Origin of the sequence: Flavilitoribacter nigricans DSM 23189 = NBRC 102662 (genome assembly GCF_002646595.1) — a bacterium.
Taxonomy (GTDB): Bacteria; Bacteroidota; Bacteroidia; order Chitinophagales; family Saprospiraceae; genus Flavilitoribacter; species Flavilitoribacter nigricans.
Genome location: NZ_PDUD01000035.1, coordinates 1 through 57,671 on the forward strand (window position 1 = coordinate 1; position 57,671 = coordinate 57,671).

31 protein-coding genes (1 of these 31 running past the window's edge) are annotated in these 57,671 nt (G+C 49.0%); 11 read left to right on the plus strand and 20 right to left on the minus strand.

Features of this window, described 5'->3' with window-relative positions; genetic code table 11:
* Window positions 1–1,778 (minus strand): NB-ARC domain-containing protein (locus CRP01_RS29195; RefSeq protein ID WP_170110589.1); only part of this gene is annotated, 1,778 nt, incomplete at its 3' end.
* 767 nt (window positions 1,779–2,545) lie between these two features.
* On the opposite strand from CRP01_RS29195, the gene CRP01_RS29205 reads away from it, so the two are divergent.
* Together CRP01_RS29205 and CRP01_RS29210 are read left to right on the plus strand one after the other, a co-directional pair.
* Window positions 2,546–4,150, plus strand: a complete 1,605-nt coding sequence (locus tag CRP01_RS29205; protein WP_099153608.1) for a M23 family metallopeptidase — start codon at window positions 2,546–2,548, stop codon at window positions 4,148–4,150.
* A 276-nt stretch (window positions 4,151–4,426) separates the two neighbouring features.
* Window positions 4,427–5,971, plus strand: coding sequence for a 3-coathanger stack domain-containing protein (locus CRP01_RS29210; protein ID WP_099153609.1), 1,545 nt, complete (start codon window positions 4,427–4,429; stop codon window positions 5,969–5,971).
* 44 nt (window positions 5,972–6,015) lie between these two features.
* Here the strand turns inward: CRP01_RS29210 and CRP01_RS29215 are convergent, their stop codons facing one another.
* The 12 genes from CRP01_RS29215 to CRP01_RS29270 form a co-directional block, all read right to left on the minus strand.
* Complete coding sequence (locus tag CRP01_RS29215) at window positions 6,016–7,104, minus strand: adenylate/guanylate cyclase domain-containing protein (protein WP_099153610.1); 1,089 nt, start codon at window positions 7,102–7,104, stop codon at window positions 6,016–6,018.
* Window positions 7,101–8,171, minus strand: a complete 1,071-nt coding sequence (locus CRP01_RS29220; protein WP_170110590.1) for an adenylate/guanylate cyclase domain-containing protein — start codon at window positions 8,169–8,171, stop codon at window positions 7,101–7,103. The genes CRP01_RS29215 and CRP01_RS29220 overlap by 4 nt, the downstream gene beginning before the upstream one ends.
* 329 nt (window positions 8,172–8,500) lie before the next feature.
* Window positions 8,501–9,751, minus strand: coding sequence for a T9SS type A sorting domain-containing protein (locus tag CRP01_RS29225; RefSeq protein ID WP_099153612.1), 1,251 nt, complete (start codon window positions 9,749–9,751; stop codon window positions 8,501–8,503).
* Window positions 9,748–11,514, minus strand: a complete 1,767-nt coding sequence (locus tag CRP01_RS29230; protein ID WP_099153613.1) for a tail fiber domain-containing protein — start codon at window positions 11,512–11,514, stop codon at window positions 9,748–9,750. Before CRP01_RS29230 ends, CRP01_RS29225 begins: the two co-directional genes overlap by 4 nt.
* Window positions 11,515–11,838: 324 nt before the next feature.
* Complete coding sequence (locus CRP01_RS29235; protein WP_099153614.1) at window positions 11,839–13,221, minus strand: hypothetical protein; 1,383 nt, start codon at window positions 13,219–13,221, stop codon at window positions 11,839–11,841.
* A gap of 201 nt (window positions 13,222–13,422) precedes the next feature.
* Complete coding sequence (locus tag CRP01_RS29240) at window positions 13,423–17,475, minus strand: hybrid sensor histidine kinase/response regulator transcription factor (protein ID WP_099153615.1); 4,053 nt, start codon at window positions 17,473–17,475, stop codon at window positions 13,423–13,425.
* 396 nt (window positions 17,476–17,871) lie between these two features.
* Window positions 17,872–18,669, minus strand: a complete 798-nt coding sequence (locus CRP01_RS29245) for a hypothetical protein (RefSeq protein WP_099153616.1) — start codon at window positions 18,667–18,669, stop codon at window positions 17,872–17,874.
* A gap of 159 nt (window positions 18,670–18,828) precedes the next feature.
* Entirely contained in the window at window positions 18,829–19,692 is an 864-nt protein-coding gene (locus tag CRP01_RS29250; protein WP_099153617.1) for a sialate O-acetylesterase, read from the minus strand.
* Window positions 19,689–21,815: a Sip1-related alpha-galactosidase gene (locus tag CRP01_RS29255; RefSeq protein WP_099153618.1), complete on the minus strand. Its 2,127-nt coding sequence runs from the start codon at window positions 21,813–21,815 to the stop codon at window positions 19,689–19,691. Before CRP01_RS29255 ends, CRP01_RS29250 begins: the two co-directional genes overlap by 4 nt.
* A gap of 25 nt (window positions 21,816–21,840) precedes the next feature.
* Window positions 21,841–23,622, minus strand: a complete 1,782-nt coding sequence (locus CRP01_RS29260) for a RagB/SusD family nutrient uptake outer membrane protein (protein WP_099153619.1) — start codon at window positions 23,620–23,622, stop codon at window positions 21,841–21,843.
* Window positions 23,623–23,639: 17 nt separating this feature from the next.
* Window positions 23,640–27,113 (minus strand): SusC/RagA family TonB-linked outer membrane protein, encoded by a 3,474-nt coding sequence (locus CRP01_RS29265; RefSeq protein ID WP_099153620.1) that lies wholly within the window; start codon window positions 27,111–27,113, stop codon window positions 23,640–23,642.
* 65 nt (window positions 27,114–27,178) lie between these two features.
* Window positions 27,179–28,177: a FecR family protein gene (locus CRP01_RS29270; RefSeq protein ID WP_099153621.1), complete on the minus strand. Its 999-nt coding sequence runs from the start codon at window positions 28,175–28,177 to the stop codon at window positions 27,179–27,181.
* Between the two features lie 196 nt (window positions 28,178–28,373).
* Here CRP01_RS29270 and CRP01_RS29275 point away from each other — a divergent pair, with 196 nt between their 5' ends.
* Entirely contained in the window at window positions 28,374–28,958 is a 585-nt protein-coding gene (locus CRP01_RS29275) for an RNA polymerase sigma factor (RefSeq protein WP_099153622.1), read from the plus strand.
* Window positions 28,959–29,281: 323 nt separating this feature from the next.
* Here the strand turns inward: CRP01_RS29275 and CRP01_RS29280 are convergent, their stop codons facing one another.
* The 3 genes from CRP01_RS29280 to CRP01_RS29295 form a co-directional block, all read right to left on the minus strand.
* Complete coding sequence (locus CRP01_RS29280; protein ID WP_099153623.1) at window positions 29,282–29,806, minus strand: hypothetical protein; 525 nt, start codon at window positions 29,804–29,806, stop codon at window positions 29,282–29,284.
* A complete protein-coding gene (locus CRP01_RS42505; protein WP_170110591.1) occupies window positions 29,799–31,961 on the minus strand; it encodes an NACHT domain-containing protein in 2,163 nt (720 codons plus the stop codon). The genes CRP01_RS29280 and CRP01_RS42505 overlap by 8 nt, the downstream gene beginning before the upstream one ends.
* Window positions 31,962–32,064: 103 nt before the next feature.
* Window positions 32,065–32,790 carry a hypothetical protein gene (locus CRP01_RS29295; protein WP_099153625.1) on the minus strand — a complete coding sequence of 242 codons (726 nt, stop codon included), beginning with the start codon at window positions 32,788–32,790 and terminating at the stop codon, window positions 32,065–32,067.
* A 206-nt stretch (window positions 32,791–32,996) separates the two neighbouring features.
* Between CRP01_RS29295 and CRP01_RS29300 the strand changes: the two genes are divergently transcribed.
* Window positions 32,997–35,192, plus strand: a complete 2,196-nt coding sequence (locus CRP01_RS29300) for an nSTAND1 domain-containing NTPase (protein WP_099153626.1) — start codon at window positions 32,997–32,999, stop codon at window positions 35,190–35,192.
* A 286-nt stretch (window positions 35,193–35,478) separates the two neighbouring features.
* Here CRP01_RS29300 and CRP01_RS42510 read toward each other — a convergent pair whose 3' ends face one another.
* A complete protein-coding gene (locus CRP01_RS42510; protein ID WP_170110592.1) occupies window positions 35,479–35,640 on the minus strand; it encodes a hypothetical protein in 162 nt (53 codons plus the stop codon).
* 883 nt (window positions 35,641–36,523) lie between these two features.
* Between CRP01_RS42510 and CRP01_RS29305 the strand changes: the two genes are divergently transcribed.
* Window positions 36,524–37,420: a DUF302 domain-containing protein gene (locus tag CRP01_RS29305; RefSeq protein WP_170110593.1), complete on the plus strand. Its 897-nt coding sequence runs from the start codon at window positions 36,524–36,526 to the stop codon at window positions 37,418–37,420.
* A gap of 427 nt (window positions 37,421–37,847) precedes the next feature.
* Window positions 37,848–40,067 (plus strand): DUF5916 domain-containing protein, encoded by a 2,220-nt coding sequence (locus tag CRP01_RS29310; RefSeq protein ID WP_099153628.1) that lies wholly within the window; start codon window positions 37,848–37,850, stop codon window positions 40,065–40,067.
* Between the two features lie 62 nt (window positions 40,068–40,129).
* On the opposite strand, the gene CRP01_RS29315 is transcribed toward CRP01_RS29310, so the two are convergent.
* The 3 genes from CRP01_RS29315 to CRP01_RS29325 form a co-directional block, all read right to left on the minus strand.
* Window positions 40,130–40,885 carry a hypothetical protein gene (locus CRP01_RS29315; protein ID WP_099153629.1) on the minus strand — a complete coding sequence of 252 codons (756 nt, stop codon included), beginning with the start codon at window positions 40,883–40,885 and terminating at the stop codon, window positions 40,130–40,132.
* Window positions 40,886–41,077: 192 nt separating this feature from the next.
* Window positions 41,078–42,796, minus strand: coding sequence for a tetratricopeptide repeat protein (locus tag CRP01_RS29320; protein WP_099153630.1), 1,719 nt, complete (start codon window positions 42,794–42,796; stop codon window positions 41,078–41,080).
* A gap of 217 nt (window positions 42,797–43,013) precedes the next feature.
* The gene (locus tag CRP01_RS29325; protein ID WP_099153631.1) at window positions 43,014–45,890 is read right to left on the minus strand and encodes a hypothetical protein; all 2,877 of its coding nucleotides are present in this window, start codon (window positions 45,888–45,890) and stop codon (window positions 43,014–43,016) included.
* A gap of 240 nt (window positions 45,891–46,130) precedes the next feature.
* On the opposite strand from CRP01_RS29325, the gene CRP01_RS29335 reads away from it, so the two are divergent.
* The 5 genes from CRP01_RS29335 to CRP01_RS29355 form a co-directional block, all read left to right on the plus strand.
* Window positions 46,131–49,274, plus strand: a complete 3,144-nt coding sequence (locus tag CRP01_RS29335) for a glycoside hydrolase family 2 TIM barrel-domain containing protein (protein ID WP_099153633.1) — start codon at window positions 46,131–46,133, stop codon at window positions 49,272–49,274.
* An 18-nt stretch (window positions 49,275–49,292) separates the two neighbouring features.
* On the plus strand, window positions 49,293–52,202 hold the full coding sequence (locus CRP01_RS29340; protein ID WP_099153634.1) for an Ig-like domain-containing protein: 2,910 nt from the start codon (window positions 49,293–49,295) through the stop codon (window positions 52,200–52,202).
* A gap of 36 nt (window positions 52,203–52,238) precedes the next feature.
* Window positions 52,239–53,132 (plus strand): glycoside hydrolase family 16 protein, encoded by an 894-nt coding sequence (locus CRP01_RS29345; RefSeq protein ID WP_233752785.1) that lies wholly within the window; start codon window positions 52,239–52,241, stop codon window positions 53,130–53,132.
* Between the two features lie 207 nt (window positions 53,133–53,339).
* Complete coding sequence (locus CRP01_RS29350) at window positions 53,340–56,768, plus strand: hypothetical protein (RefSeq protein WP_099153636.1); 3,429 nt, start codon at window positions 53,340–53,342, stop codon at window positions 56,766–56,768.
* Window positions 56,765–57,671 carry the 5' portion of a glycosyl hydrolase family 17 protein gene (locus CRP01_RS29355; RefSeq protein WP_233752786.1) on the plus strand. The gene runs 389 nt beyond the window's last position, so only the first 907 of its 1,296 coding nucleotides appear in the window; its start codon is at window positions 56,765–56,767; the stop codon falls past the right edge of the window. The genes CRP01_RS29350 and CRP01_RS29355 overlap by 4 nt, the downstream gene beginning before the upstream one ends.

Here is a 57,671-nt window from a genome sequence, read left to right on the forward strand (position 1 = left end):
TTTTCATAAGAAATGGCCAATCCGTTTTTAAAGGATACATTTTGTGGATATGCCTCATAGAGTTCTGTATTGAAGCGGGAGTATTCTTCAAAGAAAGTCAAAGCTTTGTCCAAATTGCCTGTAGTGCTGTGATAGCTACCTACTCTCTCACAAAGTAGACCAAGGCTATATTCAATTTGATTTAAGCAATCTATAAGATTTTCCGCGTACCAGGCAAACAGGCTTGCTTCTTCGTAGGTAGCGTTGATAAAATGGCCAATACCTGCTTGGTAATCGAGTTTCTCACTCAGACCGGCAATCAATTCCTGGCAGTATTCGAAAAGTTGTGGGTGTTTGCTACGGGTAATACTTTGGATTACCGGACTTACCTTAAAGGATACGTTTTCCGGATCGTAATCGATCCAGCCTTTCTGTGCCAGTAGCAGTAGTGTGTCATCCAAATTTTCCGTATCGTTTAGCAAATCGCTGAATAGTTCAAAGGCGATATTCTCCGCCGGCAGCACTGCAAAAAAGGAAAGTAGTTTGGTCTCCAGGGAGGTCAGATCGCTTAGATCGTACATAGCGGCAATGATATCCTCCGGCTTTTCCTCGCGCAGCGCCAAGGTGTCGGCTTGATAACCGGTTTTGACGGCCCGGCTGTGGGAGAGCGCCAGAAGCTTTTTTTCTTGCAGGTCCTGTAAAAGATCAGACAAGTGGTAACGTGTTCTCAGTCGATTGAAATTGCGCAGGTTTCTGGCCAGTAGTTCGATGACCAGCGTATTATAGCCAACGGCAGCTAGTATGGCCTCCAGTAGCTGATTTTCTGCCGGATCGTGTTCGGGATAATGTTTTTTGAAAAGGGTGACTGCAGTCTTTTTCTTCAAGTGGGAAATACGGTGGGAGGCAGCCTGTTCAAATTCAGTGATCCGGGTCGTGACCAGGACGTGAAAGTTGGGACAGGAGCGCAGCGCCAGATAATTTTTTTTCAATTCTTCGATCTCATTGGCGTTATCGATTACCAATAGGCAGGGCTCATCCAGATTGCTCATCGCTTCCAATAGTATATGGAGTCTCTGTTCATTAGGCATGGCCTCTGAGAAATTTATCTGCAAAGGAGGAGCAAGCGTAAGGAGCGCCTCTTGCAGGTCTAAGCCGCCAAATACCCAGGCTACATGCTGGTACAGATCCTGATACCGGCGATAATAAGCGGCAGCAGCAGTGGTCTTGCCGATGCCGCCTTCTCCATTTACGAGTAGTAAAAGATTATCTCCTGCCGAAAGCTTTTGGCGAATAGCCTCAAGATCATTATCTCGGCCGAGGAAGATCTCCGGAATAAAAGGGGGAGGGCCGAGCACCTTCTTGATTTTCCGTTGTTGGTAAGTGATAGTATCCAGGTTAGCTTCTGAAATGTCTTCGAGCGACCAGTCTAGGGCAGCTTCCTGTTGGCAGTAAAGTCCCCAGGGGAAACTCTCCTCTTCTGATGTGTCTAATTTTTGACCGCGATAGGCTATTTCTACTTTTGATTTTCTATTCTGCTCGATAAAAGATTTTGCGGTATCAAAAGCCTGACGAATAGTTTTTCCAGCCGCCAGTGCTTGATAAAATTGCCTGGATAACTGGCCGGCTAGCTCATCATTAATCTCAGCACTGGTGGCAATTACGGCCGGTACCCCCACCTCAAAAAGATCTTTTACCTGTTGTTGATTAGCACAGCCATTTAGAAAAACTAACTGTAAGGGCTGCTGGTCAAAGAGCGTACTTAAGGATCTGGAAGTAGTTTTTTGACCGTCGAGGTGCAAGTGAGTATCATGTGAATGGCCACCGTAATGGAAAATACAGATCTGATCGTGGTAATCGTTAAAGGCGTTGTAGATGTCATCCAGATTAGTCTGTGAAATAGATCGGTACTTGATCCTTTCCTGGCTATCCAGTTTTTGAAGAATTTCCCGGATAGCGCGCTCCTCTGCCTGTAAGTGCAGACGAAAGTCTGGATCATTCGCAAAGGAAAAAAGAAATACTGGACGTTTTGGTGACATGGGGAACCGGGAATTTCTAGTTTTGGTAGCAAAATATTAAAAGTTGTTAGTATTGATGAGCCAGAAAGGAGAAAATAGAAAAAATTATGCTTGGGGCATGCTGCTTTTAAAGATCAATTGATGCCTAGTATAATATATCAATTCTTCCTCATCTCATTATTACTATTTTACGGTTTCTTTGTTTAGCTAATTCCGGAGCAGTTGAAAGCTCAATTTCACATAAATCAAATGATGGGAAACCTTCGCTGGCGAGTTGGTAATTAGTGAGTATAAAAACAATCTTGCTTTTCTTTTATGTATGCGGCTATTAAGGGAGTAATTCGATTGAGATATTTTTTGTTATTTAATCTGATTATTTTCAGTTGATTACATGCCTTCTGTCTCTTCCGATCAAAGCCTTCCTTCACTTCTTTTTTAAAAAAAATCCAAAAAAGATCACCCCAAAGGGGCACATCCATTCCCTCTCAAACACACCTTCCCGAACCTATTACTAAAATCCATTACTATCATTTCAACCTATTCAAAAAACCATGAAAAAGATTTTTTTAACCTTAACCCCATTGATGATCCTTTTGCTGAGCAGTTTCCAAATACTGAATGCCCAGATTCGAGCAACTACTACATTACCTTCAGCTCGTTACTCCACTTCATCAACAGCGCCTTATATACTACCTTTCCTGGCAGATGATTTCAAACCCGGCGAACGGGTTTCTACCGGAAACCACGCAGCTGGTATCCAGGCCCTGGGAGAAGACATCGGCGTACAACGCTATACCGGAAATAGCAACTGGACTCCATACCATCCGGGTAAGAACGGATCAGCCAACAGCGATTACCTGATCTATAACAAGCCGATTTACGCCATGCGTTCCGGTAAGATCGTCGGTTGCTGGTGTAATGCTCCGCAGAATGCCAAACCCGGAGAGAAGCACCCTTACCTGAGTTCTGATAACAAGCGGATCCCGGGTGGCGGGAACATGCTTTGGGTGGACCATGCCGACGGTACCCGCGTACTGTACGCTCATATGATCCCCGGTACTATTCCCGGTAATCTTTGCGCCAACAAATCCACTATCTTCCCTAAAAAACTGGGAGCCGGCGAAAGTGAGAACATGTACGTGATGCTGCCGGCCGATAAGCAGGTTAACATCCAGCAGGGACAATACCTGGGCCGGGCCGGTAACTCCGGAAGCTCAACTGCCCCGCACCTGCATATCCACCTGCAAAAAGGCAACCAGGCGGCACCGCTGAACTTTAGCAAAGGCCTGTACCTGATGCGCCCCAATAACAAAGCCAACATTGCATCTAAATGGACGGCTCTGAACGGCAGTACCATTCCGGATGGAAAGATCCTACTGTGGCCTCACCGGAAACTGACCAATGAGTATGCCCGCCACGGCTTACCGGCCGGTGACTATCAGCGCCTGTTTGATCACCTGGCCGACTCGGGCTTTGCTCCCGAATGGATCGACGGATACAGCGTGGGGAACAAAATATTCTACAACTTCGTCTGGAGAAAATCTACCGGTGCCTGGAGAGCCTACCACGGATTGAACAGCGCCGCCTACCAGTCGGTGATGAACAAAGCGGTAAGCGACGGATACTCTCCGCTACAGGTAGAAAGTATCAAATACGGAAACTCGGTCCTCTACGCCGCGATCTTCAAAAAAGGTCTGAGCGGTGCCTGGACTGCCAAGCACGGATTAAGCGCGGCCCAGCACCAGGCTAACTTCAACAACCTGACCGGAAGTGGCTACCGCCCAATGAGTGTCTCCGTGGTTTCCATCAACGGCAATAAGCAATACACGGTGCTGTACCGCAAGGTGAACATTGGCAGCTATGTCCTGAAATCCAGCCTTACTTCGGCGCAATATCAGGCTGAAGTGAATAGCAACAAAGCGGCCGGAAGAAAACCGGTCTACATTGCCGCCTACATGCACAACGGCACCCCCTACTTCTCCGCGATCTTTGCGCAGAACCCGGGTGGTTCCTGGATCGCCAAGCACGACCAGACTGCCGCCCAGTACCAGGCCAACTATAATAACTCCACCGGTTCGGGATATCTGACCCGGGTAGTGACCGGCTACGACGGCGCTCAGGCGAATCACCGCTTTGCATCCGTTTGGAGGAAATAAAGAGAATCGCTTTAAATCAAACAACATCCAGGATCAGGTTACCCTAGTGGGGGTAACCTGATTTTTTGTTTGTGCCTGTATCCTTATTTGCTCAGGAGGTTAAGCCAGTTCAGGTTCTAATTCAGATAATGGTCTACTATATAATTGGAAATCTTACCGCCAGTATCCTATCTCACCTTTTTTAGTATGCGATGGTGATCGTAATCATAGTAAGCGGGTAAAAAGGCACCTAACTTGACCAAGACAATTCTTTAAGATCTTACCCAAACCATTACCATGACCAAGTTTACACCGTTCTTGCCGCAGTTTTCCGTTTCCACGGTAAAGCAGTTATTCATTTTGCTGGCATTTTTTGCCGCAATTAATGTCGGGAGCGCCCAAAGTTGCCTTCCGGGCGGGATCACCTTTTCTTCTCAGGCCGACATTGATGATTTTGCCGACAATTATCCGGGATGTGCAACCATTACCGGAAATGTAATTATCGGAAGCCTCAATTCTCCAAGTAGCAGTATTACGAGTTTGGACGGCCTATCGGGCATTACGGCTATCGGCGGAACGATCTATATCCAAAACAACCTCAATTTAACGTCATTAAACGGCCTGCATAATATCAATTCAATTGGAGGTGGGTTGCACGTTTCCGGTAATTTCTCCCTAGCCTCTTTGGACGGTTTAGCCAGCCTTACTTCTATCGGAGATGTGCTGAATATTTATCAGAACCGCTTAATTACGGATCTCGGTGGTTTAGCGGGGATCTCCTCCCTGGATGGAACCGTATTTATCCAGGGTAACCAGAATTTAGCCTCTTTAAACGGGCTGCACAACCTGGTCTCGATTGGAGGAGAATTGTACATTTCCGCAAATTTTTCTTTGCATAATTTAGTCGGTTTAGGCAATCTGGCTTCGATTGGAGGTGGGTTTTATGTTTTTCAGAATTACTCCTTAAGTTCTTTCGACGGGGTGGAAAATTTGCTTTCGGTAGGAGGCAGCCTAAGCATCTCCACTAATTTTTCTCTGGCCTCTTTAAGCGCTTTGAAAAAACTGGTCTCCGTGGGACTTTCCCTGGATCTGGTAGACAATCCTATGCTCAGCTCCCTGGATGGATTGGACAATATCATTTTTCAGAATATCAGTCCACTGATCGAATTTGTGATCATTGACTGCCCTAAACTTTCCTTTTGCGGCGTTCAAAGTGTCTGTACCTTCCTCGCTTCCGGAGGAGAGTTTATCATTGAAAACAATGCTAACGGCTGCAATACCATTCAACAAATCAGTGCGTCCTGTGGAAACTGCATTGCTGATACCGCTTCCCTAAACGATAATCCGATATTGGACAATACCATTATGGTGGTCTACGATTGGATTAAATCTGCGGGGGTAATTGAAACGGGCAGTAAAGTCTCGATGCAGGCGCAAAATTACATTTTACTACAACCGGGCTTCCACGCCCAAAATGGCAGTGAGGTACAGTTGCTGATCCGGGATTGCCCGGTGAGTGCGGCCACGACAACTCCTCAGCCGGTATCGCCTCCGGCCTCCAGTCTTTCGATTCCCGAAAACCAATTGAGGATATATCCTAATCCTGCTTCCGACCTCGTAAACATTGATTATCAACTACAGACACCCCAGCCGGTCAGCCTTTGGGTGCAGGCGGTCAACGGTCAAAAAAGCGGGAACTATCTGCTGCGGGATGTTTTCCGGGAAGCCGGTGACTGGCAAATGGTCATCAATACCAGTCATTTGTCCCCGGGTATGTATGTCGTTTTTTTGGAAACCAAACAGGATCGTTTGGTGCAAAAATTATTGATCGTGAGAAATTAGCCATCGAAGTATGGAAATGAGGACAAGCTGCATCTGATCTGCAACTAACCGGCGTTTGCTCCATGAAATTCCGGAATATTCTCGGCCAGGGTATAGACCCCAAGCGTATCTATTTCATTACCCTTGATCTCCGCTTTCCGGTAAGCTTTGAACAAGGCCGGTAAAGTAATGCGGTTGAGCAGGGTTTCGGAGATCAGAATAGCTTCCTGCAACTGTAAGTCGGAAAATTTCTTTTCAATGGCGCTGGTTTCATACAAAACTTCACCCTGATACACGATTTGACTTTTTACATCACCCAGTTCCCCAACGATGACTTTACCGCAATGAAAGCTGGTGGAAAAGCGCGGTACGAATCCATAGTTTTCCAGGTATTGTTCCCGCAGTCTTTTTATCCGGTTCTTGACGTGAAAATATGTCATGATGCAGTTCGCTTTTTCCAGACCGGTCTTCATTTTCCAGGTTACGACCACCTGATCACCTACATAGGTATAGATCATACCTTTAGTCGAAAGAATACACTCGGTAATGTCCAGAAAGAAATCGTGTAAAAAGTTGTGGAACCGTATTTCGCCCAACTGCTCGGCGATCGTGGTGGAAGACCGGATATCGAGGTACATGAAGATCCGCTCCACTTCTTTCGGGTTATGGAACCGACCGGAGATATAGTTGATCAGTACGCCCTGGCCCAGTTTCCGATTGATCTGCCGGATGAAGATGATCAGCCCGATAAAAGCGAATGCATAGAATAGGAGAACGTCATAATCCTCTTCAAAAAGGAATGCCTGAAACTCATCGCTTTTGATGTGTTCCAGGTAGCCCCGTTCCAGGTAAATAGATTCATTAAAGGCCATGACCGCCGGGATCAGCAGCGCGAAAAAGAAAAAATAAATGGAGGTTTTGAGCGCAAATGTTCGGATGAAGGACGAACGACGTTTTAGCGGATCAAAGATCTCCAATTCCAGAAAAGAGATCGCCAGGCCACCGATCAAACCAATGCTAAAGCCGTTCACGAACGGAAGCATTTCACTAAATCCATCCCCGAATACGGGGTAGAATAAACCGATGATAACACCGAAAAGGGTGATTTTCAGCGTACTGCGAAGTTTTCGTTTTTGTGTTTCGGGTATGATCATTTTATAAACTGTGTCTCGGATTCTTTTAAGGCGTACAACTCGATGTCCTGGTGTTTACCCCTTAGTCCGAATTTGCCCAATCGTTCTTTACGATAGAGGATCGGCAGGGTAATGTGCTCCATCAGATCGGAAGAGATCAGGAAGTTATTTTCCCAATTGGTTTCCCCAAGGATCCTGGCCGCCGTGTTCATGACATCTCCGTGGTATTTAATTTCACTCTTTACATCCCCGATCTCGCCCCGTATCAAGCGTCCAAAATGTAGGGAAGCATGAAATTCTGGGATGAAACCGTACTTCTCAAAGTAGGTCATCTTTTTGGCTTCAATGATCTCCTGGATTTCAAAAAAGGTGCGAATACAATTGGCTTTTTCGGTTCCCCTTTTGACATCCCAAACCAAGAGGATCTCATTTTCGACGTATTCATAGAATTCACCTTTGTGAAACAGGACCGTTTCGGTGATGTCAAAAATGATATCGTTCAGGTAGCGAAAAAATCTTACCCGACCGATCTTTTCAATGATCGTTTTCACTTTTTGGATCTCAATAAACATGATAATTCGTTCCACTTCCCGGGGATGAAAATACCGGCCGGAAATGAAGCCGAATAGTATTTTAGGCCCTATCTTCCTTTTGATCTGCATGATGAAGATCACGATCGTCACGAGGGCCAGGGTGTACAGGATCCCAAAAAGGAAATCTTCTTCCCACAGGTAATGCTGAAACTCATCGCTCAGGTAGACCGAGCGAAAATTCATATCGTTGCGAAACATGCGGGATATGATCATGACCATCGTAATGGTCGCGGTAATGGAAAAAGTGTATAAGAATATTCGAAGGAAAAAGATCTTATAGAATTTGAGCTTCCTGACCTGTCCGGTGAATAGGATGAATTCAAAAAACGCAACGAGCACCGCCGTGATCAGACCAATGACCAGGGTATTGATAAAAGGATGGATCGAGGAAAAGCCATCGGAAAAGACGGTATATAGCGGTCCCAGTACCATCCCCGCCAGTAATAGCACTTTGGCGTTTTTTAACTTCCGTGTCTGTTCTAACGTCAGCTGCATATCAGGATTACCGGTTCGTGAAAGCATAGATAAAATGCTTCCAATCTAAATTGCACCTTTACAGATTAGAGGATACTGATTTGCATCAACTGCGGGGGTGAGATTGCTTAGAGGGGTACAGTTTCTTTACCAAAGCCTGGTGGTGCGTCGCTACAGAGGCGCTCCGGGAACCACCGCTTTGTTACTCTTCGGAGAAAACAAGCAGATGGGCTTCGGAAACTGAAACCACCTCCAGGATCAGGTCACACTCGTAAGAATGACCTGATCCAGGAATTAGTTTGGACTACCGAAATTATTATTGAGCTGGTTTAAACTTGCAGCCAGTCCTTTCAGCGAGCCATCTTAATGAGTCTCGTCGATACCGGCAATCCATTCATACCGGTAGTTTTCAATAGATAGATCCCTGCGGGTAAATGACCCAGATCAATCTCCGTCGGTACGGAGAAACCAGGCCCGTAGCCCGGATCGATCTGCATAACTAACTGACCCGACAAAGTATACAGCCAGATCTTACCGCTAGCATGTAGTACCGTCAATTTTTCCGCAAAGGGATTGGGATAAACGATCAGAGCCGACGAGGTCGCACGCGCATCGTGTGCATCGACGAGGCTCATCCCACTGCGTACCCCAAGCAGGCCGGTGCCAGAGATACCCGTGCGCGTCTGGGAGTAAGTAGTGGAGCCAAGGATGGTGGCCTGACTGCCGGGTAGGGCTCCGTAATCCCAGTTCGCGCCGTCCCAAAAACCGACGGCGCTATCGTTGCGGTCGAAGGCAAGCTCGTGTTCAAGCTCCCATAGCAGAGTCACTTCCAGGTCATTGACGCCCGCCGAAGCCCGTGTGATTTCCCAGGAGGCATCTACCACTTCGCTGCTTAAAGGCATACCGCTACTGCCGTTGGCAAAATGCTGCTCATGGCAACGGACGCCCAATGGTCCGCTGGTCCCATGCTGCCTGACGACCATGGGATTATAGGAGCTCAGATCAAAGCCGATAGGAAAGGTGAAGCCGTTGTCGCCCAGGTCCGACTTGATCAGTTCGCCGTCACTGCCGGTGACAATGTAGTTGTTGATGTCGTAACCTCTAATGTCGCCCCCCGAACCGATAGCGAGGGTTTTTCCCGGGAGCAAAATTTTGTTTTGGCCGGATAAAAATTCGAGTCGCCGACCAATGCCCAGATCGTCGGCCAGGGTAAGGTTGGCGACCGCTTTGGTCATTTCCAGGATATGAAAAGCATCACCGCCGGAAGTGACCATGCTATTGGCCGGCCCCACAAAATTGACGGTAGAAGTCCCGGCGCTAAAGGTGGCGGAATTCTGCCAGTCGCCCGCCAGTTTGTAGCGGCCGTTACCCTGCAGCGTAGCCGATCCACTGTTGGTGATACTGCCGGAAGTCGACAACATTCCCTCATTGATCAAGGTCCCACCGCCGGTATTGGTCACATCGTCGTTACTGTGAAGTAGGGCATTCGGACTGATATGCACCGTGGTGCCCTGGATATATAGCTGGGCCCCGACACCCGCGGGCACTCCCAAGACCGGCAATATGCACAGCAGGAATTTCCAGGAAAGTGGCTTTTTCATTTGTTCGGGGTTTTAGGGGTTGATTCAGCCCGTTGGAGCATGGCAGCTTCCAGCCGATCCAGCCGGGATTTTAATTCATTCCTTTCCGATTGCAGGTCTTCCATCGCTACCTGGGAGGCTTCCAGTCGGTTCGTCAAAGATCCGATCAGCGTCTGTTGCTCCTGCACGGCCTTCACCAGCGGCACCACAAACTGTGCGTAGCGTACGCTGTACAGGCCCACCTCATCACCGGCCTTTTCTACTCCGCTAAAGTCGTAGCCCAGCTCCCGGGCAGCCTGCGCCACTTCCTGAGCGATGAAACCGGTCATCTGCTTTTTTTCTATGTCGTATTTGGTAGGCCAGTCTGCCTCCGCCATTTTATCGCGGGAATCGCGGGGGAATAATTCGTTTTGTTTGTGGATATCCAGATGGTACGTCACCGGGCGAAGCCTGCTGATAAAGGACAGGCCCGGTACATTCTCCTCTACCTGTGTTTTGATCCGGGCGTCGCTGTAGGTACTCCATCCGACCTGGCCGCCTATCCAGGAGACGCTGGTATTGCCGATAGCCACGCGGTTGCTGGCGAAGATCATATGCCCGGCGTCTACTCCAAGACAGGTCGTATTATCCAGATTGGGGATCACGGTAAAAGCGGCGGTTCCAATAGCGGTATTCCAATTGCCAGTACCGTTTGTCGACAGGGTGAATGGGCCAACCGCCGTGTTGCCCCGGCCGGAAGTATTATTGGGTAAAGCCCGATGACCGATGGCCGTATTTAAGATACCGATGGTGTTTAGGAGCAGGGACGAGTCTCCACTAGCGGTGTTGGCGGAACCGATCGTGTTTTCTCGCAGCGCAGAGAAGCCAAGTGCGGTGTTTCTATTTCCCGTACTGCCATTAAACATGGCATTGGCTCCAATGGCCGTATTATCATACCCGCTGGAGTTGGATTTTAGAGCAGAGAAGCCGGTGGCTGTATTTCCATCACCGTTTCGGTTATTAACCAGAGCATTACTGCCAGTAGCGGTATTTTCCTTGCCCACACCATTAAAAGAAAGAGCTAAATGACCAACGGCTGTGTTGTCATTGCTTTGGTTTAAAGATAGCGCATGATGGCCAATGGCGGTATTCATCCAGCCATTGATGTTCGACTTCAAAGCGTCCACCCCAATGCCCGTATTCATGGTACCCGTGGTGTTTTCATGCCCTGCCCAGAAGCCCAGGAAAGTATTACCATCAAGAGGGTCAGGAATGCTTGGCATAACATTCATGTTTACTCCAGCGCCCTGTCCGATTAGCGTATGGCGGCGGTTCCCAAATTGCAGTGGGGTAAAACCAGCAGCATTTTCCTGCAGCCACATTCTTTCCACCCCGTTGATATCAAATCGGATCACATTATCATTGCTGGTTTCCTCCACCTGTATTTTTGTGTTCCCATCGGTATCGGCGATGGAGGTAGACGTCCCGGTTCCCGGACTGCTCAGATCGGTCCATTCGCTGCCGTTGTAAAACCAGAAACCGGCGGTATTGGTATCGAACACCAGCAAACCGGTGGCCGGAGCAGCGATCGCTGCCCGCTGCGCAGAAGTCATGCGCGGGATGAGGATGCCCTTATCCGAGGACCGCAACTCCAGCACGGCACTGGGGTCGGGCGTTGGGGTGCCGATACCGACATTTCCGTTCTGAGCGGTGGCTTGCAGGCCGAACGCCAGCAGAAGTAGAACCAAATTAAAATAATCGTATATCGTGATGGATATACCGGATGTTTGTTTAAGCTTTATCATAATACCTGGGTATTTAAGTGTAAAAAATTCTTCGTCTCGAAGATCTGGGAAACCGATCCGAAAGGCCTTTACTTATTTCGCATTCGCTTTTAGCTATTTCACGTTACACTGGAAAGACTTGTACTCATTTAAAATGGGTAGGCACACTATTGGACAAAATGAGAACGATGGAGTGACTGGAAGAGAGGGAGAGGCGCATTTCTTTCACCCCTTCACCTTGTCACCTTGTCTCCCAATCTCCTTGTCTCCTTGTCTCCTTGTCTCCTTGTCTCCAGGTCTGCCCATTTGAAACAAAATGTCCAGTAGCGTAGCAGTAGTTACCTGCTAATAGCAAGCATCCAACATCTTCAAGGTCTCTTGAAAATTGCTCCATCGTCCATGTTCCCGCTGCTCACTGCGATCCATAGCCAAATATTCGTAACAACCCATTAAGAGCGGCTCCATGAGTTTCTTATAGTCTGCCCGGAATATGGAGATCTCTTCTCCGGTCTTTTTATTCAAAATGACCCATTCTTTATTGAGGGGACCTTCTGCTCTTGCCGCGCTCATTTCCTGTCCCGCCAGGGCCACTTCCAGGGCCATAACATTCTTTTTAAGCGGTTCATTATCGCTGTTATTCACCAGATCCTGTGCACTGTCGTACCCAGCTACCCGGACCAGACCATCTCTAATTTCGCGCAGTTCTTCGGGGCTGGAGGTCGCTATGATACTATCCATATTGGATTCATAATTATTCTTTTCGGCATCTTTTTTGGCCATTTCCGAAGCAATTACGGTGGAGGCAATAGACGTCGTTTGAGCAAACAGCGCCCCTAAAAATTTATTAAAGGAAGTGGGGTAGGGGTTTCTAAAAACGTGGAAAGTTTCTCCGTTGAATTCCTCTTCCACAAACGTATCCTGATACGATATAAAAGTAGTGACCACGCCGTCGATCGTTTGGGTAAAGGATACGCCGTCCCCGGGCGTAAACTCCTGTATTTTCCCGTTTTGATCCTTTAACAAGACCCGTTCCGCAAAAAAATTATCCGGTGCTATGACCTTTGCCAGCTCACCGGTAAGGGTTCCGGTCGGTAGAAAAAGGGTGCCATCGTAATAATCGTCCGCCATGGCTTCCAGGTTTTCCTGCCGGACAGCGGACTCGCTTACAGTATATCCGTATCTCGCTACTTCCGAGATCTTACCAGAATATTTTTTGTCACCTTTGATGATATAATTGCTGAGCTCACCATCTTTTCTGCGCAGTCTGAATTCCCCCTCCAGGCGGGTACCATCCTTCAGGATGACATATCCCGGCCGGGGTTCGGAGCTGGTGACCACTTTGTTCATCACTATCCCCATGTCTCTCCATTCGTACATACTCTCGGGGCTGTCGTTTATGGGTTCGCCGGAAGTATTAATGGTTTTTGCGGTTGATTGGGGACGGTCGCGCCGCAGCAGACCGTAGGCGGATAAGGCCGCCAGTGGGAAATCAATTTTTTTACCGTCGCCTTCAAAGGCTACTTCTTCTACCGAAGATTTGGACCCCGTCAGGCTGATCGTACCTTCGAGTCGTTTGCCCGATTTTAGCACGACAAAACCGGGTTCTGCTTCCGTTTTATTGCGTTTCCATACGTAATTTTCAATGGGGGTCTCATTAGTCTGAGCTATCGTATCGGGCACAATTATTATAATGCCCATCGAAATGAACAGGAAGATTAATTTTCTCATGGCTAGATGTTTATGGTAACGATATGCTATGCTGAGATAGAAATGATTAGAGAAAAATTTCCCCTTAAAGATGTAGGAAACCGTTTCAAACGGCCTTTACCTATTTTACAATCGCTATAACCCATTTCACATATCCCTAAAAAGACTAGTAGCTATTTAACATTGGTAGGCAATGATTAGGTGTAAGTGGCTCAATTACAATTATTTGTGCATAACACTGGGAGGGAAGCCAAATTTATCGGAAAAAGCCTTGGAAAAGTAACTGGGATCATTAAAACCGACAGCGTAGGCGATTTCGGACACATTGAAGTCGGTGGTTTGCAGCAGTTGCATACTTTTTTCCAACCGGATGGCCCGAATGAACCCGGAGGGGGTTTCGCCGGTGAGGGCCTTGAGTTTGCGGTTGACCTGCATATTGCTGAGATGGACGGCCCGGCAGAGTTCATCGACGGTAAAATCGGTATTATCCAGATTTTGCTCTACGACGGCGATCAGTTTTCGTAGAAAGGTATCTTCGAGGGAAAGCGTTTTTTCCGGAAGAGCCACGATCGAAAAGATACCATTCCCGGCATAGTGCGCCTGTAGGGTTTTGCGTAATTCCACCAGTTTGGCCAGCCGTACAAACAATTCCTCTTTGTGGAACGGTTTGATCAAATAAGCATCCGCCCCGCCGCGCAGCCCTTTGATGCGGTCTTCTTTGGTGGCTTTTGCCGTCAGCAAAATGATGGGGATATGGCTGGTACGCTCATCGTTTTTTAAGGTTTCGCAAACTTCGTAGCCGTTCTTTTCCGGCATCATCACATCGCTGATAATAATATCTGGTACGATTTCCAGGGCTTTATCGATGCCGGTCCGGCCGTTCCGGGCGATCTCGATCCGATAATCCTGCCGGAGCAAGGCCTGAATATAAGTGATCACGTCCCGATTATCTTCTATGATCAGCAAAGTTGGACGATCTGCGTCCGGATTAAATTCGGCCTGCGCTAAAGCTGATACCAGCCTTGTGGAAGCAGGGGGAAGCACAGTTTCACTCCGCCGCCGCTTGGGCGTAGCTACGGCAGACGGTTCCTTTTTACGAATACCGGCATCCCGCCGGATGGGTAAGAGGATCAAAAAATCAGTGCCGGTGCCGGTTTTGCTTTCAACGGCAATTTCTCCACCCATCAGTTCTACCAGCTCTTTGGTCAGCGCCAGACCAATGCCGGTACCTTCCGTCCCACTCAGCGTTGCAGGGAGGGAGACGTTCTCCTCCGAGGCAGGCCGGGTAGGAGCCTGGTAAAAACGATCGAAGATATGGGGCAGATTTTCGGCTGCAATCCCCACGCCGGTATCGCTGACCTTTATTTGCAGATAGGCCTGCCCCTTTATCTCCAGATCCCGGAGATGAAGAATGACCTTGCCGCCCTCCGGGGTAAACTTGACGGCATTGGATAAAAGATTGTAAATAATGTGCTGGATCTTGGTCTCGTCAAAATCCATAACCAGTTCTTTTACCTCCGGATAGAAAGTCAGGCGGACCTCCTTATCCCCGGCCATGGAATAAAAAGACTCCGTCAGGTATTGCAGGTAGTTGACAATGTCGGTTTGCACCAGGTCCAATTGCAGCATACCGGAATCGAGTTTCGAAAGATCGAGCAACTGGTTGATGAGCCGCAGGAGGTTTTCGCTGTTGCGTTGAATGAGTTTCTTTTCTTCGGTGTGCCCCCGGATACTATCGGCTATGCCCATAATGACGGTGAGCGGAGTGCGGAACTCGTGGGTGATATTGGTGTACAGCCGGGATTTGAAGACGTCGAGCTCCTGCAGGCGTCTGGCCTCGGCCTCCGAATACTGACGTCGCATTTCATAGCGGAAGAGACCCCAGAACAGGCTGCCGGCCAGTAGCATATAGCCCAGATAAGCCCACCCGGTCTTGTACCAGGCGCGGGCCACGAAAATGTTGATCGAGCACTCGGAAGATGCATAATAGTCCGGGGTCAGGCCACCCCGGATATGCAGCGTATAGGAGCCCGGCGGCAGGTTCTCGTATTGCAGTTCGTTGCTCTGTGAGGGGACGGTCCAGGTGTTGTCGTAGCCTTCCAGCCAGTAGGAATATCGGTTTTGTTGCGTATTGCGGAAATCCGGCACAAAAAAACTGAGTTTGAAATAGCGATCCTGGTGGGTCAGATTTATTTCCGTTAAGGCCGCCAGGTCGGCCTGTTGTACGAACAGGGAATCCTGTTGTTTATTAAAAATCTCCAGACGGGTAAGAGCTACCCGGTAGGTCTGATCGAAACCGGCTTTTCGGTAGAGCGTCTCCGGCTGAAAAGCATTCAGGCGCTCATCGGGCGTTCCGATGTACAGGCTGCCGTCCCGGGCGGCTAATCCCGGCAGTTGGTGGTAAGCCATCTCGGACAGGGTCGGGAACATAGGAAAATTGGTTAATTCTCCGGTACTTTTGTCCAGACAAAGCGTCCCTTTTTCGGTCACTAACCAAAGCTTGTTACCTCTTTCCGGGAAGATCTGGAAAACTCTGTTTAAGGAGCCGGAAAAGGAGCTCTGTTGGTAGGGGAGGTTGGTTAATTCCCGGCTTGACAGATCCAGTTTACTCAATCCGGATGCTCCTCCGTGTCCGATCCAGAGTTGTGCTTCCTCATCTTCATACAATCCGTACATGGAATTATACGCCCATTGATCCTGCTCCATATTTTCGGAGCTGTAGTAGTTGAGGACTTCCCCGTCCAGTCCCAATTCTACCAATCCACCAATCCAGACCGATAAAAACAAGCTGTGGGTAGTGGGGCTGTAATGGATCTGCCTGATCTCACTATTGATATTGCGAAACCAGTTTGGCTGCGCTAAGCGGAGCTTATTCAGCTTTTTTTCCCGGAGGTCAAAATCATACAATTCCGGCGGAAAAGAATTCACGGCTATCCATAGATGCGTTGCTTCCGGATCGATTCCGTGGGTAAGGAAATCGTAGTTGGTTGGCGAAAAAAGCCGGGTGGTCTGGTAAGTGGTCAGATCAATGGCGTATTCGTTCCAGAATAAGCTGCCCCGGGCGTAGGTCAGGGCGTGGACTTTTTGCGCTTGCGCGGGAAGATCCAGCGGCAGGGCCGACAACTGGCCCGTTTTGGGGTTCAGCACCGTGATCCCGTTTAGGTGCGAGAGGTAAATATTCCCGGCCTCGTCTTCCGTCATCCCTCTGATCCGGCAGCTTTCACCGGAGCAATCCAATCCGGTTTCTTGCAGGGCATATTGACGAAAAAGGTCATCCTCTACGGTGATCTTGACCATCCCCGCCCGGGTCACCATCCAGATGGCGCCCGACCGGTCGCGGTGCAGATTCAACTGGGTACTGTTATAAAACGGAAAGTGCAGGCTCTGCCGGAGGATCTCATCGGTCAGATCTTCCATCTTACCGTCCGAAATGCGGCGTCTGGAAAGGTGAAAGGGAGCGCCCCAGTGCCAAATGAAATCTCTTTCAGCGTACAGCATCCCGAACTTCTCCTCCTGCGGGAAGCGTTCTCCCGCGGGTAAGCGAACGAATTCGTCCGCCCCTTCCCGGAGGTAGTAGGCGCCATACTGGTCCTTGGACTTGTCGGGACTATACACCACCCAGATCGTATTTTCCGTATCCCTGACCATGTGGGTGATCACCGGATCGGTTCCTTCGGGAAAGGTATACGTCTTAACGTTACCGGTGGAGTCAAATGCTTCCACCCGATCTCTGAGTTTTACAAAATACCGATCTCCGATAGTCAGGGTCGCGTCGTAAAACCAGTAGGCATTTTCAATCTGACTGATCACTTCCAGTAGCCTGCCATTACTGGCTCTCAGTACCGAAAAAGTATACTTTCCCGTCATGTCCTGATGTAGTCCCCACATCGCTCCATCTTCACCAAAACGCGGCTGATTGACCTTAATATTGGAGTGAATGACCTCTCTCGCCGCAGGGTCATAGACCAACAGACTGTCTTTAAGGAGAAAAAAATACGACCGCGTTTCATCTCCAAAAAAATGTAAGTAGTCGGAATAGGGTAGCCCCAGGCCTTGCTCCGACATCCTGGAAAGTAGCTGTCCATCGTAAGTGAAAAGATTCGGGTAGGAGTGAAACCACAGCAGGCCGGTGCTATCCTGGATCATGCCCCGGGCATAGGCCAATTGATTGCCTTCCGGGAAAGTGATATTCTCGATCTTTAAATGCCCCTGGAAGGATTGGGCGGCAGCAGTAGCCACGAAAACCAGTAGACTAAAGGTCAGGTTGATTCTCAAAGCACCGTTTTTGATTTTATGTTTGGGTTAACGCTCTCCTCTGAAAGATACAAATTTACCGAAAATTTATACGGTGAAATTTTCAGAAGAGCTATAGGAATTTATCGATTCTGAGATCAGGCTCACTGTAATGATGAGCACGAACCTACTCAGAAATTGGAATTTTTCTGGTTGGGTTTTTACTTACGTAAAATAAGAGAAATGTGGGGAGACTTAAATATGAAGACGGATTTGCAAACTCCTCGTAGCGATAAAGGGCGTGGTATTCGAGGGCCAGCTGAGGTTAATGGACACCAGGAGAAAGTTTTATACAGATGTTTACCCCCGCAGCCGGCATCAATTTGTTGCTGGCTTAATTCAAGCCTTTCAATAGATATTGGAGTCCTTATGGCCGAATTAAAGTAAGAACAATAAAAACATCAGCAGTAGCAAAATCCCGAGGGCCAAAACTACACTATTGATCACTTTCCATTTCTTTTCCGGCAGCTTCAGGCTGGTGGCGCTGCTGATAACCGCAAGAACCGAGGCACCAAAACCAAGATAAGAAGCGGTATATCGGCCTTCTAAAAAGGCAGGTAAGTAGTTTTGGAAAATAGCTACCCGCTCCGGCTGCGTTGTGCCGATCTGAGCAGCATACAACCACATTACAAACAGGTAAATTGGAATAGCCAGGAAAAATAAGCCGATAAACGTTGTGATCTTACACCGGCGGGGATTGATGATCCCATCTTTTGTTCCAAAGCGCTCCTGCAATTCCTCCCGGGATTTATAGTAGAGCCCGGATAATCTGATTATACCGATCAATAGCAGCAGATCGATAAACGGACCGATAAGCTTGGAAACATGAAAGCTGAAGTCAAAGTTTGGAATGGGATGAGACTCTCGGAACAGAAGCAAAGGCAATATCTGGTATAAAATACTCAGGGACAGCGCCAGGTACATTAACCTCAATGAAAACGATTTTCTTAAAAGAAAGAGGATCCCGGCGAAGAGATAAATTGTGTAAACCAAAAGACCTGTGTAATCGAGTATAACCCTTCTCTGCAGCAAGTCGGAAGCTACTTTGGGTAAATGTTCATTGCCATTTTCAAATGTTTGAGCCATGGCGAGGCTGGCGGTATGCTCGAGTATTGCAAATGAGCCGAAGACGATACACAAAATCCCGATTACTTTAATCCAGGTGAACACTTTCATGGAGGGCTATTTTAGTGACCGATTTCCAAGATAGATCGATGTGAGAATGAAATTGCCCTCTTTTCTTCTTAATCAGGATGATGATGATCAACCGAAGATGTGATCTGTTAACAGTGATGAGCACCAACAGGCCCGGAAAGTGTAATTATTCATCCGGGATCATTTCATCAGGGATAAAATTGCTGCGGCGTACCTCCGGCCCAATGCTCGTTGGGCTGCCGAGTTAAAATGTATCTGATCGCCCTTATCTTGCAGATCTGCGGTTTCGACAAGTTCGCATTGGGCATCAGAGAGCGTGTAGGCGGTGATGGCGGCATTGATGCGGTCCCAGGCATCCTGATTGGTGGCAAAGGATCCTAATTGACCCACCACAATGGGCAATGATCCGTCACCCCCTATTTTGCGAAATTCCTCAAACAAGAGCTGCAGGTTGTCCTGGTAGGATTGGATCCTGTCTTCCCGGTGAGCGTCCGCTTCGCCCTGATGCCAAAGGATACCTTTTTGTACACCGTAATTCTTCGCAACGCTCAACCGCTGCCGGAAATTGGTGAGCAGCTGCACGCCCCGGTGCGTTTCGTCATTGATCCACTGGCTTATGGAGCTGCCCCCAACGGCAGTCGGAATCAATAAAATAGAGACATCCTCCGGTAAGTCTTGCAACATTGCTGTACCGAAAGCGATCCCGCAGTCCAGACCTGCCCCGGACGGCTCGTAAAAGTGGAGGGGCTCCCGGGCCGTGACGACCTCATTTCCTTCGTTGATGGTCAAAATACGGTGGTTCCTGATCCGGTCTTGTGCTTCAATAGCCGCCCGCCCGGCCATATTGGATTGACCGGCCATAACGAACACCCATACCTTTTCCTTCGTCGGCAGATCCGGGCCAGCCGAGGTATCGGTATCAGGTTGGATATCCTGCTTATGAATGCCACAGCCGGCTACGAGAAACAGCAGGAGGGCTGGTATCAGCCATTTGTAAAAGTATCTAACTGATGTAATAGTGTCGAAAAGTTGCCTGTTGGTCATATGTCCGTCCTGGTGATGGTAATGGTACCGGCCCCTTGCAGGCCACTGTTCGGGATACCTTTATAAAAATTATTGCCAATACTGCTGAATTCCATTTCTGGGGAGCTTGGTCTTCCTTGTCCTGAATACAGCACTACCGGACCGATCTCGGTAAACGAGAGGGTAACACGATCCTCCTCCATATCCATGATCTCTACGGTAGCTGGAGCGAGATACTTATCCGGTCTGCCGATCACCGCCCACTGTTGACTAATCGGGCAGAGTAGAAAAAGCTCGCAGCCAAAACCGTCCATTTTAAAATCCATGCCGGCATCTGTCAGTTTTTGTCCGGTCTGTTTGTTCCAGTCGTAAACAACGAGCCCTTCCTCCGGTACTTCCCAGAAGCCGTCGAAAGGCTGCACCATGGCCGAGGCATAGGTATAATCTTTTGGTACAATTTTCCCGTTTAAGGGGGCTTCGGCCGTTACGCTTAGATTGTAAGCGGCAATGGCGCAGGCTTTGTTCTTCAGTGGAGAAATGGTTTTATAGACATGGTCCGTTTCGTAAAGGGCATCACTGAAAATACTTTCCGGTAAAGGCACACCCGGAGCTTCCGGCCGGATCAAGCGGCCATCTTCGTAGCACAGGGTATTGATGACGGCCGGATTAAAATCCGCCGGGTCATCGGATAAATAGATCGGTCCACCGGACATCGCCTTGGTGATGGACATAGCTGCTCCTACCTCTTCATCCGAGGAATGGAACATGTCATGGTCGGGCCACAAGCTTTGCCCGAGCCACACCACATTGAAGACGGATTGCAGGATCTGCGATTTGGAAGTGGGCAGATTGTGTTTTTGATAATCCGGACTGGTGCGCATGGTGGCACTGTTGGTGGCATTTAATAGGTCTATGGTGTTCTGTGCACTGCAGTTCATCAGTCCGATGCCGTGTTCGAAGCAGGCCTGCTCCAGGGCCAGTACATTTTCGCGCTGAGCGCTGGCGGCATTGGGGAGCCCGTAGTATTCAATGGTTGACCTGGATACGTTATCGGTTTTCATGAAGTCAAATCCCTGGTCCTGGATCCTGGTTACCAGGTAATCGTAAAAGGCTACACTGGATGCCATATCATCTTTAGGAAGCAGTCCTTTTTCCCGCTGCGGATTGGGCGTCAGAAAGGGGGCCAGTTCTGGCATCCGGTGGTCGATGTGCACGCCATTCCAGTGGGAAAGAAAGCCGTGCCAGATACCCATCCATTTAATGCCATCTTCCCGTTTTCTGGATACGATCGGTTGCCATCCATTGGGGAATTTTTCCGGGTTGGGATCAAAAGACTTCAAAAAGCCACCATCATCATCCTGGTGTCCGTCGTCGATCAAAAACCAGCGTACCGGGATCCCGGAATTATCAATTTTATCGATAGCACCCACCAGTGTAGCTTCGTCAATATTTTTGTGGTATTGTTCCCAGGTGCACCAGCCCAGGTAGGCTAAAGGCTCGGGATACTGTTTTTGATCCCGCAGACTTCCGGCGGTCTTGAACTTGTCGCTAGTGAGGGCTATTTCCCAGGCTTTGGCAATGGATTCGTACACATTTTCGGATTCGTACCAGGACAGCAACGGGACCTGGCTATCGCTGGGTACCGCTTCGGTACCCAGCGACCCGTAATCCAGCAGCAGCTTGCCGTCATCCGTTACTTCCAGCCAGCTCACACTGTTTTCGCCCGCCAATGGTAGCAGGGTCAGGTAATGACCGTTGCTCAGTTCCAGGATCGTCGTTAAGGCCCGGCGATTGGGATGGGGAATACGGGGTGGCACCGGATCCTTTTCCGAAAAAATGGACTGGAGGTCGTTTTTACCTACCCACGGAAACATGCGGTTGCTGGCGCCGATCCACCGGAAATGATTGGAATCGGCCGCTACATGGACATAGCGTTCAAATTCCGGCAGCATGATCTCTCTTTGAGACGATGTACCGGCAGCATCCGGTCGGTCGAGCACAATCAGGTTGCTGGTTGCATCGGTACCGACCCGGATGGTGTCAGGTACCGGAGCATCCGGATGTCCTTTTTCTGTACAGGCGAAAAGACCGGAAATAACGAATAACCAAAGACTACACTTTCTCCAGGAAAATGTTTGCTGCATTTTAAAGTGGATTTGAATTTAAAAACTACTCGGGTTTGGTTTGATTCGGATCGGTCAGCGGAGGGATATTGGTTTCAGCCCCCGGATATCCATTAGCCTGATTGATGTGCCCCAATGAATTTGCCCGGATCTCCGCCTCCTTGATCGGCCAATACACATGGTACGGTCGTATCCGGTAAATATTACTGCCCTGGAGGATCTCATCCCGGTAAAAATTATTCCGACTGATCACCCGGTCGTAAAACCAGTTGTTCTGGTGCATGCTCTCCAGGGAGTAACCGTTCCTGCCGAGCTGCGCCATGATGTAGGCAACCCGCGTCAGTTCCGATTTGCGTGGCGTTTCGTGGTAAAGCTCCCGGGCTCTTTCATCAAAGATATATTCAATATCTACCGTTGCTACCGGAGTAGCCTGGGCTCTGGCCCGGATGGTGTTCACGTCTGCCGTAGCTTGATCCAATTCTCCTTTCCACCAGTAGGCTTCCGCCCGCAGCAGGTAGAGCTCCGCCAGCCGGTAAACGTATTCATCACTGGAGGAGCGGTCGGGACGGGTGTTGCCGGTTTCATCGATGTACACCATCTTGTTGTAGGCGACCGGGTACCACTGGCGAATGTCGGTAACGGAATTGGGATCAAATGGCTGACCGTAGTAGTCCGATTTGGGATCATTATAAACGTATCGCTCCATGCCGAACCAGTTGTTGTGGGAATACCTCAGATCGTTAGGATCTTCAGCTCGCAATTCCCGTACGTAGTGAGAGGGTACCATCCGGCCTACGCCGCGTCCGAGTTGTTCGATCATGCGGAGGCCGCTGCCGTAGTCCAGGTCCGTACAGGCGCGTACGCCGTTAGGATCCCGGGCCTGCCACCAGACGGGCCCAGTGTCCCTCATTTTGGCCGTGCCCCGATCATCCACATTACCTTCGGTCAGATGCTGATCCTGTACAACCAGAATGGCTTCCGTATTCTCCGGCAGGCTCTTGTTATTTTTTTGGTGCAGATCCCATAATACATCGAACTGATCGGGATCGAGAAAAGAATAGGTCAGGAATTCCGGCTCGGTGGTGCCGAAGCGCTCGGTCATTAGGGCATATTGGCTGCCGTCAATCACCTGGGAGGCTTCGGCTATCGCCTGGTCGAACCGGCGGAGTGCCAAGTAGCACTTGGTGAGTAAAAACGATCCGGCGGCCCGGCTTACCTCTCCGGGTTGTACGGATTCCGGTAGCCATTGCACGGCAAATTCCAGGTCTTCGGTGATCTTCTGCAGGATGGTTTCCCGGGAATGGGAATAAAAGTCGAGTCGGGGAGAATTGATCTCTTCCAACACCAGGGGAACATCGCCAAACTGGTGGACGAGCCGGTAGTACCAGTACGAGCGCCCGAAATACCCCTGAGCCAGCAGCTCGTTTTTTTCTGCTTCCGTCACATCGATCATTCCGGCCCGGTTGATCACCAGATTGGCATCTTTGATCGCCTGCCAGGCCAGGTCCCAGTAGGCAGATACCTCACGATCTTCACCGGAATTAGGAGTCATCTGTAGTTCCAGATTGTGTACGATGTTATTGGGTGGAGCACCATTTACACTCATATCCGAGTAGTTCCACTCGCCGAGCAGATGGTGGTTTTCCAACTGGGCGTATTCGTTGCGCAGTCTTCGGTTCATGGTAATGATCACGGCCTCCAGACCGGCTTTATTATTCAGGGTATTTTCCGGAGAAAAGAACGAAAGCGGCTCCGGTACCAGTCTCTCTTTGGAGCAGGCGGTGAGCAAAAACAGCACCGAAAGGAATATATATAGGTAATTTTTCATGATTCAAATTTTTCAGATTAAAAGCTCAAATCCAGACCCAGCGTGGTAATGAGTGGGGTAGGGGCACTCGTCTCCACATCCCAGCGATAATTCCACCCACCAAACGTAAAAGCCGGTAAATTCTGAACATTGGCGTAAAGCCGGAGGGATTGTATATTCCACTTCTCCAATAAACTGCGGGGCATGGTATATCCCAGCGTGATATTCTGGACCCGCAGAAAGGATTTGTTATCGTACCACCGGGTAACGGGAGATGAATTCTTGGAATCCAGTCTGGCCCATTCGTTCGATGGATTGTCCGGCGTCCAGTACGGGGTTATGTATTTATTGACCCGCTGTTGCTGGACCCGGGAGTTGAAATGCTCGTTATTCACGCCCCGGTAATCGAGAAAAGCGTTCATCAGGATGGACAGATCAAATTGCCGGAAGGTGATATCATTTCGGAAACTGAGCCGGTAGCGGGGAGTCGCATAGCCCTGAAAAACCTGGTCATCGAAATTGATCAGACTATCCCGGTTGACATCTTCGATCTTAAGGTCGCCGGGCACCCGGCCGTAAAGCGCGGCTTCATCTTCTTCACCTACCTGCCAGATACCCAATACCCGGTAGTCGAATATTTCATCAATGGCGTGGCCGATGTACCAGCCGTTCTCAATATCATCCTCTTCCCGCTGTCCGATCACATTGCCGTTGGCATCGAGTATATCGACCATGTCGCCGTAAAGATGGGTGATCTTATTGCGGTTGTACCAAAAGGATAGATTTGAACCCCAGGTAAAACCGTCCCGGTTGAGGTTAACGCTGTTCAGGCTGATCTCCAGTCCCTTATTCTGTACTTCCCCGAGATTGGCAAATACGTCGGTATAACCCGTAATGATCGGTAAGGTCCGCTGGAGCAGCAGGTCATTGGTCACACTGTGGTAGACATCTACCGAACCGGAAATGCGTCCCGATCCGCCGATCCCAAAGTCCAGACCGGCATTATACGAAGTGGTAGTTTCCCATTTTAGATCGGCGTTGGCGAGGTCGGTAGCATTGATGCCGATCACGGTAGATTGGCCGTAGATATAACTAGTGCCGTTGAGCCTGGAGAGTGCCGAATAGACTCCGATATCCCGGTTGCCATTCTTACCCCAGGATAGCCTCAGCTTGAGGTTGTCAATGAGTTTGGAATCCCGCAGGAATGCCTCGTCGGATAAACGCCAGGCAAAGGATACCGCCGGGAAAGTCGCTCGGGGATTTTTGGAACCAAAAGCCGAATAGCCGTCCCTTCTCAAAGTTAGGGTCAGGTAATAGCGATCCAGCAGGCCGTAGTTCAGTCTTCCCATCATCGCGTCGGCGGTGGCCCGGGTATCATTACTCCCAATGCTGGGATTGAATCCGGTCGACAGATCGTGGTAAGAGAGGTTGTCATTGGGACTGAACTGGGAGTTGGACTGACTACTGGAAAAGGTCTCCGCCTTTTCTACATTGTATAGAAAGGTAAGATCGAAACTATGGCTGCCGAGTGTCCGGTTCCAGTTCAAAATATTATCGACCATCCACCGCTGATCAAACTGCTCCCGTCTGGAACCCGCATCTCCGCCGGCACCGATGGAGGCAATGACCGGATTGAACCGATAATCCTGGATGAAATACGCCCGGTTCGACCAGTTTACCCGGTAGGAAAGGCCAAAGGGTAGGCTCACTTTGGCGAACAGATTGGAAAACAGCTCCCGTTGCTGGTAGTAATTGTCCTTGTATTCCCACAAGAGCGGATTAACGGCCAGCGCATCATCGTAGGGTTGGTGCCGGTAACTGCCATCGTCGTAATATAGATCGCCAAACGGACTTTGTTTTTCGTAAATATCCAGGTGGTTGGGCAAACCGGTAGGCTCTTCCTGAGAAGAGGCCTGGAGATTAATGCCCATGGACAGGAAGTCGGTAACGGCCATTTCCAGATTGAGCCGGCCCCTTAAGGCAGCGTATTCCTGATAGCGCAGAATGCCCTCGTTCTTTACATAACCCAAGGAAGTGTAATAACTCAGATTTTCGGTTCGTCCGGACACACTGACCGTGTTATTCATCCGGAGGCCGGTTTGGAAAATAATGTCTCGCCAGTCCAGGGCATTTCCAGCTTTGTAATTGGCAATTTCAATATCGCTCAATTGTAAGCGGCCCAACCAGATATCCTGCGGATCGGTAGCGGTACCGACCAGGCCGTCGTAATCCAGCCAGTCATTCAGTGAAACGCCCGTCGGCAGTTTGTTAGGGTCGGCATAATATCCCGGCTGGTTGCCGGCATCTATCTGGTCAAATACGGCGGCTTTATAGTCCAGGTACTCTCCGGGACCGTATACATCCTGGATCACACCCGCCTGGGTCCAGCCCGTAGCACTCCGCACATTGATCGTAGGTTTTCCGGTGGAGCCTTTTTTGGTGGTGATGATGATCACACCCGCCGCGGCGCGGGAACCGTAGACGGCCGCCGCACTGGCATCTTTCAATACATTGACACTTTCAATATCGGCGGGATTAATGCTGGAAAGGTCTCCCTGGAAAATGACGTCATCTACCACCAGTAAAGGTGAATTGTTGGCGCCCAGTGAAGTCGGACCTCTCACCTGCAAACCCGAACTTCCCTCCGCATTGGTACTTAAACCGACGTTGAGCCCCGGCAGGGCAGATCGCATTAACTCCGTAATGTTGTTGGCCGGCTGACGGTCCAGTGCCTTGGAATCAAAACTGGCCACCGAACCGGTGATATCGCTCTTTTTGGCCGTACCGTAGCCTACGACGACGACTTCGGACAAATTTTCCACATCCATTTCCATCGTTATGGCGATCTCCGTCCGGCCATCTACCGGAATGTCCAGCGGATAATAGCCTACGTAGGAAATAGTCAGCACCGCATCATCGCCAACATTGATCTGGAATTTCCCTTCCACATCCGTCGTAGTGCCGTTTGCGGTACCTTTTTCAACAATGGTGGCCCCGATCAGGGGAATACCGTCGTTGTCGATCACGGTGCCGCTCACCAATTGCTCCTGTTGCAGCAGCAGGGCGCTTTCCGTAATGGATCGGACTTTATCCAGCCGATTGCTGCTTTGGATCTTTAGGTTGATCTTCCCTTTTTCTTCCAGCTTTTTTAGTTGTCTTATTTTTCTTTCCAGCTGGTTGGCTCGCTTCTTTCCCTTTTTGGAATCCTGATAGATGACGTAGTATTTGGTGCTGATGGCCCGGTATTCCAGTCCGACACTTTTCAACAGCCGATTCATGGCGGAGTCGAGGCTTTCTCCGGATCTAAATTTAAAATCCACCCGAACCTCCCGCAGCAGGCGGTTCTCGTAGGAGAAAAAGACTTCGTAGGTTTCGCTTAGTTCGTCCAATACTTCCAGCAACAGCCGATCTCCCGCGTTTGTAGGTGGATGATCGCCGGTCGCCGCCGGTAGTCGCCCGCCAAATAGGCACAAAAGCAGGCAAACCCCTAGGAATGGTTGCTTAAATTTCATAATTTCGTTTTTTTAATAGAGAATTTTGTAGCCGGGAATAGCAGTCTTTGATTGTCCCGGTTTTTTTATTTTATGGTCCAGATCGTCTCACCTTTTTGCACTTCCAGTCCCAATCCTTCCAGCATATTGAAGCCGGTATCCGGATCGTCTACGGGCAGGAATATGGTGAATTCCCGCTCCAGGTCGGACTGGTCTTCCACCACCACTTTGACCTCGTAGAGTTCGTGGATCTTTTGAATGATGTCTTTTAACAGCGCATCCCTGAGAATAGCCGTGCCATCTTTCCAGGAAGCAGGCGCTTCGTTTTCAATCCGTTTTTTGGTGGATGTCCCGGTAGCCTGGGTGTAGGTCAGCAGCTCGCCCGGTTCCATGAGGATATCTTCCGCCTGTTCCTCCAGATCCAGATTGATCTTACCTTCCTCCAGGAAGACTTCGGTGGTCGCATCCCGGGCATTGACATTGAAGGTAGTGCCGAGCACTTCTACGGTAAGATATTCGGTAATGACTTCGAACTTTTGTCCGGTCTCCAGCTTTTTCTCTACTTCGAAATAGGCTTCACCTTCCAGCCAGACCTGCCTGGATTGGCGGTCATCCCAGTTTTCGTGGTATTGAATGGAAGAATTAGCGTTCAATTTTACCGTAGATCCGTCGGGAAGAGCGATGGTCTTTTGTTCGGCGAAGGCCGTCTGGGTCACCACCATATCTTCCGCTCCGACCCAAAGCCAGGTCAGCGTACCGACCAGGAGCAGGAATACGGCAGCACTGGCCACTTGCAATAGGCGTCTTCGACGGAACCGAATATGGAGCCGCCCTCGCTGGGGTTTGGTTTTTTGCAGATCAGAGGAATCGACGGTATCTATTCGCCTGAAAAGCTCCTGCGTCATATCCGTAGCCATGGTATCCTCCATCTCCGGGTAGTTTTTTAACTCCTCCCAAAGCCTGGTCATAACGTCCTTATAGGTTTCGGCCGGGTCCTCCCGGATCAGGTCCAACAGCTGCTCCAACTCTGCTTTTGAGCAGGCGCCCCTGTATAATTTTTCGATCAGTTTTTCTTTATTCGCCATGCAACGGATGGTGTTTTAAGGGTCAGGATCGTGACTCTATTTATATACTCCGACAAAAAGACCCCCTGGGGCCCATGCGGATCTCCACTTTTTTTAAAAAAATTACGGATTGGTATTTTTCCAGAATTTTATTCTACTTTTAGTCGCCGTCTATTTAAATTTGTTTGGAATTCTATGGCCGATTCGTCTAGTCAAAATGGATGCTCAAGAAAAACACCATCTGATCCAGCTGTCCGGAGGCAATAAACAAAGCTTTGCTTTTCTGTTCGAGAAGTACAGGTCCAAGGTCTATTACTATAGCTTTCAATTCGTGCGCAGCCGGGAAGTTGCGCAGGAGATCACACTTGATGTTTTTACCAAAATATGGGAGAAGCATACGACCATCCAGGCCACCCAGTCCATCAGTGGACTCCTGCTGAAGATCACCCGCGATTTGTCCATAACTTATTTGAGGAAGGCGGCGAAAGATGAAGCACTCAGGAAGGAGTTTGTTCAGAATTACTTCCAAAGCCTCGACAATCCGTTGGAAGAACAACTGATCTTCAAGGAAGGCCTGGAGATCGCCCAAAAGGCAGTTGAAAGTCTGCCACCACGCTGCCGACAGGTATTTCAGCTTCGTTATAGGGAAGGTTTTTCCCTTAAGGAAATTGCCGATGAATTGAATATTTCCGTCAGTACGGTAAAAAAGCAATTGAAAAAAGGTACGCTTATTGTCAAGGCCTATCTGGAAGCGAATACCGATCTGGTTTTCATTTTTATTGTAGGACAGTACTTTTCCTAGCAGGCTGGATGTGGCCGGATGATGAGTGGGAGTGGGGTTGGATTAAACTTTTAATCCTGCAGGATTTCGGTAATCCTGTTGCCTCAGTGGAATTTTTTTTCGGATCAGCTGTGGCAGTTGTATTTCGTGGTCCGCCACGGTGGCTTCAATTACCGCCAGCGTTTCGTAAAGAGAGGTGAGGTGATCCCGACAGGGTTCTTATAAAGCTGTGTAATTTCTTGTGTATCAATTAGTTGTGAAAACCTGAAAATGCTTCTTAAGATATTCTTGGTAGTAAAATTCTAACTCTTGAAAACTGGGATAAGTTAGATTGAATAAAAGCATTAGCGAAAATATAAAAATTCAGATTTTATTTTCTCCCTGGTCCATATCCAAAGCCCTGAAAAAAGCGCAACTACTTTGACCAGATTAAAAAGTATTGGCAGGTATATTTCATTCAATTTTTCCTTCGTAGTTAAGGGGATTTCCCTTACTTCACCATCCAGATATATCCAATGTCCGTAATTCCATAATCTTATCAAAAAGGGCCAAAATTGGATTAAAGAGATTGGTATTAAAATGATCAAGGTCCATGTTACGATATGGTATCCTCGACGGCTACCAAAAAATGCTGATAAGATAAATCCTATTAAGACAGTAAGTGTGAAAGCTATAAAGAATGTTGCATACCTTGGAGTAGGAAAGCATACACTTATATACTCAAATTTAGCTTGTTGGTAATAGCTGAACGGATCAAGAGTCTGCCACCAAAAATCATAGCACCAGATAGCTAATCCAGTAATTAAAATTGCTGGAATTAGTTTCTTCCAAAATTGTCCTGATTCAAATCGCGATAGATATCTAGTCATTGCTTTGCGTTGTTAGTTCAGGGCTTTTTTCTTCCTCCTCCTCACCCCGCGGAAACGCCGCTCCATATACCGCCCCCCAATGCCCCGCAAAATACTCCTGCAAGATCCGATGCCGAAAACGCCAGGAACCACCGTCAGATTCGAGAATGTCCTGGATGGTAGCACGTTTTAAAAAAACGACCAATTCCTTAGGTAGTAAGCCCTTGCGACGCAAAAGCCTTTTCAAATGCCAATATTGTAAAATAGAAAAATACAAGGCCCACATAGAAGCTCTAAATCGGTGGTGGGGACGAGTGATCTTTATGAAAGAAGTAGTATGCTTTAATTGGTCGACCAGACCGCCGACCAGACCGCCGAACAGACCGCCGACCAGACCGAAGACCAGACCGACGCCCAGACCGACGCCCAGACCGCCGACCAGACCGAAGACCAGACCGACGATCAGACCGACGACCAGATAAGTTCTTAATCTCTTTTTAAAGTAAAAGAAGGACCAATTTACTGAGTCCTTTGTATCTATTATGGCCGGACTATCGCCCGGACCGCCGACCAGACCGCCGACCAGACCGCCGACCAGACCGCCGACCAGACCGACGACCGGACCGACGCCCAGACCGCCGCCCAGACCGCCGACCAGACCGAAGACCAGACCGACGCCCAGACCTAAGACCAGACCGAAGACCAGATCTATTATTAAATCCTTGTTAAAAAGCTTGAAAGTCAAATACTTCTTTTCATCCGGCCAGATTTCACTCAGACCGTCGATCAGACCGTCGATCAGACCGACGACCAGACCGCCGACCAGACCGCCGACCAGACCGCCGACCAGACCGCCGACCAGACCGCCGACCAGACCGCCGACCAGACCGCCGACCAGACCGCCGACCAGACCTTCTAAAAATTTAGCCATAAATAACTGCCTCCTCCCAAACCGCCCCCAATCATACTGCAAATTTACCAACTCAAACTCCACCAACCCCTTCCAGGTCATTCGATCCGCCAAAAAGCCCAGATATTTTTTGACCTGGTCAGAGGTATACTTTTCAAAACCACCGGTAGCATCCGCCACAAAAAACTCCACGATTTCTTGCTGCCGGCCCTCCAAAGTATCCGCCTTAAAATCAAACTCCTCCCATACTTTAGAAGAAGCAAACAACAACTGCACCGTATTCAAATAAAATGGCGTCTTGATCGCTTCTCGCAGCAGTGGATCCTTTTTCATCGCATCCAGAATGCCATTCGTTTCCGGAGAGTTCACTTCCTGGAGGCCTTCTTTGATCTGCGTGATCGTTAAGGGCTTCACCATGATCTGGCAGTAGACCGGCGCATCTACCGTTTCCGCGTATTCCACGATGCGTGAGCAGATAACGTATTGCCGTTCTTGTTTTTTGCCGTATTCCGCGATAGCTTCCAAACAAGGCTGCCGGAGATCTTCGCCCAGCTCGTCCAGGCCATCGAAGAGCGGCAGCAAACGATTTTCGGTAAGCAACTGCTCCACCAGACCCTTGGAAAAGCCCATTTGCGGCAGCAGTTCCTTTAGCCATTCCTCCACCGACGAAAAACGCTCCCGCCAGGTGGCCATATTGATGATGATCGGGATATCGGTGATGACGGGATCCTGCCGGTAGAGGAGTTCATAGGCCAGCTGCAGCAACAAAGTCGTCTTCCCGGCTCCGGGCTCACCGATGATCAGCAGGCGGCCGCGATGTTTATCGAAGAGGTGGATCAGCTCCTCTTTGATCTTGGTGGAGCGGATGGTCTTATTATCGTAGATATCGGCTTTGGTGTTGGTGCCTTCGGTGGAGTATTTCAGTTCCAGATTGATGGGAAAACGGGCGGCGAGTTTGCTTCGCAGGCGCTCCTGGTAACTTTCCAGCAGGCCGGTGCGGATCTTTTGCAGGTTGTCTTCGGAGACGGCTTCGGCGGTAGGCTCGCCTTTTTTCTTTTTGAAGAACTTATCGCCTTCGGTCCAGAGGGCGTAGGCGAGAATGGTAAAAAAGCCAATGCCGCCGATGGTGAGATAGTAGTGATCTCCCAGTTTTTCCTTAAGCGCAGCGGCGATATCCCCACCGATCAGCTCGGGAATCAGGCTCACTACAATGATGAGCACCAGCAGGCCCAGGAATTTTAGGAGTTTTTCTAGTAGGGTTTTCACCTGCGTAAAATAAGAGAAATGTGGGAAAACTTATATATGAAGATAGCGTTACAATACCTGTCAATCGAATATGCCCTGTGGATAGATCTCAAAAAACTTCTAATCAAAAAACCTCTGTACCAAAATCAAACAACCCAATTTCAGATACAATTTTTTGAAACTTTTCTTTTCCCGTCAGGATAGGCTGATCCTTGTATCCGTATTTTAAGCTTTTAGTATTCCACCAGCTTGAGCTTGGATGAGGTACCGAGAAGTATTTAATCCCTTCCAGCTGCTTTACATTTCTGTAGTACCAATCAAAGTCATTATAAGCCATCCTACTGACAAAGATCAGGTACTCATAATCTAAAATGGACTGTAGGGCACATATATTCCAAAACGAACGGGTTTTATCCATTTCGTGCCTTACAATACTTTCTCCCGTTTGAGCCGGGCGAAGGAAATAATTCAGAAAAACGGTATACCTAAACAAGTTATAGGTATTAATACGCTGGGGTTGTAGCTCGAGTATAGCAGTCTCGATATTTCGGAAGATCGAAAAGGCTTTCGAATCGTATTTTTGGTTTTTCCCGTTACCTGCATTCTGCCGGGTATATATATAATCTCTTTCTTCATCATCTAAATTTTGGGAGCTGGAATCATACCAGGTAGTATAGTCCAGATGAATATGACTTTTTTCCGGTAGATAGTGGCTTTCACCAATGATCAAAACTTTCGTATCCATCTGGCCATATTCTGTTCCAATTAGGGGCAAAAGCTCAGGGTATCGCCGGTAGATATCTAGGGTTTGAAGTCCTATATCAAATTTTTCAGTCCATATCATCAGCATGCAGGTTTATTTTTGGTTGGATATTATACCGGAGTTGCAAACTCCTGCTAGCGGTTCACGGACAGCGAGGGCATTCTACAGCCAGCGGGGGAGGACGAAAATAGAATTAAGCTTTAAAGCGATTTGCTTCTAAGCTACTATATTCCGTATATTAATGAATTAGAAAGATAAATCCAACAACGAAGAAAGCTTTTGAAATTAATTTTATGTATCTAATCACAAAACAAGAGCTTCATCAATTAATCGCTGAAAATAAGACTCTAGCCGCAATCGAGTTTTTAAGATCAGCTTCTTTTATTCAAAGAAATTTTGAATTAAGCCGAGAACTAACTGTTCATCTTGCCTCATTTCAATCTTACAGCGAAGACAAAAGAAAAGAAACTTCAACCTCGGAAGAATTAAGGGTGAGGAAAAATAATCTCCATCACTCCCTCTTAAAAATTGTCGATCTTCTTCCAAATGAGAATCTTGAGTTACAATTACCACCCCTGCCAAATTTACCCAGACCGAAATACCCTTTTATCGGTCTACGTTGGTTTTCCAGAGAGGATGCACCAATATTTTTTGGAAGAGAGAAAGAAATTCAGAAGCTATATAATTGGATTCTATCAGGTGAACGCCTAGTATTACTATATGGACAATCCGGAGTCGGAAAGTCTTCTCTTCTGCATGCAGGTTTATTACCAAGATTAGAATACAGGTGGATTTGCCATTACCTAAGGTGGAATTCTGGGAAAGGAGTGGTAAATAGTTTGGATGGCACACAAATTAATGTCGCTGATAAAGAGAAAGTATATGTGATTGATCAACTTGAAGAAATTTTCACGTCTTCAAGTAGTGAAGTTAAAGAGATCTTCAGTTCCATCAAGTCAACATTGGCAAAGGATGGAAACCTACAGATAGTATTAAGTTTTAGAAAAGAGTTTCTGGCAGAAACGCAAGATATGTTAGATGATTTGAGTATTGATTATAGCTCTATTTTACTTAAACCTTTGAGGAAAAGAGAATTGGTCAAAGCAATTACTGGAGTAGCGTTCGATCCTTGGCTCAAAAGGCGATTCAATCTTGAAATTCAAAATGGGCTACCAGAAAAAATCGCTGACCACATTCTCACTGATGAAGAATCTCATATCGCGCCTTTACTACAAATTCTACTACGCAAGATGTGGGATGCTGTGAAGGATAACAATGAAGATAAAATTTTCGATTCAAATCTTTACTCTGGATTTCAGGAACAGAGCTTAACCAGTATGCTCAGTACACAAATAAAAGAATTAGAAAAAAAGTTTCCTCGAGAAGTTGAGAGTGGCTTAGTCCTGGACATTCTTAAATTTTTCACGACGGTTCGAGCTACGGCCAAGAAGGCAGGAGAGTCTGAGTGGAGAAGTCGTTACGCACATATTTTTTCAATTGACTCTCTAATCCAGGAATTGGAACATCTTTTTTTACTTACCTCCCTAGATAGAGGAAATCAGGCTACCATTCGGCTTGCCCATGATGCCTTAGCGCCAATCATTATAGAAAATTTTAATAATTCCGATCTAATTGGTCAAAGGGCTTTTCGTTTGATTGATAGTAAGCGAATTGATATTGCTTCTGACCGAGAAGTTGAATTTAGTAATACTGATTTGGATACTATATTGCAAGGAGAATATGGTATGCGAAAACTCAGTGATAAAGAGATTCATATAATCAATGTGAGCAGTGAACGTCGAAATAAAGAAAGAAAGGCATTAGAGATCCTGCAAGAAAGGGATGAGGAATTCACTCTAGCTCTTTTTCAGATACAGGAAGAAGAACGCAAGCGAATCGGCCGTGACCTTCATGATAGAGTTGGAAGTATGCTTGCAACAATAAAGCTTTTACTTTCTAGTCTTGACAACAAAACGGGCTTTCCAAATTTGGAAAATAGAAAACGTTTTCAAGAATCAATGTCTTTACTCAATGAAGCTAATGAAGAGGTCCGGAGGTTATCTCATAACCTAAGTTCAGATAGTGCTTTAAGCACCGTTGGGTTGGTTGCACAATTACAGGATATGGTTCGTGTAATTCAAGAAAGTGGCCAATTAATGATTGAGCTTTCTACTTTTAATTTCGATGAACGTTTGGATGTTTCAACTGAAGTTAAAATATACAGAATCATACAAGAATTAGTTAGCAATGCTCTTAAGCATGCAAAGGCTACGAAGCTTCTAATTCAGCTTTCACGTATTGGTGGCACGGTCGAAATTCTTGTAGAGGATGACGGTTTTGGTTTTGATATAAATTCTCTCAGTTACAAGGAAGGAATAGGCCTAAGGAACATTAAAGGCCGTATTTCTGAACTTTCGGGAGATATCCAAATTGAATCTTCTGTCGGTAGGGGAACGAAAATTAATATCCAAATTCCTATTGAAGGTTAAAGCCGAAGAAATAGCGGAAATTTAATTAGAGTTTAATTCAAAATTGCCTTTGAGCAACAATTTCTTCTATTTACTCCACCTCAAGAGTAAAGAAATTTCGAAAATTTCAGTATAAGTTAAATAAAGTGCAGCCTTAATCGTTCGATTGAGGCTTTGGTATTAGAAAATGAGCGGTTCGGTCAGCCGTATACTGAAGAAGAGCTTGCATACGTCAGTCAGTATAATGGTTACGGCGGTATGTGCAGCGAAGTGCCGAACTGAAGAAATAACGGAGATTGTATGAGTATTACATACCCGCTTCACTCTGTAAATCGTCCCACTGTTCAGGCAGGACCGCGTAGCCGATAGACAGGATCTTTTGCTTTTTGTTGTGGTAGGTATAGAATTTGATGTCGCAGGAACCATCCTTGTACGGATCGTAAGTCCAGAGCATTTTCTTTAGCTTCATGGGCTTGGTGTTTTCTAAAGATATTCTTAATAGTAAGTGCACATAATAATACCTATAAAACATGTTGTTGCAAGTTGTCGTACTTTTTTAACTACCTCGCAAACCCAATGAATATAACGAAAAAAGCCCTGATTGTTGACAATCAAGGCTTTGCGGTAGAACATATTGCTTTACTCTGTGATCCCGACAGGATTCGAACCTGTGGCCTGCTGATTAGCTTACCAACTACGACTTTCGCCGCCTGCCGGATGGCAGTTTGTGGTCTGGACTGTCTCTTCACCATCTCAGGTGTGCCACGTACAGTCTCTACGGAACCTTTCTGTAGACTTCAGCATCATTAGCTAATGCGTGTTGTCCATTAAGAGGTGCATTTACCCTAAGGGATACTGATTTGTTAGATTGTTAGGGATAAAAATCATGTATCCCATCCCATACAAATCGACCTTAGCCTTCAATACACCGAGGTCACCTTTATTTTTGGTATGATGCGTAAACATATTACCAAAGATATAAAAATGACCGTAAGTTTCCTCGGGATTGCCAGTTCCAGAATGGAAGTGAGGTTTCCCCGATACGGTGGCATCCACTCTATAAGTTCTGTTTCCTTATAGAGGCTCCTAAATTACTTACTTCGTAAGCAATGCTTAAAGTCAGCTGCTCTATCCAGCTGAGCTACGGGACCAAAATGTCATTACTGCCTTTCCTTCGAAAAGCGACGCAAAAATACGGTATTTTATGAAAAAACCGCAGCGTGCCGGAAATAGTTTCCCAAAAATATTGGAAAAGCATGGGAGGTGGATTTTTTCAGGAGGATCGACCTTTTGTGTTGTGGAGAGTGTTCCAAAGGAGCCCCATCATTTTCGAATCCAATAACCTACACCAAATGAATTACTTATCTGTTATCGGCTGCATGTTGTTTGCGGCCTTATTTTTCCAGACCTGTGACGATGTTCCCCATCCTACCCAGCCGGAGACGGCCTTGATCAAGGTAGAGAACGAAGCATCGGTTGCGGATGTTTACGCGGCGGTAAAAGCCAATATTGAAGGCAAGGGGCTCAATGTGGTTGCCGAAGTGAACCACGGACAGGCTGCCGCCAATGTGGGGATCAATCTGCGTCCGACCCGCCTGATCATTTTCGGAAATCCAGAAGTGGGGACTAAATTGATGCAGGCAGAACAGCGGATCGGGATCGATCTTCCTTTGAAAATGCTCGTCTACGAAGCGGTAGATGGAGAGACGATCACCGCCTATTACAATGGTTCCTATCTGGCGGACAATTACAATATTGATGATCTGGAAGCCGTCGAAGACGGCATCGACGGAGCGCTGGCCATGATCAGCGGTAATGATTCCGAGGGGCCGGACGTATACGTGGGTCAAAAGAAAATCAACTCGCTGCAGACGGTAGAGAGTAGCAGTGGGGTAGAGGCTACCTACACAAAGGTAAAGCAGGCCGTGCTCGATCGTTCTTTTAGTGTTATCGCGGAGGTAGACCACAGCGCGGCAGCGGCCAACGTCGGACTGGAGCTTCGTCCGACCCGCCTGATCATTTTTGGAAAACCGGAAGGCGGCTCTCTGTTGATGCAGAGCAATCAGGAGATCGGTATTGAACTGCCCCTGAAGATCCTGGTTTGGGAGGATGCAGCCGGAAATACCCAAATGGGGTATTACACCGGTACCTATCTGGCTAAAAGATACGATATCAAGGATCAGGATAATGTTGTTGAGAATATCGACAATGCGCTTTCTGCCATCACTGCGGAAGCTGCCGGCGAATAACCCACAATTTTCCTTCGGTCTGTAGTAAGCAATCAACAAGACCGCCAGGGTTGCCCGAATGCCAGTCGGCACACGGCCTGCTCCCGGCGGTCTTTTTTTGCCCGTACTATGCTGGTGCAGATTAGGATATCAAACCCGAAGAATACCTTTCGACCGGAAGAGCGCAGAACTGCTTTGGGCAGGAACAGATAATCCTTATATTGCGTCGAAACAACGCAAAGGCCACAACAACATCCAGCAAAACGAACGACTCAACTCCCGATCTTTGTCGGCGCGTTCTGTGCTGGCGGTATTCCCATACGAATAGAATTCCATATTAAATGAGCGAGCGTTTGGGTGTTGCCTAAACCGCTGGGTATCTGGTTTATATTGAGAGGATCACCGGAGGCCTCGACCTGCGGGTGATCTTTTTAGCTAAAGACAAGGAATGATGAAACGCTACCTATACATTATACTGAGCCTTCTTTTATTCGGACAATGGGGAAAGGCACAGTCTGCGGGAAAGGACATGCAGGATGCCTACCAGTTAGGACTCAGCCGTGCCACGGGAGAAATGCTGGTGGATGGTGCCCTCACCGAGGACGTTTGGCGCAATGCGGATACGGCCACGGACTTCTGGCAAAAATTCCCCCAGGACGGGCTACCGGCCGGCCGGCAAACGGTGGTTCGGATGGCCTACGATGACCGCTTTTTGTACATCTCCGCCGAATGCTACGATACCAATTACTACGTGGTACAGACGTTGAAACGCGACAGCCGCTTCTTTGAAGGAGATGCCTTCGGACTGGTACTGGACCCGGTGAACCGTCGCTCCAACGGCTTTCTGTTTGGGGTTAGTCCGATGAATGTGCAGTCGGAAGACCTGATCAGTGCGTCTCAATTTGGGGATCTTAATTTCAGTTGGGACAACAAATGGTTTTCCGCGGTGCAGCGCCACGACGATCGCTGGGTGGTGGAAATGGCCATTCCTTTTAAAACGCTTCGCTTCGAAGCCGGTAAAGATACCTGGGGCATCAATTTTTTTCGCTACGATCTGAAAAGGAACGAAGTCAGTTCCTGGACGGAAATGCCCGTGAATTTCGATGTGCAGGATCTGGGTTATACCGGAGCGCTGCACTGGGATCGCTCGCCCGCCAAACCGGGCGCCAACGTGTCTCTCATTCCTTATCTGAGCGGTTCTCTTTACCGGAATAATGAGGTGGAAGACCCGGCGGATGAAACGCGCTTTGACGGTGGTTTTGACGCCAAGGTGGCCCTCACGTCTTCGCTCAATCTGGACCTGACCGTCAATCCGGATTTCTCTCAGATCGATGTGGATATCCAGCAGACCAATCTGACCCGTTTCAGTTTGCAGTTTCCCGAACGAAGACCATTCTTTCTGGAAAATGCCGACCTGTTTGCTGACTTCGGTACGCCACCGGCCCGTCCGATCTTTACCCGTTCCATCGGGCTGGACGAGAACGCGCTGCCGATCCGCATACTCTACGGCGCCCGCTTGAGTGGCAACATCGGCAATAACTCCCGCATTGGACTGCTCAATTTGCAAACCCGGGCAACGGACGATCGGGACGCCCATAATTACAGCATTTTGTCCTTCAATCAGAGCGTGCTGAAACGGTCGCTGATCAAAGGCTACGTGACCAACCGGCAGGCTTATCTGCCGGGAGAGGGATTCAACGGGAACGATTACGGCCGCAATGCCGGTCTGGAATTCAATTACCGTAATCTGAGCGGCACCTGGAATCCCTGGGTGGCCATTCACGTATCGGATAAGTCCGGCGTGGGGACGAGCACCTTCCGGAATGCCGGCGTGCGCTACAGCGGTCGTAACCTGTCCTACTTCATCGATTACATCGGTATCGGCACGAACTATTACGCCGATATGGGCTTCATTCCCCGACTGGAAAATTACGATGCCGCCCGGGATACCGTCATCCGCCTGGGCTTTGAGCATATATTTAACCGACTGGGGTATACCATTCGTCCGCAGGGGGACGGCGCTTTCATCGCCCACGAGTTTACCACCAGTTCCCGCTTTATTTTTAATCCGGACTGGACCCTGAACGAACGCCGCAGTACCCTGGATTACAGTGCGCTTTTCCGCAATACGGGGGAATTCAGCTTTTCGGTAGAGAATTATGATAATCGACTGCTGTTTGCTTCGCGGTTTACGGAAGGACCGCCGCTACCGCCGGCCCGATACGAGTACACGCAGTTCATTGCGGGCTATAAGTCGGATGCGCGCAAGGCGTTTGCGCTGGAAGCCGAAATGCAGGGCGGTCAGTTCTATAACGGGAAACTATTTCGCTACCTGGCCGGCATCATCTACCGGGCGCAACCCTGGGGGAATTTCAGTATCGCTTTTGAACAGAACGATCTGCGATTACCGGAACCCTACGGTGATAATAAATTGTCGCTCATCAACCAGCGCACGGAGATCAATTTTTCCAATCAGTTGTTCTGGACCACCTTTCTTCAGTACAATACGCAGCGTAACAACTTTAACGTCAATAGCCGACTCCAGTGGCGCTACCAGCCCATGTCGGATTTCTTTCTGGTATATACCGACAATTATTTCAGCGATCCGTTCCTGCAGCATAAAAATCGGGCCATTGTATTCAAATGGAACTACTGGCTGACCCTGTAGGGGTGCAGATCAGGGAGGATTAAGAATAAATTCCACCTTATCCTTAGATTTATTTTTCAGCACTAACTTTTACTCAGTCGAAATTTTCTTCTCACTGGAATTTTCAGAAAAAGCTGACGCAAAGAGAATAGGTGCATGGCCAGCGCAAAAGGCACAATGAAACCCGGAATAAAAATGAAGGGAAACTCGGCGATAAACGTATTGGCCGGTTCGTTCATAAAGACCCGGAAAGGGGAGGGGGTAGACAGGATACTCACCAGCACGATATTGAACAACAGGACGATCCCGAAAATATTCCAGATGATCGCCTCGAAACGCCGGTAGCGATTGCCGCCGAAAAAGACAAAGCCGGCCATGGGGGCGGTGATCCCAACGATGATATCGTGGTTGAGCCAGTTAAAGGTCATTTGCTCCGGCACGTAGCCGCCCTTAAAACCCATGTAGAGGAATAGCTCCATCAACACCCGAAAAGTCTGAATATAGATTGGCCAGCTCATCGGCACCACCCGGAGGATATTGCCGAAAGGTTTGGAAAACATCAATAGCACGATCAAAATGACGGGAGGGATGATCGCAATGAAAATACGGGGCGGAAGACTGGAGAAATCGCGAAAGAAACCGGACCAGGACAGCAGACTCAGTAATGCCAGCCAGATCCCGAAACCGATCGTGACGTAGATGCGGAACTGCCTCCGCTTCGGTTTTTCGATTTCCAGTTTATACAGTGCATAGCGCAATGCGAACATCAGGGTACTGAACAGTGCAATGACCAGTAAAATGATCGTGATCTGTCCGGTAAGATAAGCGGTTTCGTTCATGCCGGCGAGTGGTGCTTTAGATCGTTTGCAAGTACTTTCGCCGCCTAAGATAATGAAAGAGGTTGGAATTTTAGAACCCGGCAATTCAGGTAGTTTGGACTTTTAGAACTTAGGATATTGCCTGACAATTTTATCCGAACTGCTTCCCAATCCCTCAAAGTCCAAACTACCTGAAATTTCAACTCCCTTATCCTATCGTCCCACTACCGTCGAATTCGTAAGCTGCACATCCGCATATTTCCAGGCGGTCTGCAATTGTTGGGCAACTTCCGCGGCAGCGGCGTCCTTCTGCTGTCTTTGCAGGCTTTCGTATAGTCCGCTCAGGGCCCAGCCGTTCTTTGGAAAAGTTTCCAGGTCCTCGCGGTAGACGGTTTCCGCTTCCGCATATTTGCCGGCTTTGATCAGGATAGGACCGAGGTGATGACGCACGGAGAAAAACCAGTCGGGTGGTTCGGTATAGTTCAGGTTATCTTCGATGGCGATGGCTTTTCTCAGGTGTTTTTCGGCCTTGGCGAAATCTCCTTTGGCGGCGGCCAGTTCACCGGCGACCACGTGTTCGGCAATATCGATGATATCACTCATCACATTGATGTCGAAAATGGCGATCTCCTCCAGGCTTTTGTTGTCGCTGATCCGCTCCAGTTGCTTATACTCGTTAGCGGCAGCGGCGGGTTGGCCGGTATTGATAAAGGCCATGGCCCGGGCGTAGTGCCAGATCCCTTGCGGGTAAACCAGTTCATCGTCCGGTTTGGAAGTGGCCAGGATATCCTGCCAGCGGGCAAACTTCACCTGCAGGTACAAGGGAATACTCCAAAAGTGCTGGATCGTCTCGTAGCCCGACTTGCGCATCAGGTCAGTATCCAGTTTGTCAACCATCCGATCGGCTGCTTCCAGGGACAGTTCGCTGTTCCCTTCCAGGGCCGCACAGGCCGTCAGGAAGTGGTAGTTGTGCGGGAAATACATCAGCGGATAGATGCCCGCAGCGTAGCAGGCGGTCATATAACTGCTGTCCACTTCCACGGCCCGGCTATTGACGATCACGCCTTCGTGGTAATCGCCCGTACGGATGTAGGTATGCGAAGGCATGTGTACCAGGTGGCCGGCGCCGGGGATCAGTTCCGGCAGGTTTTTGGCGTAGGGTAGGGCACGGTCGGGTGATTTGGATGCTTCGGTGGCGTGGATGTACAGGTGCACGCTGGCGGCGTGCCGGGGATTGCGTTCCAGCGTTGTTTCCAGGATCTCCAGGATCTCCGGCGTCCAGTCTTTGGCATTTCCGGCTTTGTCCCAGAGGTCCCAGGGGTGCTGATCCATAATGGCCTCGGCCAGCAGGGTGCTGATGTGGTCATTTTTTGGGAATTCCGCATGGGCCTCCCGTAATGCTTCTGTGTAAGCATTATCGTATTCAGTGCGATCATCCATCGGACCAACCGGATAACGCTTGCTGATGGAGCGGATAATGGCCCGCTCTTCGGCACCGGCATGGTCCGCGTACTGCATGGCTTTCCGGGCCGCTTCGTAAGCGAGGGTAACGACTTCCGGCTGCATGCCGGCATTGTAGTTGGGCCCGAGCGCATAGGCCAGCCCCCAATAGCACATGGCGCATTCGGGATCCTGTTCCAGAGCGTAGCGGAAAGAACGGACCGCCTCGGCGTGGTTAAAGCCTACGGCCAGCTGAAATCCCTGATCAAAATACTGTTTTGCTTTTTTGGAGGTGGTGGTAATGTCGGGTGTTTCCCCGTTCAAATTGGCGAATAAGGGTAAGGGGTTTTTAAAATCGGCCAGAGCGTCCACCGGAATGCCGCCGGAACAGCTTACCGGTTTCGGTAGGTCTACCGTGGTTTTAGGTGTCTTCCTGGTGTTGCACGCGACCAGAAATCCCAAAACGGCTAATAAAAATAGGAAAGATCTCATAGGTATCAATCGGGTTTTGGATAGCCTTTCCCGGAGCACACGTGGATCGGGAGGCTGCTGTTTGTGGGTTTGAATGTTGTATCGGTGCAAATGTAGGCGGCAGGGCCTTAGTAGTAAAGGGCACTTGATTGGATTGGGGACCAGAATGAGCAGGTGGCACGCTTTTCGAGTTGGTCAACGAGCGGATGGTCGGAGATTTTTGGAATAGAAGGGTACATTAATACTCCAAGATAAACTTGGTCAGGTTCTGTCCCTTTTCCAGATCAAGCTTTTTGCGCAGCCGGTAGCGGGCCACTTCAACGCCGCGAATGGAGATCCCCATGAGGTTGGCGATCTCTTTGGTGTCCAGGTTAAGTCTTAAAAATGCACTGAGCTTTTGTTCGTTGGGAGTCAGATCGACAAACTGGTTTCTTAAGCGCCCCAGAAAATCTCCGTGTACCCGGTCGAAGTGATGTTTAAATTGTTCCCAGTCTTCCTGCAGCCTCAGGGTCGTATCGATCTCTCTGACAATTTTCTCCAGGGCCCGTTTGGTCTCTACATTTTTCCCCTTTTGCTTTACTTCATTCAAGTCTTCCCGGATCGTTTCCATAAACTCGTTCTTAACCACCAGATTCATGGTGGAAGCGGCGAGCAGTTGATTGAGATGATCCAGTTCGCTTTTCATCTTTGCTTCCTCTAATTGCAGGAGTTCTTCTTCTTTTCGTTGCTCAACTTCAATGAGCTCCTGTTGTTTTGCCGCCAGGGCTGCCTGCTTGCCTTCTTCTATTTTTACGGCTTTTTGCTTGTAATGGCGTTGCTGCATCCGGAAAAGCAGCAGCAATACCCAAATGACTACAATGAGGTATAGCGCTTTAGCCCAAAGACTTTTGTAAAAGGGAGGAGTTACCCGCAATAGTAAAGGTTTGCTGCTGGTTATTTCCCCCAGGGCGTTGCGGATGTCCACAATGAATTCGTAATCTCCGGCGGTTAGATTGGTATATTCCTTGGTAGTCGAATTGGTCCAGGGCCCGTAGTCTTCATCAAAGCCTTTCAGATAATATCGAAACTGCTGGTTATTGACATCCTGGAACTGAAAAGATTCTACGTGGAACTGCAGCACCTTTGTTTTTTGTTTTATGGCTAACTCTACGGGGCGGTCAGGCTTTGATGCAAAAGGTTTTCGGGAATAGAGAACGCTGTCTTCCGTTACACTATACACCCTACTGATCACCAGTGGATTCTCCGGTAAGGTTCGTCCTTCCAGTGCCGGATCGTAAAATATAAAGCCCTCATTGGCATTAAACAAAACCCCCTTACTGGTATTTACCGAAATATGTAGCAGGTCGTTGTTGAAAGAATACCGCAACTGGAAAAGGGAAGAAGGGATATATTGGTAATTACTGGCACTGATCTGCCGGAAGTATCCAACTTTGTTATCCGCATAGACATGAATGTTTTTCTGCCGGTCCTGCACCAGCAGATAAACGGGCTGGGGGCCAATTTCGTCAAAGAGGAAGTCTGATCTTACGATCCGGTCGCTCGTCTGGTCCAGCTTGTAGATTCCGGATCTGGTGGCTATCTGGATCTCATTATTGCAGCTACTGAGTATGATCTGTTCATTGATCGGAAGCTCCTCCGCGACCGATATTTTTTTAACCGTAGCACTCGTTAATTGCTCTTCGAGCTGCAATCGGTAAAGTCCTTTATAGAACTGACCAACCCAGATCCTTCCCTTTTGATCTTCTTCGAAGAAACGACTTGATTCATTAAAGCCGGCGATCTTTTGCACGGCCTCCAGTTCCATATTTTTATTAACCTGAAAAAGGTACAGCCCCGAATAGGTGCCCCCAATTGCGTATCCGGGCTGCGAATGCAGTGGCTTTATTTGCCAAAGTCCGTCGGTAGCGGCCACACGGCGGGCGGTGCGATCTTCCAGAATAAACAATCCGGTATGGTGCCCGGCGTAAAGCTTGCCGCTGATCTCCTGCATTCCGTAGGCAGGCCCTTCGGTACCGCTAAGGAAGATACTTTTTGCGGCCCCCCGCTCCGAAAAATAGATGCCGTTGGAAGTCGTGTAATAAGTGCCGCCATCGGTTTCAAAAGCTTCGTATCCGCTACCCTGAATATCTATCTCCTGGTTGATCAGGCGAATGGGAGAATTGATGTCAATGATCGCCAGCCCGTTTTGCATGCCCACCCACAGGTCTCCGGCAAAATCCTGGAAAGCCCGTAAACAGGCATTGGTCTGGAGCCCGTCCTGTTTGGTGATGTGCTCCATGGTTTGCTGCTGCAGATCGTAGAGGAACAAACCCGCAGTTTGGGTGGAAATGGCCAGCCGGCTGTCGGAAAGTTGCAATACATGGTTCACATATTTTCCCTGTAAAGCAGCACTAAGGGTCTGATACTCATCACTCGTCACGCCGAAGAAATTGGCGTATTCGATGGTCCCGGAATTATAAAATAAAAGCAACCCATCATCTTGCGGAATGATCCCGGCCAGTATCTGATCTTTTTGCCCCTGCGGATAGCTTGCCGTCAGTTCGTCGCCGTTCATTTCCAGTAGTTGCCCCCGTGAAGTTTGGGTAAACAGTTTCCCATTGACGAGAAATGATCGGTCCAGGCCTTCCTCTACGCTAATGACTTTGATAGACTGGCCGTCGTAGACATAAATGCCCTGGAAAGTGCAGAAGTAGACTTTAGAATGCAGTATAAAGACATCCCATACCTCGTCAAATTCTTTGAAATCTTCCGGTATTTTGTTGATCAGCGAAATATAATTCCAATTCTTTTCAAAGAATCCGAACTCTCCCTGTGAACCAATATACAGTCGATTGGTTGTATCATCGAATGCGAGCGATCGTTGTTTTTTCCCGGTTTTAAAAGCGTGGGTTTCCCATTCGTTTCCATTAAAAGCGAGTACGCCGAGATTGTTGGCAACGAACAGTGTCATGTCCCGGTTTTGGGCAAAATCAATGTTTTGGATACCGGCTTTATAATCGGATGTCGTAAAGTTTTGAATGGGATATTTACCGATAAAGGCGTGCGCCGGTCCGGTAAATAAAGACAGGATGACAATCCGGAAAATGTACTTGCTGATGTGACGGGAAAAACTCATGTGCAGTTATTGAAAATAAATTATAACTGATTATCAGTGTTTTATGGTGATGTATGTGCAGTTTTGATGTAGTTGTGAAAAAAAATGGCGAAAGAATTGATGAGGCGCTATTTTTCCTGTGGAGGCAATATAAGCCTATATTTGATCAAAATAGCATCACAGGAGGAAGGAATTGTGGTACGGATAAGATCTTCAGGAAAAATACAAGCTGGTATACTAAGTCTATCAAAAAATGATCATATGAAGAACGTGCTTTTACAACTAATCCTGTCTCTAGCTGTAACATCGGCCGTGGCCCAGGCCGATCAGGTAAGCGTTATAAAAAATGACGAGGGCATGAAACTGGTCGTTAACGGGGCTGATTTCATGATCAACGGTATGAACTGGGATTATTTCCCGATCGGTACCAATTTTTCGTACAGCCTCTGGAACCAGTCGGATGATATCATCAAGGCCGCTCTGGATACGGAGATGTCCATGTTAAAGCATATGGGCGTAAACGTCATCCGGCAGTACACCGGAGTCCAGCCCCGATGGATCCAGTACATCTACGAAAAGTACGGGATCTACACCATGCTCAACCATTCGTTTGGCCGGTATGGTTTAACGCTGAACGGTGAGTGGGTACCCAATACGGAATATGCAGACCCGCGAACCCGACAACTATTGCTTTCGGAAACCCAGGCGATGGTAGAGGCTTATAAAAACACACCGGGCCTGCTCCTGTACTTACTCGGTAATGAAAACAACTACGGGCTGTTCTGGGAAGGTGCCGAAACGGAAGATATTCCGGTGGAGGACCGAAAGTCGACCGCCCGGGCCCGGGCCATGTACAAGCTCTTTAATGAGGCTACCGTTGCGATGAAAGGTATCGACAAGGCCCATCCGGTAGCCATCTGCAACGGCGATCTGTTGTTTGCCGAAATCATCGCCGAAGAGTGCGCTGATGTAGATATCTTCGGAGTAAATATGTACCGCGGCGTTTCTTTTGGAGATGCTTTCCAAAGGGTGAAGGACGAATTGGATATGCCGATCATGTTTACGGAATTCGGTGCCGATGCCTTCAATGCCGTTGAAAACGAGGAAGATCAGAGGTCCCAGGCCTATTATATGGTCGGGAACTGGCAGGAGATCTACCAGAATGCAGCGGGCATGGGTAAAGTTGGGAATTCACTCGGTGGATTCACCTTCCAGTTTAGTGACGGGTGGTGGAAATTCGGACAAACTACCAATCTGGATGTTCACGACAACAACGCCTCCTGGTCTAACGGCGGTTACCAAAGCGACTTTGTAGCCGGTGAAAATAACATGAACGAAGAGTGGTTCGGTATTTGCGCCAAGGGGCCGACCAACGCACGGGGTCTTTACGATCTTTACCCCCGTGCGGCCTATTACGCGCTCAAGGAAGTGCATTTGCTGGATCCATTTGCCAGTGGGGTAAGCCTGTCCACCATCGATGAGCACTTCGGCCAGATATCCCTAACCGAGGCGGTATTACAGGCCCGGGGCGATCAGGCCGCTCTCGACGGTGAACAGTTGAAAAAAGTGAGGATCGCCGGATTGCGGGCAGAATTGACCACCTTCACCACCGGCGGGAAAAACATCAGTACTCCAAAGGAAGCGGATCCCGATGTATTGCGGTATCCGGATGAACTGGGTTTCGACCACATGCAATCCTTTTTCGTAGATGTGGAGGCCAATCCGACCAACAGTGTCCGCTTCAATGTATCCTTCAACGCACTCGGTAGAGTGGCCGAAAATCCGATCAATGAGATCTTTTACGAAAATAGGGGACGAACCCGATCCGTAAATACCAACCAGGGAAACCTGCCCATCACCTCGCTCAACCGGGTTAGCATTTATCGCGCTGATTTTGCCTGGAATGACAAGTGGTACAACATCAATGGCTTCTACCGGACCGGACATTACCATTGGGGCTACGAAGGAGACTTTTTCGGACTTTATCCGGAAGCTAATTATGGACCCAACATTGATATTTATAACGGAAATGCTCCCTTTGGTTTTGAAGCGGAAGGCAAGAAGTCACTCCGGGGCCTGAAAGTAGCTTTTGGCCCGGAGCTCTGGTGGGGTGCCAACCCGGCGGTGCTGGTCAAATACTCGCGCCAGCTAGGTAAGATCAACCTGACGGGTATTTTCCACGAAGACATCGACGAACCCGCACCATCGGTAAGTTCCTTTGCCGTGCCGATGCCCCAGACCCGCCGGGCAACCCTGCATGCCAAAACCAAAGTGGGACCCATCGGAGTCGAACTGGGTGGTATCTGGGGAGGCCAGCCCCTGGTCGGCCGACGGTTTCAGATCGTAGCTGATGCGGACGATTCCCGCGGACAGGAAGCCGTTTACCAGGATGAGATCCAGGCGAAAGATACCTGGGGCGGAAAGGTGAAATTCACGTACTCTTCCGGTCCGGTCAACTGGTACGCTCAGGGCGCCGCTATGGGATTGGTCGCAAATGGAGGCGCCGATTATACCCGAACCTTTACCGGCTGGCGCCTGAAAGACAGTGGAAGCGGTAACCAGTTCAACTTCCTGACCGGCTTTACTTACCTGATCGGTGATTTTCAGATTGCCCCGAACTTCTTGTGGCAAAAACCGGTGGTGGGCCCCATACCCTTTGATGTGGCGGCTCCGGGAAGACCCCGGAACATACTCGATGATCCCTTCTCCGTGCGCCAGAACCGGGAAACCGTTGCGGGAGAGATCCTGTTTACCTACGACCCGACCCCCGGCACCTGGATGTACGACTGGGACAATGACCTGATGGAAGATGCGCCCCTGGCCCTTAGTGCCGGCTTCGTATATCGCCACCTACCAACTACCCAGGATGCCGGTATCGGTATTTTTGCGGACGGTCGTACGCTTTTTGCCTTCCCGGGAGCACCTCCCGCTCAGGACCTTTGGGAGGTCCACGCCCGGGCGGTGTCGAAACTCAGTCCTGAATTTGGGTTTATTGTCAATGCTTACGGCGGGAATGCTCAGGCTAACGGTAGTGATCCGAGGCTGATCCAACGCTTCGGTACGGATCTCCGGTTGATCTACCATCGAATGAAGCTCACCTCCATGGTAAAGGTCAACGACTGGGGACCGTTTGATTACCACCGTGATTTTAACCTGACCTTCCCCCTCCAGTTGACCCTGGACCTGTCCACGACCGTGGGCAAGCCCAAATGGTTCGACTTACCCAATACCCGTGCCGGTGTACGCTGGACCTGGCGCTCTCTCAACCAGTATTCACCTCGTTACTGCCCCACCACTACCTTTGATGCAGCCGGGGATCTGGTTTGTGATCCTCTGGCCCCCGGATTTGATAACGGGCGGGAATGGGAGATCAGAACGTATGTACACTTCAATATTGGCCGGTAAACTATAAAATCTCTGAAAATGACAATTCTCGAAAAATATAACTATCCCATAAAGACACTGTTCGCAGCGCTTATCCTGGTAGGTGGCTTCAGCTGCACCCGGGACCTGGACGAACTGGAACTGGCTACCTTTCCAACCACAGCAGAAGTATTTATTGACGGATTCAGTTCCGGTCTGAATTACGCTGCTTTCGGAGGATCCAAAACCACCGCTTTCAACGTGGTAGATGATGAAGGCTATAACAATTCCGCCGTTATGCGATTCGATATACCCGATGCGGATGATCCGGGTGGTGGTTTCGCTGCGGGCATCTTTTTCACCGATGTGGCCCGGGACCTTTCCGGTTATAATGTGCTGACTTTCTGGGCAAAGGCCAGCGAATCGGTTGACGTAGATGAGCTGGGTTTCGGTTTTACCTTTCAATCGGAAAAATACCGGTCCGCTATAAAGGAAATACCCGTGACTACAAACTGGAAAAAGTATTATATCCCCATCGCCGATGCCTCCAAATTAACCGAGGAGAACGGCATGTTCTATTACGTGGATAGTCCGGACGACGGAGAAGGCTATACCTTCTGGATCGATGAAGTTAAATTTGAGAACCTGAGCACCCTGGCCCGCCCGGGCGTGCGCATACTCGCCGGACAGGATCAGAGCATCACCGCTGAAACCGGAAACCAGCTTAACATTGGTGAAATTTCCTATACGGCCAATCTGCCAACCGGCATTGATCAGTCCGTAGATATCAGCGCAGCTTATTTAACGTTCACCTCTTCCAACTCCGGCGTAGCTACGGTGGATGAGACCGGTAAAGTAACCATTCTGGATGCCGGAAATACGGTGATCACCGCTACGCTGGGCGACCTGGAAGCTACCGGTTCCTTAACTATTGAATCCAGTGGTGATCCTTTGCTGCCGGCTACCGCTGCACCCGTGCCCACCGTGGGACAGGACAGCGTGATCTCCCTGTTCAGTAATGCCTACGATGACGTGCCCGTAGATACCTGGAATCCATTCTGGCAATTTTCAACCGCAGAAGTAAGCGACGTGAAGATCGGTGAGGACGACCTCAAACGATACAATAACTTAAATTTTGTGGGCATACTGACCGAATCAGCTCCGATTGATGCGTCGGAAATGACCCATTTCCATATTGATATCTGGACGCCGGACCCGACCGCACCTCCGGCTACCTTCAAGGTATTGCTGGTGGATTTCGGTGCCGACGGCAATTTTGACGGCGGGGATGATTCCTCCCACGAACTCACCTTTACCAGTCCGACCCTGACTACCGGGTCCTGGGTTAGCCTGGATATTCCCCTGTCTGATTTTACCGGCCTGGCTAACCGGAACCATATTGCACAACTGGTGCTTTCCGGGGACCTCCCCAATCTGTTTGTCGATAATGTTTATTTCTATCAGGCCGGTGTAGTTCCGGTAGCCGAACCTGCCGAAGCGGCTCCTGAGCCTACGGCCGCGGCCTCGGATGTACTTTCCGTATTCAGTGATGCTTATTCGAATATTGAGGGCACCGACCTGAATCCCAATTGGGGCCAGGCTACGGTTGTTTCGCAGGTAGATATCGCCGGTAACAATACCTTGTTGTATTCCGGTCTGAACTACCAGGGTATTCAGCTGGGTAGCAATCAGGATGTATCCGGCATGGAGTTCCTGCACATTGACTATTGGACCGCCAATTCATCCGGACTCAATACCTTTCTGATCAGTAGAGGGCCCGTAGAAACGGCCTATGCGCTACCGGTGCCGACCACCGGCTGGGCAAGTGTCGATATTCCGTTGTCGGATTTTGCTCCGGTGGATCTGACCGATGTGATCCAGCTCAAATTTGACGGAAATGGCAATATCTATCTCGATAATATCTATTTCTACAAAACCGGCGGTGGAGGTATGGAACCCGCCGTATCGGCTCCCCAACCCACGGAAGCGGCCTCGGAGGTGATCGCTCTGTTCAGTGACGCCTATGCCGACGTAGTGGTGGATACCTGGCGTACGGATTGGTCGGCTGCGATGCTGGAGGACGTAAGTGTGGCGGGCAATGCCGTGAAGAAGTATTCCAATCTGGACTTTGTCGGGATTGAAACGGTAGCCAATACGGTAGATGCATCGGGCATGACTCATTTCCGTATGGATGTCTGGTCGCCGGACTTTACCTTCTTCGGAATAAAGCTAGTGGACTTTGGTACGGACGGCGCTTTCGGCGGCGGTGATGATGTTGAACACCAGATCAACTTTGAGGCTCCGGCGCAGGGCCAATGGATCAGCTACGACATTCCGTTGAGCGATTTCGCCGGCCTTACAACCAGATCAAATATCGCCCAGTATATTCTGGTGGGGCAACCAACGGGAACTACTACGGTATATGTGGACAATGTCTACTTCTACAACAGCGAAGGGGGCAATAATGCTACGGAACCCGGTCTGGCGGCACCCACGCCCACCGAGGATGCCTCTGATGTGATCTCTTTGTTCAGTGAAGCCTATTCGAACGTGGCGGTAGATACCTGGCGCACGGATTGGTCGGCTGCGATGCTGGAGGACGTAAGTGTAGCGGGCAATGCCGTGAAGAAGTATTCTAATCTGGACTTTGTCGGGATTGAAACGGTAGCCAATCCGATAGATGCATCCGGAATGACGTATTTCCATATCGATGTCTGGTCGTCAGACTTTACCTTCTTCGGAATAAAGCTAGTGGACTTTGGTGCGGACGGCGCTTTCGGCGGTGGTGATGATGTTGAACACCAGATCAACTTTGAGGCGCCGGCACAGGGCCAGTGGATCAGCTACGACATTCCGTTGGATGACTTCGTGGGGCTTACGACCAGATCGAATATGGCACAGTATATCCTGGTCGGGCAACCGATCGGTGCCACGACCGTCTACGTGGATAATGTTTATTTCCATAAGTAATTCAGACGCATTGTTTAACACCAATTCCTAATGATCATGACACCTCTGTATAAAAAAGGGAATAACCGCTGGTTGCGAAAAATGAGCTGGTTATTCGTATTGTTCTTTGCTTTCTCTGCCTGTGATAATGACGATGACCTACTGACCGATCGCAACTGGCAACTGACCTGGTCCGATGACTTCGACGGACCAGCCGGTCAGCTCCCGGACGCCTCCAACTGGGTACTGGAAACCGGAAGAGGACCCAATGGCGACGGTTGGGGAAATGCCGAACTCCAGTACTATACGGATCGACCGGAAAACGTTTCCCTGGACGGGAATGGAAATCTGGCGATCACCGCCCGGCGGGAAAGCTACGCGGGAGCTCCCTACACCTCAGCGCGCTTGAAAACGCAGGGCCGGTTTGAACAGGCTTACGGTCGTTTTGAAGCCAGGATCAAAATGCCCTGGGGCCCGGGTATCTGGCCGGCTTTCTGGATGTTAGGTGCAAGTATTGAAACGGAACCCTGGCCTCAGTGCGGGGAAATTGACATCATGGAATACCGGGGGCAGGAACCTAATATCATCCACGGTTCGGTGCACGGGCCCGGTTATTCCGGCGGTTCTCCCATCACCAAAAGCTATGCGCTCCCGGATGGCCGTTTCGATACGGATTTTCATGTCTTCGCGCTGGAATGGGGAGAGGGTTTCCTCAACTTCTACGTGGATGACGTAGTCTATCAACAGATAAGGGAGGAGGAAGTCGGCAATATCATCTACCGCGAAAGTAGTACTGGAGATTCCCGGGCGGAGTGGGTATTTGACCAGCCTTTCTTTATGCTCCTCAATGTGGCGGTTGGCGGAAATTATGTAGGCTTTCCGGCTCAGGAAACCACGTTTCCCCAAACCATGCTGGTGGACTACGTGAGGGTATACCGGGAAGCTAATTAAGATACAACAGATCCATGAAATAAATGGTATCCGGAGTGCGGTCCTGGGAGGGCTATCTATATCTCGTCCATTCGGGACTTTTAACTTCTGATTCGCATGATTCACCCTGATCAGCATATCAGTAGATCTCTGGCTGCCTGTCCAGATTATTTCCATAGATCGCACATGAGCTATTTTCAGTAATTCATCTTATTTGAAATCGTAAGAATGACAGTCAAATCCGAAATAAGCCGGGTAGAAATCCAGGGCGAAACCTATTACAAGATCTCGAATAGCGATAGCATGCGCCCCTTTTTCATGAGTATCGTCAGTGACTCCGATCACTGGCTGTTTATATCCAGCAATGGAGGGATGAGCGCCGGACGCAGAAACGCAGAATATGCTTTGTTCCCGTACTACACGGATGATAAGATCAGTGAATCTGCCGATCTGACGGGAAGTAAAACAATATTCCGGATACACCGTAAGGACCAATTCGAGCCCTGGGAACCCTTTTCCGACCGCTACGTCGGTCGCCACCGTCTGAGCCGGAACTTGTACAAAAATGAATACGGCAATAAGATCATATTCGAGGAGATTAACCATGATCTGCAGCTGACCTTTCGCTACCAGTGGAATTCCAGTGACCAATTCGGTTTTGTGAAACGTTCCACTCTCATCAATCATGCGCAGGAAGCAGTTAAGATCGAACTGCTGGACGGCATTCAGAACATCATGCCCTACGGCGTGGCCAGTGAATTGCAAATGCGATCCAGTAACCTGGTCGATGCCTATAAGAAGAGCGAACTGGAAAAAGAGAGTGGTCTGGGGATCTATGCCCTCAGCGCCATTATTGTAGATAAGGCCGAACCGAGTGAAGCCTTAAAAGCCAATGTAGTCTGGTCATCCGGTTTTAAGGACCCTACCTACCTGTTGTCTTCCCGTCAGCTTAACGACTTTCGGAAGGGCGCAAAGATGCAGGAGGAAATTGATGTACGGGCCGAAAAAGGGGCCTACTTTATCCAAACCGAAATTACCCTTTCCGGCCAGGCTGAAAAAGATTGGATGTTCATTGCGGATGTCAGTAAAGACCACGCTTACATCGCCGATATTACGACCAAAATCCGGCAAGATGCCCAGTTGGCGCAGCAAGTAATACAGGATATCGCGGCCGGTACCGCTCGCCTGATCAGGCTGGTGGGCGCTGCGGATGGTCTGCAATTATCGGCTGATAAATATCGGGATACCCGCCATTTTTCCAACACGCTATTTAATATCATGCGGGGCGGAATATTTGATCATAATTACCAGATCGAACGGGCCGATTTCCTGCAATACCTGACTAAAGCCAACCATGCTGTTTTCCGGGCTTCCGAAAAGATCCTGGCCGACTTACCGGCAGTATTTACCCTTTTTGACCTCCAACATCTGGCCCACAATAGCGAAGATGATCATTTCCGACGGTTATCGCTGGAGTATATGCCGTTGAAATTCAGTCGCAGACACGGCGATCCCAGCCGGCCCTGGAATAAGTTTTCCATAAATACGCGCAGTGAAGTGGACGGATCCAAGATCCTGGATTACGAGGGAAACTGGCGGGACATTTTCCAAAACTGGGAAGCCCTGGCTTTTTCCTATCCGGAGTTCATCGAAAGCATGATCTACAAATTCCTCAACGCCACTACTTTTGACGGCTACAATCCGTACCGCGTGACCAAAGGCGGATTTGACTGGGAAACCATTGAACCCGACGATCCCTGGTCGTACATCGGGTACTGGGGGGATCACCAGATCATCTATCTCCTGAAGTTTCTGGAATTTCTGGAAAAGTCCGCACCGGCTAAACTGGAAAGCTATTTCGGAGACGCCGTTTTTGTTTACGCGAACGTGCCGTACCGCATTCGCCCTTACGAGGATATCCTGAAAGATCCGAAAGATACAATTGAGTTCGACCAGCAGTCCGACCACGAGATCCGAAAAAAGAGAGCAGCCATCGGCGCGGACGGTGCGCTGCTGGAAACTAAGGACGGAAGCATATATCAGGTGAATTTTGTGGAAAAGATGCTGGCCGTTCTTTTGGCCAAGCTATCCAACTTTATTCCGGAAGGGGGCATTTGGATGAATACCCAGCGCCCCGAGTGGAATGATGCGAACAATGCCTTGGTTGGTAATGGCGTATCAATGGTCACCCTCTACTACCTGCGGCGTTTTCTGCATTTCTTCAAACCGTTACTGGCGGCCTCGAAACTGGACACCGTTGCGATCTCTACGGAATTACTCACCTGCTTCGAAGCAATGGCCGCTGCGTTGGAAAACTCCCGGCATCTGTTATCGGGACGGATCAACGATCAGGACCGCAAAACCATTCTGGACGGTCTGGGGCAGGCCGCCAGTGCTTATCGCCTTCACATTTACCGGAAAGCATTCTCCGGCCGGAAGGAACCGCTGAAACTGGAGGATCTTCGGTCCTTCGTAGATCTAAGTCTTCAGTATCTGGAACACTCCATAGCGGCAAATAAAAGGCCGGATCACCTGTACCACGCCTACAATCTGATGACCGTAGTACATCCGGAAGAGATCGCTATCGGCCACCTAAGCGAAATGCTGGAGGGTCAGGTGGCCGTACTGAGCTCGGGATACCTTTCGTCAGAGGAAGCCCTGGAGGTACTGGACGCGTTGAAAGCCAGCCGGCTATTCCGGGAAGATCAATACAGTTATCTGCTGTACCCGAATAAGGATTTGCCCCGCTTCACGGAAAAGAACGTGATCCCCGGATCATCCGTCGATAGTTCTGTTTTGCTCCGTACCCTGATTGAAAACGACCACCGGGGGATCATAAGTCGAGATGTTAACGGTAAATATCATTTCAACGGAGATTTTAAAAATGCCGGCGACCTGAAACGTAGCCTGGAAAAGCTAACCCAGGCGGAATACGTACCGCTTGTCGCCCGGGAAAAGCAGCAGGTGCTCGATATATTTGAGCAGGTCTTCGATCACAAATCCTTTACCGGCAGATCGGGTACCTTCTTTGGTTACGAAGGCCTGGGCTCCATCTACTGGCACATGGTGTCGAAACTACAGCTGGCGGTTCAGGAATGTTGTCTGAAAGCTATGGCGGAAAATGCGGATAAAGCAGTAAAAGGGCAGCTGATCGCCCACTATTATGAGATCAACGAGGGGATTGGTGTTCACAAATCTCCTGCGCTTTACGGCGCTTTCCCCACTGATCCTTATTCGCATACACCCGCCGGTAAAGGTGCCCAGCAACCGGGTATGACCGGGCAGGTCAAGGAAGATATTTTAAGTCGTTTTGGAGAATTGGGGGTTGTGGTAGAAAATGGCCACTTAGGTTTTCGGCCGGTACTGCTCCGGCGGGAGGAATTCCTGGAAGCAGCAGGCTCCTTCCATTACATTGATCTGCAACAGGAACAAAAACAGCTATCCCTGGAACCCGGATCGCTCTGCTTTACCTACTGTCAGATCCCCGTGGTGTACCGGCTTGGCCAAACCAATGCAATGGAGATCATACACGCCGATGGTAGTACCACCAACCTAGAGGCACTTAGTCTGGACCAAGCTACCGCCCGGCAGATATTCCGGAGGTCCGGAGCTTTCGACCGGATAGTGGTCAGCTTAAAAGAAAATGAGCTGTTATGAGTAGCCGATTGAAAATCTTTACAACAGTCAGGATGGCGTGGGCGATGGCCATACTCGCGATCCTCGGTCCGGCTTGCAACCAGGACCAACCTGCAACCGATCAAGATCCAAAACAAACGAAAAAAGAAGTGACGGCAAAAGACATTTTAGGGAACAGTAACTATCAGGCCATAGCCTATGGCGGATACCGCGGACTGAGCCGCGAGGAACAACCCACGGTGGCGGAGCTGAAAGAGGATATGAAGATCCTCGCGGCCATGAATATCCGGATCCTCCGTACCTACAATACCAAACTCAAACACGCTTCCACGGTGCTGGAGGCCATTCGGGCGTTGAAACAGGAAGACCCGTCATTTGAAATGTACGTCATGCTGGGCGCCTGGATCGACTGTAAAAATGCCTGGACCGCCCAACCGGATCACGAGGGGGAAGATGCTGAGCATAATGCGGCGGAGATCGAAAGGGCCGTCAACCTGGCCGTTCAGTATCCGGACATTGTCAAAGTGATCGCCGTGGGGAATGAAGCGATGGTAAAATGGGCGGCGAGCTACTATGTGCAACCCTGGGTGATCCTGAAATGGGTGAATCATCTGCAGGAACTAAAACGATCCGGCAACCTGCCCGCGGACTTGTGGATCACCAGCTCCGACAATTTTGCTTCCTGGGGAGGAGGAGATCCCGAATACCACACGGATGACCTGGAAAAATTGGTCAATGCGGTAGACTACATATCCATGCATACATATCCGATGCACGATACCCACTACAATCCGGCATTCTGGGGCGTACTTGCAGAAGAAGCTGAGCTGCCGAAACTGGAAAAGATCGAAAAGGCCATGGAAAGGGCGCGGGATTATGCGATAACGCAGTACCGGAATACGGCGGACTACATAAAAAGTCTGG

What these genes read in the sequence shown, in the direction of transcription:
- CRP01_RS29205 (WP_099153608.1), top strand. Translation starts at nt 2,546, where the DNA reads ATGAAAAAGATTTTTTTAACCTTAACCCCATTGATGATCCTTTTGCTG.
- CRP01_RS29210 (WP_099153609.1), top strand. Translation starts at nt 4,427, where the DNA reads ATGACCAAGTTTACACCGTTCTTGCCGCAGTTTTCCGTTTCCACGGTA.
- CRP01_RS29215 (WP_099153610.1), bottom strand. Translation starts at nt 7,104, where the DNA reads ATGATCATACCCGAAACACAAAAACGAAAACTTCGCAGTACGCTGAAA.
- CRP01_RS29220 (WP_170110590.1), bottom strand. Translation starts at nt 8,171, where the DNA reads ATGCAGCTGACGTTAGAACAGACACGGAAGTTAAAAAACGCCAAAGTG.
- CRP01_RS29225 (WP_099153612.1), bottom strand. Translation starts at nt 9,751, where the DNA reads ATGAAAAAGCCACTTTCCTGGAAATTCCTGCTGTGCATATTGCCGGTC.
- CRP01_RS29230 (WP_099153613.1), bottom strand. Translation starts at nt 11,514, where the DNA reads ATGATAAAGCTTAAACAAACATCCGGTATATCCATCACGATATACGAT.
- CRP01_RS29235 (WP_099153614.1), bottom strand. Translation starts at nt 13,221, where the DNA reads ATGAGAAAATTAATCTTCCTGTTCATTTCGATGGGCATTATAATAATT.
- CRP01_RS29245 (WP_099153616.1), bottom strand. Translation starts at nt 18,669, where the DNA reads ATGAAAGTGTTCACCTGGATTAAAGTAATCGGGATTTTGTGTATCGTC.
- CRP01_RS29250 (WP_099153617.1), bottom strand. Translation starts at nt 19,692, where the DNA reads ATGACCAACAGGCAACTTTTCGACACTATTACATCAGTTAGATACTTT.
- CRP01_RS29255 (WP_099153618.1), bottom strand. Translation starts at nt 21,815, where the DNA reads ATGCAGCAAACATTTTCCTGGAGAAAGTGTAGTCTTTGGTTATTCGTT.
- CRP01_RS29260 (WP_099153619.1), bottom strand. Translation starts at nt 23,622, where the DNA reads ATGAAAAATTACCTATATATATTCCTTTCGGTGCTGTTTTTGCTCACC.
- CRP01_RS29265 (WP_099153620.1), bottom strand. Translation starts at nt 27,113, where the DNA reads ATGAAATTTAAGCAACCATTCCTAGGGGTTTGCCTGCTTTTGTGCCTA.
- CRP01_RS29270 (WP_099153621.1), bottom strand. Translation starts at nt 28,177, where the DNA reads ATGGCGAATAAAGAAAAACTGATCGAAAAATTATACAGGGGCGCCTGC.
- CRP01_RS29275 (WP_099153622.1), top strand. Translation starts at nt 28,374, where the DNA reads ATGGATGCTCAAGAAAAACACCATCTGATCCAGCTGTCCGGAGGCAAT.
- CRP01_RS29280 (WP_099153623.1), bottom strand. Translation starts at nt 29,806, where the DNA reads ATGACTAGATATCTATCGCGATTTGAATCAGGACAATTTTGGAAGAAA.
- CRP01_RS29295 (WP_099153625.1), bottom strand. Translation starts at nt 32,790, where the DNA reads ATGCTGATGATATGGACTGAAAAATTTGATATAGGACTTCAAACCCTA.
- CRP01_RS29300 (WP_099153626.1), top strand. Translation starts at nt 32,997, where the DNA reads ATGTATCTAATCACAAAACAAGAGCTTCATCAATTAATCGCTGAAAAT.
- CRP01_RS42510 (WP_170110592.1), bottom strand. Translation starts at nt 35,640, where the DNA reads ATGAAGCTAAAGAAAATGCTCTGGACTTACGATCCGTACAAGGATGGT.
- CRP01_RS29305 (WP_170110593.1), top strand. Translation starts at nt 36,524, where the DNA reads ATGAATTACTTATCTGTTATCGGCTGCATGTTGTTTGCGGCCTTATTT.
- CRP01_RS29310 (WP_099153628.1), top strand. Translation starts at nt 37,848, where the DNA reads ATGATGAAACGCTACCTATACATTATACTGAGCCTTCTTTTATTCGGA.
- CRP01_RS29315 (WP_099153629.1), bottom strand. Translation starts at nt 40,885, where the DNA reads ATGAACGAAACCGCTTATCTTACCGGACAGATCACGATCATTTTACTG.
- CRP01_RS29320 (WP_099153630.1), bottom strand. Translation starts at nt 42,796, where the DNA reads ATGAGATCTTTCCTATTTTTATTAGCCGTTTTGGGATTTCTGGTCGCG.
- CRP01_RS29325 (WP_099153631.1), bottom strand. Translation starts at nt 45,890, where the DNA reads ATGAGTTTTTCCCGTCACATCAGCAAGTACATTTTCCGGATTGTCATC.
- CRP01_RS29335 (WP_099153633.1), top strand. Translation starts at nt 46,131, where the DNA reads ATGAAGAACGTGCTTTTACAACTAATCCTGTCTCTAGCTGTAACATCG.
- CRP01_RS29340 (WP_099153634.1), top strand. Translation starts at nt 49,293, where the DNA reads ATGACAATTCTCGAAAAATATAACTATCCCATAAAGACACTGTTCGCA.
- CRP01_RS29345 (WP_233752785.1), top strand. Translation starts at nt 52,239, where the DNA reads ATGACACCTCTGTATAAAAAAGGGAATAACCGCTGGTTGCGAAAAATG.
- CRP01_RS29350 (WP_099153636.1), top strand. Translation starts at nt 53,340, where the DNA reads ATGACAGTCAAATCCGAAATAAGCCGGGTAGAAATCCAGGGCGAAACC.